This is a genomic window from Chromohalobacter sp. 48-RD10, from assembly GCF_029889785.1.
Taxonomy (GTDB): domain Bacteria; phylum Pseudomonadota; class Gammaproteobacteria; order Pseudomonadales; family Halomonadaceae; genus Chromohalobacter.
Map to the genome: position 1 here is coordinate 173,015 of NZ_JARANX010000001.1, position 57,671 is coordinate 230,685.

The window sequence follows — 57,671 nt, forward strand, 5'->3', positions numbered from 1 at the left end:
CGATACGTGCCGGGCCGTGTTTCTCACGGCGCACCAGTCCCAGCAGCAATACCGCCGTCATCAGCACCGACAGCGCGATCCACAGCAATGTCTGATCGGAAACGGCGTGATAGATCGACCCATCGCGATAGGCGATATCCGAGGCGGCGGCAAACAGTGTGTCGAAGGCGTTACCGCCGATGATCCCGCCCACGGCCAGGGTCAGCGCCCCGCGTCGTACGGCGGCCACGGCAGTCACCAGCTCGGGCAAGGACGTCGCGACCGAGGTCAGCAGTATACCCACGGCGGTCTGGCTCATACCCGTTTCGGTCGCCAGCGTCGTCGCTGCTTTCTCCATCACCCAGCCGGACACGCCCAGCAACAAGGCCAGAGCGGCGAATCCGCTCCACAGCCGCGTCAAGGAATAGCGCTGGGCGTCGTCATCCGGTGCATCCTCGCGGGTTTCACGCGTGCGTCGCGGCATCCACATCGGCTGGCTACGCACTTCATCGATGATACGCAAACCATATACGTAGCCCAGAAACAGCAGCGGCGTGACCGGGTGAATGCCCCACAACGTCCACTCCGGCGAATAACGCGCCACCAGCAACATACCCAGCAGGCACATCAACAATGTGCCCTGCGCCAGATTGCCAATAGACGCTGCCGCATGTTCGAGATTGACGCGTCGCAGCGCCACATCGGCGACGGTAAGAAACAGCGTCTGTGCAGCGATCCCGCCCACGGCGTTGCTCATCGCCAGTTCGGGCTGACCCTTCCAGGCCGCCGTCACCGACAGCACGATGCCGGATAACGAGGTCGCCATGCCCATCAGCACCGCTCCGGCGATGGCCTCTCCCATGCCGGTACGATCGGCCAGCGTGTCCACCACGCCGGTCAGGCGCGTCCCGACCACGCCGATCACCAGTGCGCATCCAGCGAACAGCGCCACACTCAGCATCAAGCTCATATTACTCGTCCTTGAGAGGGTGTTTACAAAACATGTGCGCCCTACCCTAGAGAAGCACCGCCCGGGGTGCGAGCCGGGACATCAACGTTGTGGGTGACGTGCCACCATGACGGCAATAACGCCTGAATACGAGGCTCGGCGAAGCGGTCGTCGATCAGATGAATCGTGCCCCGGTCTTCGCGGGAGCGAATCACACGTCCAGCGGCCTGAATCACCTTCTGTACCCCGGGATAGACGTAAGCATAATCGTAGCCGGCGCCGAACATCGCCTGTAGATAGCGTCGACGCTGCTCGTTGACCGGATTGACCTGCGGCAGCCCCAGGGTGGCGATGAAAGCGCCGATCAGTCGCTCACCCGGAAGATCGATGCCTTCGCCGAAGGCCCCGCCGAGTACCGCGAACCCGACTCCGCGCCCGTCCGACGTGAAGCGTGCCAGAAAGTCCGCCCGAGCCGTTTCGTCCATACCCCGCGCCTGTTGCCATTGCGGTACCTCAGGATGTGCCTCCTGCAAACGCGCGGCGACATCCTCCAGATAGGCGAAACTGCTGAAGAAGGCCAGATAATTGCCCGGCCGACGCGCATAGGTCGCGGCGATCAGGTCAGCAATGGGTGCCAGCGATGCCTCACGGTCGCGAAAGCGCGTGGAAATATGCCGGGCGATATGCACGCTGAGTTGTTCGTTGGCGAAGGGCGACGCCACATCCAACCACACACTGTCCTCGGGCAATCCCAGCAGATCGCGCTGATAGCGCTCGGGCGTCAGAGTGGCCGAGAACAGCACGCTGGCATGCGCGGCCTTGAAACGCGGAGTCAGCAATGGCGCCGGCACGATGTTGCGCAGGCTCAGGCGCGCATGACGCATGCCTCGGTGGCCCGGGCGCATGGCGATATCGCACACGAAGTGACGATCGAACAGCTCGGCGATGCGCACCGTCTTCAAGGCATCGAAATAGAAACGCTGCAAGGCCGGGGACAAGGTATAAGGCGGCTCGGCCGCCACTTGCCCGATCGTCCCCACCAGACGCTGCAACGCCGCCAGCCATGCTTCGGGAACGTGCTCGAGTGCGGTATGTTCATTGATACACTCACGACCCAACGCGTTCCACTCACGATTGAGCTGCTTGAGCGCGGCACTAACGCCAGCGGGTTTCTCGCGTATCAGGGCGCGCAGGTCGCCTTGATCGAGGCTCGCGCTGTACATATCACGCGCGCGCTCGACCAGATTGTGTGCCTCGTCGACCAGCACGCCCAGACGCCAGTCGTTGGTCTGGGCCAACAGATGCAGCAAGCCGCCGCTGGCGAAGTAATAGTGATAATCGCCCACCGTGATGTCGCTCCAGCGCGCCATTTCCTGGCCCAGATAATACGGGCAGACGTTATGCGTCAGAGCGACATCGCGCAGACGCGCGCGATCCCAGTCGCCACCGGCGATCAGTACACGCCGGGCGCCAGGCATCTTATCGAAAAAACCCGCTGCCAACGGGCAGGACTCGCCGTGGCAGGCAAGGTCGGGATGCTCGCAGGCCTTGTCGCGCGCGGTCAGTTCCAGCACACGCAGCGGCGTCGTTTCCACTACCGGTTTCAGCGCATTCAGCGCCAGTTGTCGTCCGGGGGTCTTGGCGGCGAGATAACACAGACCATCGAGGCGCTGCGTAGGCATCGCCTTGAGCATCGGAAAGAGTGTCCCCAGAGTCTTGCCGGTGCCCGTCGGTGCCTGGGCCAGCAACGAGCGCCCGGTACTGGCCGCCTTGTAGACGTTTTCCGCCAGCGTGCGCTGCTCACCTTGCCAGCTCGCATGCGGGAAACGCAGCGCCACGAGCGCCTCGTCGCGTGCCGTACGGTGCGCCGTCTCCTGCAACGCCCAGTCGAGAAACGCCGCGCACTGCGCCTCGAAGAAATGACGCAAGGTGTCGCGGTCCACGCGCTCGACGAGCGGTGTCTCGATCTGGCGGGCGATATCGAAATACACCAGCGCCAGCTCGAGTTCGTCGAGACCTCGCGCCTCACACAGCAGCCAGCCATAAAGACGCAATTGGGCCCAATGCAGATGACGGTGGTTGTCTGGCTGGCGTGTCAGGTCGCCGCGATGGGTCTTGATCTCTTCCAGACGTCCGCGTCGCGGGTCGAAACCGTCGGCGCGCCCACGCACGCGCAGCCCGTACCCGGCCGCGCTCCAATAGACACCGTTCAAGGCGACTTCGAACTCGTAATGGGAGGCGCGACGCGAGGCGACCCAGGCATGCCCCTCGATGCCTTCTTCAGCGCTGGGCGATGGCGTGAAACGCAAGTCGAGATCGCCGCGCTTGGCGGTGAAATCGCACAGGGTGCGCACCGCCACTGTATAGTCCACTGCTTCGCTCATGACGCCCACGTCACGTGGCAGACATCGAGGGGCATGTCGTGACGTGCGCAAAACGCCAGCCACCGGCGTTGATTGTCCTGCAGGCGATCGCCCGGCCCCTTGACCTCGATCATCCGGTACTCGCCCTGCTCGGGGCGGAACTGGATCAGATCCGGCATTCCCGCACGATTGGCACGCACATCGCGCAGCAGACGCTCGAACCACAACCGCAGATGCGCCGCCGGCAGACACGCCAGCGCCATATCCAGTAGCGTGTCATCGAGCGCGTCCCACTGCACGAAAGCGGATTCGAGCCCATGCTTGTCGTGGTAAGTACGGCGGATCACGGCGCGATAGCCATGCTCGCCCTCGGACACCTCGAGACGCGCCAGACAGCGGGCGAAGAGCGTCTCGCGACGCGACGCGAACTCGGGACGCAACAGGTCCGCTGGGGCACGCTGGAATGGATGAAAGAAGGCCCCGGCAAGCGGCGCGAACACCGCATCCCAGCACAGCAAGCCGAACAGCGCATTGATCAGCGTATTCTCGACATAGTAGACCGGCATCGACGCGCACGACAGATGCTCCGCCACGGCGCGTTCCACCGACGCCGTGCGCGGTAGCGTCACCTCCAGGCGCGCCGGCATTGGCTCCTCGGTCACAGACGGCGGCGCGAGTGCCAGACGGCGATGAAGACGCGGCAACAGGCGGTCCAGTTGCTGACGTTCGGCCTCGCTTTCCGGCGCCGCCGCGACGTCGTTGGCCAATGCCAGGGCCTCGGCGTGGCGATCCTGGCGTTCCAGCATGCGCAGGCGACGCCCGCGGGCACCGGGATGAACGCTCTTCGCGTAGAGACCTTCCGCCGCCGCCAACTCACCTTCGCGCTCACGCGCTCGAGCCAACAGGAACAGCAGCTTGCCGCGCCGATTCTCCAGCCATGGATTGGCATTCGCCGGCGGCACGTCATCGAGTATGGTGGCGATGGGTTCGCCGGCCTCCAGTCGCTCGCGACAGGCATGCAGGTGTGCGTAGGTGTGGATGTCCTCGCGGCACTGAAAGGCCCGCGAGGCCGGACTCAGCGGCACATGCTCGAAGCGGCGGACGCCAAGGTCGGCGAGCACGAACTCGCTCCAGTCCTGATGCAGGTTGCCGAAGAACATCAAGCGCAGCCGCTCGCATAGTGCCATTCGTGTCATGCGCACCACGTTGAAGGGAAGCTCGGGACACCATGCGGTCAGCGGATGCTCGCCAAGATCGGCCTCGGCGAGCACCTCGAGCATGTCCGCCTTGCGCGCGCCACGGGTGAGGCCGTGATCGCGCAACAGCCCGTTCAGGTGACGACCGATCTCGGCCTTGGTCAGCAAGGGCCATAATGCCGGCAGCGACAGTGGCGGATCGTCTTCCACCCATCCGCGTTCGATCAACGGCGCCACGGCCGAAGCCGGCGTCCCGATTTCCGCGTAGTCGAGCCGATCGTCACGGAAGGTATCGCCCTTGCGCATGACCATGCGCACCCACAGCGCCTGCGCGGGCTCGGGCAAGCTTTCAAAGTGGGCGAGGAAATCGCGCTCGTCGTCATCGAACAGATCCACGTAGCACGCCTCGAGCCAGCGCAAGGCGCTGCGGAAGTTGTGCAGATAATAAAGCGGATCGTCGAGGGACGCGGGGCGCGGCGGGAGCGGCGTAGCGTTCATGAGCACATGATAGCAACCGCGTCTTGGCGACCCAAGCAGAGCGCACCTCGTCAGGTGTTAGCCTAGAACGCGACATTGCGTCGCCCTGCTACCGAGCGCCGCTTTGTTATACTCCGGGACGCATTCAATCGACGAAAGAGCTCGCCGTGAAAGACGCTTCATCCTGGCGCGAAAAGACACCGCGCCGTGCCAGCAAGTTTGGCTGCCTGGGCCTGATCGTCGGCGCCATCGCCTTCATCGTGGCGGTATACGCCATCATCATTTACTTCATCAGCCAGGGCGCGACTCCGGAAGACGAAGCCGGCGAGGAACGTGGTATCGCGCAATGCTGGCAGTCGATGGCGGCGCCGGAGATGACCGATCGCCAACGCCACACAACCGAGGAGCGATGTCAGGAGATGACCGAGCAGTTCGAGCTCAAGTACGGTCATGCGCCGTCGGTGACCCAGCCGCCGTCGTCGTAGTCCCGGCGACGCGTCGTCGTGCACGTTGCGAGGCACCATTGCGCATCGACCAGCGCAGTATCGGCACTAGCCGATGCACACCCGCCCGCACCGTGTGACGCTGCCAGCGCGGCATGTCGCGGTGGGCCATCTCGGCCGCCCAAAACGGTAGCAAGTCGACGCCGGCGCGCATCGTCAGCGCCACCAGCGGCCCCGCCAACGGGTGTGGGGCCGGCGCCCCGATCAGCAGTCTAAAGACCTCGGCGGTGCGCGCATCGAAGCACAACTGCGGACGCATCGCTTCGAGATAGGCATCGGTATCACCGCGCGTACGCGGCACGTCGCGTGCGCCCAGCGCCTCGGCGATACGCGCCACTTCGGCATAGTAACGGTCTTGGTCGGCGACGCTCAGGTCAGGGTTGCGATAGCGCAGATGCGCGGCAAGAAAGCGACTGACCTCGGCAACATGCACCCACGTCAGCAAATCCGGATCGTTGGCGGTATAGGGCTGCCCATCAGGGGTAGTGCCCGCCACCTCGTCGTGAATGCGCCGTACCCGGTCGATGAGCCGCTCGGCATCCGCCGTGGAGGCGAAGGTGGTCGCGGCGATGAACTGGCTGGTGCGACGCAATCGGCCGAGCATGTCGTCGCGAAAGTTGGAATGATCCCACACGCCAGCCAGCGCCAGCGGATGCAACATCTGCAACATCAGCGAGCTGATGCCGCCGCACAGCATCGAGGTGAAATCGCTGTGCACGCGCCAGCACACGCTCTGCGGCCCGAAAAGGCCAGGGTCGCCCGGTGGGTGTTCATAATCGATATCGCCCAAGGCCATGCCGGTCACGCCCATGATCTGGCGCTCGATACGCCGCCTCAGTACTTCCACCGCCGCCTCCTGCGCCTCAGGGTTGTACATCCCTTGATGCCTGACAATCATCACACATTGAAGAGGTACCCATGATACTGCGTTATATTCTGATGGATCGCTGGCACGATCGTCGATGAGGCGTTTGGCTGAAACATGAATGTCACAACAGGCTGTCACCATTTCCCACGCGCTATTGCCTGGGAGAAACCGCGATGAAAATGCTAGCCATCTACAGTATCAAGGGTGGCGTGGGCAAGACCGCCTCTGCCGTCAACCTGGCCGCACTGGCGAGCCAGGCCGGGCATCGCGTACTGCTTTGGGATCTCGATCCACAAGCGGCCACCACCTTCTATCTACGCGTCAAGCCCAAGGTACGCGGCGGCGTGGACAAGCTCGTCAAGGGCAAGGCCTCATTCGACAAGGTCATTCGTACCAGCGAGATACCCGACCTCGATCTACTGCCGGCGTCGTTCGGCTCGCGGGAGATGGATCACCTGCTCGAAGGCCGCAAGCTCAGCCGGCTACGCAAGATTCTCAAGCCGGTACACGACGATTACGACCTGGTGATACTCGACTGCCCGCCGAGCATTTCCACGCTCTCCGAACATGTTTTTTCGAGTGTTGACGCCCTGCTGGTGCCCACAGTGCCAACGACGCTCTCGCTGCGCACCCTGGAACAGTTGCGCGAGCACCTCGACGAGGCCAACCATTCTTGTCCGATCTGGCCCTTCTTCACGCTCGCCGATCGTCGCAAAAAACTCCATCTCGAGGTCATGGCCACGCTCAATCAGGATTGGCCACTGATGCTGACCACGACCATTCCCAACGCCAGTGCCGTCGAGCGCATGGGGCTCGAGCGCGCGCCGATCACGCAGTTCGCACGCTCATCCCCTGCGGCCCGCGCCTATCGTAGCCTGTGGCGAGAACTTGAACAGCGCCTGTAGACCACACACGTCTGCAACGTTGTGGGGCAGACCCGGGACGCGTTACGTTGCCTTTTTGTCCAGGAACCTCGCATGACCGACCGCCAGTCCCGCCATCGCAACGCCATGCGCAACCTCAAGTCGCATGTCGACGAGAAAGTCGCCGCCGCCACCGAGCAGCGCGGTCTGTTGCTGGTCTTTACCGGCAACGGCAAAGGCAAGACCACCGCCGCCTGGGGCACCGTCACCCGGGCGCTCGGCTACGGCTATCGAGCCGGCGTGGTGCAGTTCATCAAGGGCATGTGGGAATGCGGCGAGCGCGAACGCCTCGAGAGCGATCCCAATCTGAGCGTGCATATCATGGCCACCGGCTTCACCTGGGAGACTCAGAATCGTGAGTCGGACACCCAGGCCTGCCAGACCGTGTGGGCGGACGCACAACGCCTGCTGAACGACCCCGAGGTCTATCTCGTGGTGCTCGACGAGATCACCTACATGCTCAAGTTCGGCTATCTCGACATTGCCACGGTCCGCGAGGCACTCGCCAACCGGCCCACCGAGCAGACGGTGATCGTCACCGGGCGCAATGCCCATCGCGAGTTGCTCGACATGGCCGATACCGTCACCGAGATGCAGGAAGTGCGGCATGCTTTCAATGATGGCCTCCAGGCACGCCGTGGCATCGACTACTGAGTGACGTGCTCAAGGAGACTGGGATGCCCGCTCCAGAGCCTGGCAGATCTGCTCGACGCCCTCGACGAGGCGTGGCCCCGGGCGGCTGATGGGATCGGGGTCGAGGGTGTAAAGGTGGTCATCGCGCACCGCCGGCAACCAGTCTTGGCCTTGCCAGTCATGCTGCCAATCATCGTTGCGCGCGGCCGAAAGAATCACCTCGGGACGCGCCTCGATCAGCGCTTCACGTCCTATTTCGGGCACCAGCACCGAGCGCTCGGCGAACAACGGTTTCCCCCCGCAATGGCGGATCGCCTGGGTGATGATATGCCCATCGCCCAGCGTGGTCAGGGGGTCATGCCCCAATTGATAGAACACACGCGGCGTTTCCTTGAGCGTTTGCCGCGATGCGGCGAGGCGTGACTCGAACGCGTCGGCCGCGCGCTCCGCCGCCTTCGAGTGACCGGTGAGACGCCCCAGATCACGCAGATCGTCCGCCACGTCGTCGAGATGGCGTGGCTCGCTCTCGTAGACCGGCACGTCCAGAGCGTCGAGACGTTCCACCACGCTACGCGGCGTACCGCTGCGCCAGGTCACGACGAGGTCCGGCTCGCGGGCCATGATGGCCTCCAGCGCGATGCCTCGATAACTACCCACACGGGACACGTCCTTGGCCGCCTCGGGGTAATCGCTGCCCTGCAGCACCCCCACCAGCCGTTCGCCGGCCTTCACCGCATAGAGCATTTCCACGATATGCGGCGCCAGCGCCACGACACGCTTGGCGGGGGCTTCGAGCGTGACCGTATTGCCGGCATCGTCGGTCACCTCGAGCGCCGCCTGTGCCGTGCCTGACGATGACAGCGCGGCCATCGTCAACAGGTATGCAAGAAACAAGCAAATACGGCGCAACCTCACGACTCCCATAGCCACTTTCGGGCACGCAGGATAGCATGCTCGCATGAGTCGCTCGCCTTTGGCGGCGACTCAGTTTCTCAATACCCACAGGAGGTTTGCATGATGCGCAAGGATATTCGCCTTCCTTTCATGGCGACGGCGCTGCTCGGCGCGTTGCTGGTAGCCGTACCCCAGGCCCAGGCCAAGCCCGGCCCCAAGACGTCGCATGAACTTCACGTACAGGCACAGTCGAGTCTCGACGTAGCGCCGGACATGGCGCGTCTCAACGCACGCTTGTGGGAGCGCACCCCCGCCGTGGCTCGGAGCGAGAAAGGCAGTGACGCCCAGGCCCTCGGCGATGCACGCGAGCAACTGGAATCACGTACTGGCGATCTGATTCGTGCTCTGGAAGATGCCGGCGTGGAAAGCAACGACATTCAAGCCGGCTCGCTCAATGTTCGCCCCGAGATCATCTCGCGCTCACAGCAGAACGATGACGCGGAAGATCAGGTACGGACCCAGGTAGAGCGTCCCGTGAGTGTCACGATCCGCGACCTCGAACGTTTGCCGAGCATTCTCGATGCGCTGACCGCCGCTGGCGTGGATGCACTGGATGGCGTCGAATACGACCTGAAGGACCGCGACGCCGCCACCGACAAGGCGCTATCCAAAGCTCTCGAACGCGCCAGACACAAGGCGCAGTTGATGGCCGACACGCTCGAGGTCAGTCTCGGCGATGTGGTCAATATCGAGGAAACGCAGTCACCCTCCTACGCACCGCGTACCATGATGATGCGCGCCGAGTCCGCCGACGCTAAATCCGCGCCGGAATACCGCGCCGGGGAAATCGCCATCGACGCCGGCGTCAACGTCACCTGGGAAATCGAAGACTAGATTCGATCATGGCGACTCTGACATGAAGAAGCCCGGCCTTGGCCGGGCTTCTTCATGGATGCAAAGCATACTTGCTACGCTGCATTCAACCGACGAACTGGCGCTTCACGCGCGGACTCAGCATCTCACCGAGCACGGTGATCGCCACCAACACCGCTAGGAACCACGGCCATTGGCTGCCGATGTCGATGCTCATCACGCCCAGCGCGTCGATGAAGATCAGCACGATCCCCAGCGGACTGACATAACGCACCATCAACAGCCACAGGGCATGCTGCCACCTGGAAAGGCGCAGTTCGTCGCGGAAGATCTCATCGCGCAGCAGGAAGCCGGCCATCAGGCAGAGTCCCAGACCGCCCAGCGGCATCATCCAGCGCGATGTCAGGTAATCGAGCCAATCGAAGAAGTTCTTGCCGGCGAGCGTCCAATCGGCGCCCAGATTGAACGACAGCATGGCCAAGGTGCTCAGCAGCCAGAGCACGATGCCACTGCTCCAGGCCGCCGCCTTGCGACTCATGCCCTTGCGCTCGGTCAACCAGGCCACGGTGGCTTCGACCATCGATACCGCCGAGGTCAACGCCGCCACGCTGAGCATCATGAAGAAGATGACTTGCAGTACACTCCCCATCGGCATCTGCTGGAATGCCAGAGGCAGACTCATGAAGATCAATCCCGGGCCGCTGGCCGGATCCATGCCGTTGGCGAAAATCGCCGGAAAGATCGCCAGCCCCGCCATCAACGCAATCAGCGTGTCGCAGATCGCCACAGTGAACGTCGTCCGCGCGATGGACTTGTTATCGGGCAGGTACGCGCCATAGGCCATGATCGCCCCTGCCGACAGTGACAACGTGAAGAACGCATGTCCCATCGCCGCCAGCAGCCCTGCGCTCGACAGCTTGCCGATCTCGAAGGAAAACAGGAACGTCACCGCCTCGCCGAAACCACCCGAGAACATGGCGTAGACGATCATCGCCAGCAGCAACAGTACCATCCCCGGCATCATCCAGCGCATGTTGCGTTCGATGCCTTCCTGCACCCCTTTGCCGACGATACACATGGTCACCACCGTGACCAGGGTGCTCCATGCGCCCAGGCTCAGCGGATTGGCATTGTTGGCCCCGAAGATGGCCGCCATGTCGTCGACACTACCGCCTTGCAAGCCGCCACTGAGCGCCTTCCATAGATAGGCCAGCGACCACCCGGCGACGACCACGTAGAACGACAGGATCATGAACCCAGCGAGCATCGACATCCAGCCGAAGCCGGACCAGATCTTGCCGCGCCCGGACTCCTGTGCCACACGCTTGACGGCATCGATGGGACTGCCGCGACCGCGCCGCCCGAAGGCAATCTCGGTCATCATCGCGGGAATACCGATACACAGAATGCAGGCCAGATAAACGAGCACGAAGGCGCCGCCGCCGTACTCCCCGGTCATGTAGGGAAACTTCCAGATATTGCCCAGGCCCACCGCCGAGCCCGTCGCCGCCAGCACGAAGCCCCAGCGGCCGATCCAAAGATTTTTCGGTTGCTGTCTTGCCGTCATGGTTCACCTGAAGGGTTATTGTTGTGGTTCATGCAGCGCGGCGCGAGCACTTGCCACCGCGAGATTCTACCGTTTTCCGTTGGCATTTCGCGAACCGCACGCCATATTCTCAAGGCGCACCCTTGGGCTCGGTCCGAATTTCAGGGTCCACTTCAGACAGGCCAATATTAACGACTTGGAAGCTTGCATCATTTCGATAATTATTTAAATATAGAAAGATCATGATCCACTCACCCGCCTCGGACACAGCATGCTACTCGCGCTTCCCATCTTCATCGCCACGCTCGTCCTGGTCATCTGGCAACCACGCGGCCTGGGCATTGGCTGGAGCGCAAGCGCCGGCGCTCTGGTCGCCCTGCTCACCGGCGTCATACATCTCGGGGATATTCCCGCCGTCTGGGACATCGTCTGGAACGCGACCTTTACCTTCATCGCCATCATCATCACCAGCCTGCTCCTCGACGAGGCCGGCTTCTTCGAGTGGGCGGCACTGCATATCGGGCGCTGGGGCAATGGCCGAGGCCCTCGTCTGTTCGCCCTGATAGTCCTGCTCGGCGCCCTGGTGGCGGCAGTCTTCGCCAATGACGGCGCCGCGCTGATTCTCACGCCCATCGTCTTCGAGATGCTCCTCGCTCTGGGATTCAGTGCGGGCGCTACCCTGGCCTTCGTCATGGCGGCCGGATTCATCGCCGATACCGCCAGCCTACCGCTGGTAGTCTCCAATCTGGTCAACATCGTCTCGGCGGACTATTTCGAGATCGGCTTTGGCGAATACGCCAAGGTCATGGTGATGGTCAACGTCGTCTCGGTCCTAGCATCGCTGGGCATGCTATACCTGTTCTTCCGCCGCGCCATCCCCGCTACCTATGCGCTCGAGGAATTGCGCGCGCCCCGCGAGGCGATCCGCGACTCGGCGGTATTCAAGGCCGGCTGGTGGGTACTAGGCCTACTGCTGATCGGCTTTTTCGTCGCCGAGCCGCTGGGCGTGCCGGTCTGCGTGATCGCCGCCATCGGCGCGCTGATTCTCTTCGTCATCGCCCAGCGCGGCCAGCATATTCGCACTCGCAAGGTGCTCCGTGAGGCGCCCTGGAACATCGTGGTGTTCTCGCTGGGCATGTACCTGGTGGTCTACGGGCTGCGCAATGCCGGTCTCACCGACATGATCGCCGGCGGGCTGGAATGGCTAGGCGGGCATGGCCCATGGCTCGCGACGCTGGGCACCGGCTTCATCGCCGCCGGGCTATCTTCGGTGATGAACAACATGCCTACCGTGCTGGTCGTGGCGCTGTCGATCGACGCCAGCGACGTGGCCGATCTAACTCAACGGGCGATGGTCTACGCCAATGTCATCGGCAGCGACCTGGGACCCAAGATCACCCCTATCGGCAGTCTCGCCACCCTGCTCTGGCTGCATGTGCTGGCACGCAAGGGCATGCAAATCAGCTGGGGCTACTATTTTCGAGTGGGGATCGTGCTCACCGTGCCGGTATTGACGATCACGCTGCTGGCGCTGGCCGCCTGGCTACAGCTGCTCAGCGCATAACGAGGCAGGTCCAGGGTCAGCAGCGCCCTGCATCGTCAGACAACCGGCACTGCTCAGGCTGGTCATCGCAACAATGCGCGGTCAAATAATCCACCAAGCCGCGCATGTGCGAGAAATCGGCACGGTAATGCACATGGCGACCGTGCGATTCGCCATGCACCAGGCCGGCGTGGGACAGCTCCTTGAGATGAAAGGAGAGTGTCGAGGGCGATACTTCCAACGCCTCGGCGATATCGCCGGCAAAGGCGCCGTCGGGGCCGACACCGACCAGATAACGGAAAATCGCCAGGCGCGTGCGCTGCGCCAGCGCCGAGAGTGCCGAAAGCGCGTCGTTGGTTTCCATGGTTGCACAACAATTGAAGTGACGTTGATCCCCGACTATCCCATACAGGAGGCCCCTATGCACGATCTTCCCAACCTCGAGGACGCGCACTTCGCTGCTCCCTCCGTCGAGGGTTTGTTCGATACGCCGCCCGGTACGCATGCGCCGCGCATCCTGATGCTTTACGGGTCATTGCGCGAACGTTCGTTCAGCCGCCTAGTCAGCGAGGAAGCCGCCCGCTTGCTGCGTGCCATGGGCGCCGACGTACGGCTATTCGATCCACGCGATCTACCTCTGCCCGACAGCGAGGATGCCACGCATCCCAAGGTACAGGAGCTGCGCGATCTGGCGCAGTGGTCGGAAGGCATGGTGTGGTGCTCGCCGGAACGTCACGGTTCGATGAGCGCTATCATGAAGGCACAGATCGACTGGATTCCACTTTCTCTGGGAGGCGTACGCCCGACCCAGGGCAAGACCCTGGCGGTCATGCAGATCTGCGGCGGCTCGCAGTCCTTCAATACGGTCAACCAGCTGCGCGTTCTCGGGCGCTGGATGCGTATGCTCACCATCCCCAACCAATCCTCGGTACCCAAGGCATTCCTGGAATTCGACGACGCGAACCGCATGCAGCCCTCACCGCTTTATGACCGCATCGTCGATGTCATGGAAGAGTTGATGAAATTCACGCTGCTGGTGCGGGACCGCAGTGACTACCTGACCGATCGCTATTCCGAACGCAAGGAAAGTACCGAGCAGGTCTCGCAACGCGTCAATCAACGCGCCATGTGACTTCACGAATGCCAAGACAGCATCTTTCAGCAAACTGACACACAGGCGCCTCAAGACCGGCCAAGTGCTATACATCGGCAGCGAGATGGAAGACGAACAAACACGCGTCTATCGTGTAGGACAGGTTTTCTTCACTCGGAGAACCGTTCCGTGGATTACTTCGATTTCAAGGGCTGGTCGAAAAGCGGATGGGCCACTGAAAACATGACCGCAAGGCACCTGGGCAGCGAGTCATTATTTCAGTATATCGAAGTCATTAGGTAGCATGCAAACGGTTATGATGGCGTATAATAGGTGGATAAGTCCGATATCGTCACGAAAAATTCAAGACAGACTCCCGGGATCAGCGCCGGGAGCATGAGCAAGAGGAAGATCAGCAGTGAACGCTCCACTCAAGGAAACCACCACTTCGACCCAGGCACTTGAGCAACACAAGAGCTATCGCTTCGTCGCCGACCTTCTGGCCCGCGCCGATATTCAGATCAACGGCTCGCGCCCTTGGGACATGCAGGTACATTCATCCGAGGTCTTCGACCGCGCGCTGGCCGAGGGCAATCTTGGGCTTGGCGAGGCATACATGGCCGGACTGTGGGATGCCGAGCGTCTCGACGAGTTCTTCACTCGCCTGCTCCGCGCCAAGATCGACAAGGCCGTTCAGCCTTCCAAACTGGTGTTCCACGCCCTGCGTGCCAAGTTCACCAATCTGCAAAGCGTCAAACGTGCCTGGAAAGTCGGCGAAGCACACTACGACCTGGGCAATGACTTCTACGCGACCATGCTCGATAAGCGCATGACCTATACCTGCGGGTACTGGCACGACGCCGAGACCCTGGATGCCGCTCAGGAGGCCAAGCTCGACCTGATCTGCCGCAAGCTGGATCTCAAGCCCGGCATGCGCATTCTGGATATCGGCTGCGGCTGGGGCAGCTTCATGGCCTACGCCGCCGAGCATTATGGGGTGGAATGCGTCGGGCTCACGATCTCGCGCGAGCAGGCCGACTACGGGAAGTCCTTGATGAAGAAGGGACTTCCCGTGGAATTTCGGCTTCAGGACTATCGTGAGATCAACGAAGAGTTCGATGCCATCATCAGTATCGGCATGTTCGAGCATGTCGGCCGCAAGAATCATCGCGAGTACATGGAAGTCGCCCATCGTTGCCTCAAGGAAGGCGGCCTCTTCATGCTGCATACCATCGGCAAGAACGTCCGCGAAAGCACGCCAGACCCGTGGGTCGACAAGTACATCTTCCCCAACGGGGACCTTCCTTCCATCGGCCAGATCGGTGATGCCGCAGGCGGGCTTTTCGTGACCGAAGACCTGCACAACTTCGGCGCCGATTACGACAAGACACTGATGGCCTGGTGGGAGAATTTCGAAGCGCACTGGCCACAATTCAAGGAACGCTACGGCAACGAGTTCTACCGCATGTGGCGTTATTACCTGCTGTCGTGCGCCGCTGCCTTCCGGGCGCGCGATATACAGCTATGGCAGTGGGTTCTGGCCAAGCCCGGCGTACCCGGCGGCTATTCACGCGTCACCAACTGAGCATTCAACTCACTGGAAAGGAAGCGTAGTGGGCTATAGACGTATCATCGTCCAGCATTACGGTATTCTAGCGATCGGCTTTCTAGCCGTCTTCTCCGGCAATCTCGGACAGACCTTTCTGGTCGGGTTTTTCCAGCCGGCCATTTCCGAGAGCTTCTCTCTGAGCAGTGGCCAGTTTGGTATTGCCTATTCGCTGGTCACCTTGATCTCGGGCTGCCTGATTTTCTTCATCGGGCCCAAGCTGGATTGGTGGCCGGCCCGGCGCTTCGCCACGTTCGTCGTGTGCGGGATGGCACTGGGAATCCTGCTGCTGACACTATCGCCCTGGGCCACCCTGGCGCTGATGGGCTTCGGGCTCATCCGTTTTTGCGGCCAGGGAATGTTCGTGCACCTGGGCACCACCACAGCGGCGCGACGCATCGTGCAAGCACGCGGCAGCGCCCTGGCGCTGGTGACACTGGCCATTCCACTGGGCGAGGCCATTCTGCCCAGTGGCATCGCGAGCGCCCTGCACGTGTGGTCCTGGCGGGAAATCTGGTGGGGTGCCTTGGCGGTATTGATGCTCGTGTGGATACCGGCGCTGCTGCTTTATCCCAATTGGCCGCCACCCAGTCAGACACGGACAACCCATAAGCACGACGCAGAGCAGAAGAAGACCGCCACGCCAACGCCACGACCGTTACGCGAAGCACGCTTCTGGCGCTTGAGTTTGATGATGCTGTCGGTTGCCATCGTCAATACTGGCATCTTCGTCTTTCAAGCGGACATGGTCGATGAGTTCAACGCTACGCCCTCGACCTTCGCCATCGGCTTCGCCCTGGCGGCCGCAGGACGTGTCGCCGGCTCACTTGTCGCAGGACGCATGGTCGACCGCCTGGGACCGGCGCTGATGGGCCGGCTCTATCTGTTGCCCTTACTCGCGGGACTCGTCTTGGCGGTTATCCTGCAAAACGCCTGGGGAATATTGGCTTACATGTTGCTGTCAGGCATCGTGACAGGCATGCAGGAACCTACTGTCACCAGCTTGCTGATCCAGTTCTGGGGTAGCGAGCACCTCGGACGTTTGCGCTCGATTTTCGTGGCGGGCATGGTGTTCGCCTCAGGACTCGCCCCCGCGACCTTCGGGCTACTACTCGACGCAGGTATTACGTTCACCGCCATTCTCATGCTGATGATTGCCATGGTGAGTGTCGGGTTTCTACTTGCCTGGGGGCCCCTGACACGACAAGTACGCGCACCATCGTCATGAGGCATCGCCGGGTATAACAATAAAGGGCGCATGTGCGCCCTTTATTGTTCATACACCGACTTACTTGCAGGAGCCATCAGCCATAGCGACCAGTGATGTAGTCCTCCGCCTTCTTGGTATGCGGGTTGGCGAACATCTGCTTGGTGGCGTTGTATTCGATCATCTCACCGAGGTGGAAAAACGCCGTGTAATCCGCCACACGTGCTGCCTGCTGCATGTTGTGGGTCACGGTGACGATGGTGAAATCCTGCTTGAGCTTATCCATCAGGTCCTCAATCGTTGCCGTGGAAATCGGATCGAGTGCCGAGGTCGGTTCATCCATGAGGATGACGTCGGGACGCACGGCAATTGCCCGCGCAATGCAAAGCCGCTGTTGCTGCCCCCCGGACAACGAGGTTCCCGGCTCATAAAGCTTGTCCTTGACCTCGTTCCATAGACCCGCATCGCGCAACGCGCGCTCTACCAATTCGTCTTGGTCGGCCTTGCGGCTGACCATGTCGTGCATGCGTGGCGCATACGCGACATTTTCATGGATCGACTTGGGAAACGGATTGGGCTTCTGAAAGACCATGCCCACACGTCGACGCAGCGCCACTTCATCCATGCCGCGGGCATTGACGTCACGGCCGTCCATTTCCACCAGCCCCTTGATCCGCACGCTGCTGATCAAATCGTTCATACGATTGAGACAACGCAGAAAGGTGGACTTGCCGCAGCCCGACGGACCGATCAGCGCAGTGACGGTATTCGCGAACACATCGATGCTGATGTCATCCAGCGCCTGGTGCTCGCCATACCACAAGCTGAGATCGCGTACGCGTACGCTCAGGTTTTCTTCAACGCTTTCGTTGCGTGTTACCGGCTGCCCCTTATCGGGTGTCACGTCGCTATATTGGTCGCGCACGGCATCATCCGACGCCAAGGACTGATCTTGCTGGGTCTGAAAATTCTGCAGGGTCGTGTCGTTCATGGCGATGAGTCCTGTCGGAAGTCGCTTACCAGCGACGTTCGAATTTGTTGCGTAACCACACGGCGAGCGCATTGAGAAAGATCAGCACCGCCAGAAGCACCAGGATGCCGCCTGCCGTCTTCTCGGCGAAGGCGCTATTCGGCTCGCTGGCCCAAGTGAATATCTGCGCCGGCATGACCGTCGAGGCGCCCGTTATCGAGATCGACGCATCGGGAATGAAGGCCACCATGCCCACGATGATCAGCGGTGCGGTCTCGCCCATGGCCTGCGCCAGGCCGATGATCGAGCCCGTCAGAATGCCCGGCAGCGACACCGGCAACACGTGATCGCGCACCACCTGCCAACGTGAACACCCCACGCCAAATGCCGCATGACGGATACTATCCGGCACACTGCGAAGCGCCGCACGCGTCGAGATGATAATCACAGGCAGCGTCATCAGTGCCAAAGTCAAACCGCCTACCAGCGGCGAGGAACGAGGCACCCCGAAGAAGCTGATATAAATTGCCAGCCCCAGCAGGCCAAACAGGATGGAAGGGACGGCCGCCAGATTGTTGATATTGATTTCGATGATCTGGGTCAGTTTGTTGTCGGGGGCGAACTCCTCGAGATAGACGGCCGTCATCACGCCCACCGGAAAGCATACCGCCATGGTGACCAGCATGGTCATTACCGTCCCGATAGCCGCCGAGGCAATCCCCGCCATCTCCGGCATCTTGGAATCACCGGTGGTAAAGAAGGTGGCATTGAACTTCAGGGCCGCACGCCCCTCTTCGACCAAGGCCTGGAGTGTTTCCTTGTCGGCGGGACGCAAGCGGTCCTCATTGCCCTTGAGATACTGATCGACACGACTATCGGCAATGACCCACTGAGTCTGCGTCGTGCCCATCAACGCCGGATTGTTTTCCATCTTCTGCGGCAAGGGCCGGAAAAACCCGCGCGAGATCAGTGGGCGCACATCTTCGTCGACGGCGGCCAACGGTAACTTCCGGGACTGCTCGTCGTAGCTGACCTCGACCTGTATCTGCGCTTGCTGGAAAGCGGGCCATCCGCGCGCCACCATGTCGGAAATGAAGACCACCAGAAAAGCCGCCGACAGTATCAAGGCGCCCATGGTCATCCATTTCATGCGCGCCGAACGCCGATGGCGTTTCTTGAGCTGCGCGGAAATTTCTTCGAACGATTGGCTCATGCTCTCGACCTATCGGATTACAGGTTGTTGACGCGATACTTCTCGCGGAAGCGGCGAATCATGAAGACCGATACCACATTCAGCGTCAGCGTCACGATGAACAGCACCAGTCCCAGGGCAAAGGCCGAGAGTGTCTGTGCGCTTTCGAATTCCTGATCGCCGGTCAGTGCCGCCACGATACTCACCGTCACGGTCGTCATATCTTCCAGGGGGTTGGCGGTCAGGTTGGGACGCATGCCAGCCGCCATGACCACGATCATGGTTTCTCCCAGGGCCCGCGAAACGGCCAGCAGCGATGCCGAGATGATGCCCGGCGCGGCCGCGGGTACTACCACGTTGCGTACCATTTCACTCTTGGTGATTCCCAGCGCCAGGGCGCCTTCGCGCAGGCTATTGGGTACCGAGTTGATGACATCGTCGGAAAGCGAGGAAATGAACGGAATGATCATGATGCCCATCACCAGCCCCGGCGCCAGCGCATTGGAATATGAAGCATCCAGCCCGAACAATCCGGCGATATCCACCACCAACGGGGCCACGGTCAAGGCCGCGAACACGCCATAGACAACGGTGGGGATCCCCGCCAGCACTTCGATGACCGGCTTGGCCGCCTTGCGAACGCGCATGGGTGCGAACTCGACCATGTAAACGGCTGCGCCCAGGCCAAACGGAATCGCCACCAGCATGGCGATCAAGGTAATCATGAATGTCCCGGCAAAGAGCGGAATCGACCCAAACTGAGCGGCACTGCCGCCTTCGTCGCCCCGCCCGGCGGCGGATAGGAAACTTGCCCCTGGATTCCAGGTCGTACCGGTGACGAAGTCCCAGAAGCTGTGCATCTGGAAGAAACGTAGCGCCTCGCTGATGATCGACAGCAGAATGCCCAGCGTCGTGAGAATCGAGATCATCGCTGCGGCGGCCAACAGCTTACGAATCACTCCTTCAATAGCGCGCCGGGCATGAAAATCGGAGCGCACCTGATTCAACCCCATGACCAGGCCAATCAAGGCAATGACCAGGCTCGCCGCCAACAGATAAGACGTGGGGATCTCAGCCCCCATCAGTAATAGGGCGAAGGCCCCCAAGGCGCTGACCAGAAGCGCCGGCCCGGCGGTAACGAGTACCGCAAACCAGGCATATTGATCCGGCTGTGCGTGCATCAACGTACCCGCCGCGCGTACACGCGAGGCTTTCGCCCGGCTCAGGATAAAGGCCACTCCGCCGAGTCCCACGAGGACTGCACCAAACAGCAGGAAGACGATATTCGTCGACATATCGGTCTCTCAGACAAATGTTGCTCCCTTGGGAGCCACTACCCCCTAGGGCCCATCAAGCAAATGAGCCGGCAGCGAGAGCTGCCGGCCACTTCATAGGTCCGCGGACGGCCTTACTGCAGGTCGCTGAGCTCGAGGCTCTCGCGATTTTCGACATCGCTGCGCGCCTGCTCACGCGCATCCTTGGGCAAAGAGATGAGCCCTAGTCCCTTGAGATAACCCATCGGGCTAATCATCTGCTCGCTCATGAACAAGTCGACGTAGGGATACACGGCCGGCACGTTGTCGGCATGCTGATTCTTGACATAGAAGAAAAGTGAGCGTGACACCGGATACTCACCGGAGCTGATGGCGTCAGGCTTGGGCGACACACCGTCGATGCTCGCGGCCGTCAGGGAGTCGGCATTTTCTTCAAGGAAGGAGTAGCCGAAGATACCGAACGAGGTCGTGTTCTCCTGGAGGCGCTGAACGATGAGGTTGTCGTTCTCGCCAGCGTCGACATAGGGACCGTCCTGACGGATATCGGTATAGCCCTCACCGCCGTATGCTTCCATGTCCTCGGAAGCGGCTTCCATCACCAACTCTTCGAAGGCATCACGCGTTCCGGAGGTGGTCGGCGGGCCGTATACCATGATCTCGCGGTCCGGCAGCGAGGAGTCGATATCGCTCCACTTGGTGTAGGGGTTGTCGACCAGCTCTCCGTCCTGGGGCACCTTGGCGGCCAGTGCCAGGAAGAGCTGCTCGCGGGTGAAATTGACCGGCTCATTGGCGTTGGACTCGGCGAACGCAATGCCGTCATAGCCGATTCTAGCCTCGGTGATATCGGTCACGCCGTTTTCCTGGCAACGCTCGAACTCGGAAGGCTTCATGCGGCGCGAGGCGTTGGTGATATCCGGCGTGTCCAGGCCTACCCCGTTGCAGAACAAGCGCAAGCCGCCACCTGAGCCCGTGGACTCGATAACGGGCGTTGGATAATCGGTGGTCGCGCCGAACTCCTCGACGACATAGCTAGCGAACGGATAGACGGTGCTGGAACCGACGATACGTAGCTGTTCGCGTTCCTGCGCTTGAGCGACACCCGCGACGCTCATCACGGCAGCGGTCAGTGCAGTGCTCTTCAAGACACGGCTCTTGAGGATACGGTTCATGCGGGTAACTCCTGTCGATGAGAGTGTTCAACCTTCGCGACACCTAAGATGCCCAATGAAGATGACAGCTTCATGACAGGAGTGAACGCATTTTTCCCTAACGACTGGCGACTGCTTCTTCGCTTGCGCTCCCGCGTAGCGCTCGACCGGCCAGCAAGCGCACACCAATATTGCCCAGCAACGAGGCACCGAGCATCGTCAACACCGTCGGCCAGGCACTGGCGATTTCGAAGGCCCCCACCAGCATGCCGGCGAACGCACCACTGGAAAATTGCAGGCATCCTTGTAGAGCCGTCGCCGTGGCACTCATCTTGGGGAAATGATCGAGCATCGACGACATGGCGTTCGGCGCGATCAGCCCCTGCATCCCGACGAAAATGACCATCAACGGCGCCACGTTGTAGATCGAATCCAACCCCGAGAGGATCAACGCTACCAGGGCCACGCCAGCACACAGTTGGATGCCCAATCCAACGACGAGGTTCTGCTGCGGGGTACGCTTCTTCAGCAGATGAATGTTGAGCCGATTGGAAGACGCCATGACCAGGATGTTGGCCCCGAACACAAAGGGATAGACCGCCGCCGATAATCCGTAATGCTCCATGTACAGATAAGGCGAGCCGGTGATGAATGCGAACATGCCCGCGAATGACATCGACACCGCACAGATATACCCCATCGCCTCGCGATGACGAATCACGTTGGCATAGTTGCCCAGCACCTGGCGTGGCGACGGCGCATCGGGATCGCGCCCGTGGGTCTCAGGAAGCTTGGTGCCAAGAAAAAACAACAGGAATGCCGCGTACAAGGCCAGAAACAGGAAAATCGACTGCCAATTGAAGATACCCAGCAGCACGCTCCCCACCGTGGGCGCCACGAGCGGCGCCAGCATCAGGATCATCGCCATGGTCGACATCACCTTGGCGGCCTCGCGCCCACTGAAACAGTCACGCACGATGGCCGCCGAGTTGACCACACAGGCGCCACCCCCCAGTGCCTGGATGAACCGCAATCCCCACAGTGTCTCCAGGGACGAGACCTGCATGATCCCCAGGCTGGCGAGCAAGAACACCACCAGGCCGGTCAACAGCACCGGGCGCCGGCCCAAGCGATCCGATAGCGGCCCACACAACAGTTGTCCGATGGCGAACCCGAACAGGAACACGCTCAGCGACAGCTCGGTATGATGAACGCTGGCGTTCACCGCCTCGGCAAGCGTGGGCATGGCAGGCAAGTAGGCATCGATGGCAAAAGGCGCCAAAGCGGTGTTAGCCGCCACCAGGAAGGCCAATCGCCGCGCATTGATTTGAGTCACGACATCTCCCGAAAAACATACGTCGACGCACCGATGCCCTGAAGGATCGGCACTCGATCATGAAGAAGGCTAAAGGCTAGTACGCTCATCATAGCCGATAACTGTTGCGCTGGGGACCGAGTACAGACCGTGTGTCCATAAACCGCAACAATCCCGCGCCATCATGGCAGTCACCTTGCAGCGCTCGACAAATTTTTTCACGAACCTGCATGCCTTCAATCTCACAAAACGACAGGGACTGCCCACCATGCGCGTTTCTTTGCTCCGCCGTTTACCGCCCTTGACGATCCGCTCCATCAGCATGCTGGTGCTGGGTGCATTCAGCATGATAGTGGTGGCCGTCGGTTTGCTGGGAGGGTATGCGCTAAATGTCGGCCAACAAGCCTTCGACACACTCGACCATCTCAACGCCGAACGCACCACCGTTCTCGATGAAGTCTATGTAGATACATTACGTGCCCAGTTGGCCATGAACCGGGCCGCCTCGCTGATCGAACGGCCGTCGTTCGATTCTCCGGGGCCGGTCCTCGACGAAGCCGAAACCTTGATGAACCAAGCAAGCGATGCCTTCGAGCGCCTCGACCCCGCATCTTCCTCGCCCGAGCTCGAGGCGTTGGGTCAACGCTTCCACTCGCTGTTCAATACCGGAATGTCCCTACAATTGATGCAGCTTCAGGAGGCCAACGAACGACTTTCAAACGGTGACAACGCGGCACGCGATCTCAGCGGCTATCGCTCCGGCCAGTCGCGTCTACACGATATGAATGCCGCCTTCATGGAGAGTGCCGATGCCTTCAAGGCCACTAGCCAGCAGCAAGGCACGGCCCTGGTCGACGACTTCGGCGTCATGGCTAACACGCTACGGCTATTGATCGGTGCAGCCATTGTCACCTCGCTGATCGCTATCGCGCTTGTCATGTGGGGCATTACACGCCGCGTGGTGGCACCACTCAACGGGCTGATCGAACATTTCGAGCGCATTGCCGAAGGGCGTCTGGATAGCCCGGTCACTGCCCGTGGACAACGCGACGTTCGCCGCCTGTTCGAAGCGCTCGATGGTATGCGCCAGCGCCTCGCCGCCAACGTCGGCGAGGTGCGTACCCGCAGCCAGACAATTCACCGCGATACCCAGCGCATTGCCGAAGACAGCCAGACCTTGTCCGCGCGAACCGAGCGGCAAGCCGCCGCTCTGGAAGAGACCGCCGCCAGCATGACACAACTGACAGCTACCGTGGGGCGCAACACCGAACACGCCGAGCAAGCCGTTACCCTGGCCGCCACGGCCTCGCACTCGGCCGAACGCGGTCAGACAGCGGTTTCACACGTCACCACCACGATGGACAACATCTACACCGATTCGCGTCAGGTCGAGGATATCGTCGCCATGATCGACTCGCTGGCTTTCCAGACCAACCTCCTGGCGTTAAATGCATCGGTCGAAGCGGCACGTGCCGGGCAACACGGCAGAGGATTTTCGGTCGTCGCCAATGAGGTCAGGCGCCTTGCCAGTCAAAGCGCCGATGCCGCACGCGAGATTCGCACGCTCACCGACAACGCCCGACGCAATGTTGAAATCGGGCGCCAGCGCGTCGCGGAAACCGGCGCCACCATCGGCGAGCTCGTCGCGTCCGTCGAACAGACGGCACAGCTCATGCGCGACATTGCCGACGCCAGCCAGGAGCAACATCAGGGCATTGAACAAATCGACCGCGCCATCGAGCAATTGGAACAACTTACCCAGGACAATGCCCACATGGCCAGTCAAGCCACGCATGCTGCCACGACGCTAGGGAAGGAAACGACCCGGCTTGAAGCCTCGGTACGCGAATTCGTGCTCGAGGATACCGACGTCAGGCCCACCGCCTCGTCATCGCACGACATCTCGCCGGCCTCTCGGGACAGCACCGCCTCCACAGCGACTCAGCCCCCGGCACTCACCACCGCCGTATGACGCAAGGCACATGTCTCGAGTAAATGACCCGAGGCTTTCAGCGGTGCGCCTTGGAACAATCCTCGTCGGATTTCTGCTCTTCGAGCAGGTCGACCAGCGGCTGGAACTCGTCACGGTTATGATCGCTCATGCGCATGAGGATGCGGTGTGCTTCGAGGATGCGTTGCTGCAGGTCATGCTTGTCGGCATTCACTTGGGGAAGCTCATCGAGACTCGCTGGCTCGGTGAGCGGTGCCTCTAGCAAGGTGAAGTAGCGCGAAAACCCCATGACGTCGAGCATGCGGCGCACATCGGGATGCTCAGCGACGATGGTCGGCGGCTGCTCGAGACGCCCCTGGACAGCCATCGCCACTTTGGCCAGAAAGCCCAGCGCCGAGGAATCGACATTGGTCGCCTCGCGCAGGTCGATCATCACCGCGACAAGGCCCGGACTCTCGGCCACACGCTGCGCCTGCTGATCGAGCGTCGCGCATAACGTCAGACGCACGTCACCACTGAGCTTGAGCACGAACACACCGGCGTCGAACGCCGCCTGAATACGCCCTTCATGCATGGTCGAATCCACTCAAAGTCATCATGGTGAGATCATCCGGCAATTCATCGCCCAGCACGAATCCGTCTTTCAACGCGTCCACCGAGTCACAAGCGGCAATCCGGTGTTTCAGTGCCTCGAGACGCTGATCGAGGGTATCGCCGCCCAGGCACTCCAGGATGCCATCGGAGCAAAGCCAAAGGCGGAATCGTTCCGGCAATGTACAACCATAGGTGGGGAACTCGACATGGGGAAACAAGCCCACCGGCGGCCCCACGCCCTCGAGCACGCTGACGTCGCGATCCACTTGCAAAAAGGGCATCGGCATCTGCGCGCCGAGCGAATAGTGGAGATAGCGTTGCTCATGGTCAAGCACCCCGGCAAACACCGTGGCATGTTTGCCGATCCCCGTCTCCAACAGCTCGCGGTTGAGCTCCGTCAGGCAGCGTGCGGGGAAGGTCTCAGCCTCCTGCAACCGCCACTGAGTCAGCCAACGATTGCTGAGATACTTGAGCAGCACGGTTACAAAAGCCGACGACGCCCCGTGCCCCGAGACATCGACGAAATAAAAGAAACTGTAGCGCGCATCGCAACGCTGAAAGTCCAGAAAGTCGCCCGACAGATAAAGCGACGGCGCTAGCCAGTAATCGGCCCTCACCCCATGCAGCGTTATCGGGCTGGCAGGCAGCAGCTTACGCTGGATCTGCCAACCGGCCTGCTGGTCGAGCCGTAACATAGCCAAATGAGTTTCCAGGCTTTCATTGAGCTCAGCCAGGCGTTGGCGGTCGCGTGCGTGCTCCTGGGCCAACCGATGATGTTCGATGGAGCGCTCGATCAAGCGACGCAAGATATCGCCATGGCATTCCGGCTCAACCAGATAGTCGACCAAACCGGCGTCCACGGCCTGCAGCAGGTCGCCGTCGAGGCGTGTCTCGCTGATAACGATGGTCGGCCAGCGTGCGGCCAACATGGTCCACTCATCCCGTGCCACCGCTCGCACATGGGCGACTACCAAGGCCACGTCCTCGGGTAACGCGTCTACCGACGTCGTCGTCAATACGGCAAACTGCCCACTTCCAATGAGACGCGCCAGCGCATCTCGCGATGCGCCGGGCGTGTCGAGCAGACCGATCAGAGTACGTGCGTTGGCCATGCGAGGGCCTCGGGATCAATCGGCGAAGGCGTCTTCGTCGTATTCGAAATCGTCGCCGAAGTCACCACTGGCGAAGGGGTCTTCTCCCGTTTCACCGTCGTTGACCTCATAGCGCCGGTTCTGGAGATACGCATCACGAATGAAGCTGTAACGATCGCCGCTAATCAACTCTTCGCGGTCGAGAAGTCCCGCTCGGGTATCGATGAGATCGACGAAGCGCAAACCATAGCGCACCGAATCTTCTTCGACATAGGTTACCGGGTCGGTATACCAATCCACGGGTAATCCCGAGGCATGGCGCAACGTGCGTCCGCCCAGCACCGGCAAGACCACGTAAGGGCCTTCGCCGACGCCCCAGGTGGCCAACGTCTGGCCGAAATCTTCTTCGCGTTCGGCAAGGCCCATGCGTGATGCCGGGTCGAGAATGCCGCCGATCCCCAGGATGGAATTGATCACGAAACGCCCGGACGCCAAGCCGGCGTTGGCCCACTTCCACTGCAATACGCTGTTGACCGTGGTGCCGATCTCTCCCAAGTTGCTGAAGAAATTGCCAACCCCCGACTGAACCGGCTCGGGGGTTACATAGTCATACCCTTGAGCGACGGGCTTTAACGCATAACGATCCAGTGTGTCGTTGAAAGCGAACACCTTACGGTTATACCCCTCCCAGGGGTCGTCGGGATTAGCGTCCGTCTGGCCCTGCGTCGCGCAGCCGCTTACCGCCGCCGCCATGCATGCCACGGCCAGCCACTTGGTCATTTTCATCAAGCCTTTACCTTCTGCAATAATATACTGCCCGCACTGTAGCCCGCTCCGAACGAACAGACCACCCCAACATCCCCCACGGCCAGATTGTCGCGATGCAGATGCAAGGCGATGATCGAACCGGCGGAACTGGTGTTGGCATAGCGATCGAGAATCACCGGCGCCTCGCTTTCATCGGGGTCGCGCCCCAACACGCGCCGTGCGATCACATCGTTCATATGTCGATTGGCCTGATGCAGCCACAACCGCTTGAGATCACGGGGTGCCACATTCTGCGCTTCGAGGTGTGCGCCAATCAATTCGGTCACCAGCGGACACACTTCCTTGAAGACTCGACGACCATCCTGCACGAATAACTTGTCGGCGACGAACGCCGGCTCGGCGTCGACTCTGTGCTCCGTCACCCGGTCGAGAAAGCCGAAATTGTTGCGAATCGCGTTCGAGAAACGCGTCACCAGGCGCGTGCTCATGATCTCGAAGCGCTCCTCCGCTTGCGCCACATCGTCGGCCTCCAGCAGGACCGCAGTGCACGCATCACCGAAGATGAAGTGACTATCGCGGTCACGGAAATTGAGATGCGCCGAGCAGATCTCAGGGCTCACCACCAACACACGCCTGGCACTGCCGGCACGGATTGCATTGTTGGCCACATCGATGGCGAACGTCGCGCTGGAGCACGCCACGTTCATGTCAAAGGCGTGCCCATCAGCGCCCAATGCTGCCTGTACCTCCACGGCAATGGCCGGATACGCGCGCTGCAGGTTGGAACACGCTACAATCACCATATCCAGCTCGCTGGGCGCAACCTCGGCATTGGACAGCGCCTGGTGCGCCGCTGCCACCCCCATTTCGGCCTGCACGCAGAGCTCGTCATTAGCGCGTGGCGACAATTGTGGGCGCATGCGGTCGGGATCGAGGATCCCCGCCGCTTCGACCACGTAGCGACTCTGAATCCCCGACGCCTTGACGATGAACTCGCTGCTCGAATGTTCGAGTGGCTCACGGTGTCCGTCGCGAATCGCCTCATGATGGCGCGCGTTTTCACGGTCCACCCAGGCATTGAACGAGGCCACTAACGTCGCGTTGTCGATGGCATTGGGGGGTGTGTAAAGCCCCGTTCCGGTGATGGCCGCGTGCGTCATGAGCGTGCTCCCAGGTGCGTTTGACGTGTAGACGTTAGGGGCGCGGTGTCACTGCTGACGTCCCGTCAGCTCCGCCCAGCGACGTTCGAGGCGCTTGACCGAGACCGGCGCCAGAGTGCCGAGCTGCTGGGCGAACAACGACACCCGCAATTCTTCAAGCCACCAGCCGAACTCAACGAACTGCGGATTGCGGCGTCCCTCGCGCTGATCGGCATCGCGCCGCGCGTGCAAGCGCTCCTCGAATTCGTGTACCTGATGCATGGCCGCCTGATCGCGATTGCGTTCACGCGGTGCCTTCTCGAGCCGGATCAGCGCCGCCTGCATATAGCGCGGATACTGCTCGAGCCAGGCCTCGGCATCGCTGATGAAACCGGGATGTACCAGGCGGCTCATCTGGGCTTTCAAATCACTATAGACCAGAGCCAGGGACAAATTGAGGTTACCCTTGAGTGCCTTGGTCACCTCGAGATGCCCTTCCAGGGCCTTCTGGAGGGTCGCGACCAGGGATTCGGCATGCGCGACGAGGTCGCCGCGCGTAGCCTCGATGCGCGACTCCAGGACCTGACGATCGCGCGGCAATGGATCCACGGCGACGACTTGCAGGAAGACCGCTTCGATCAGGTCATCGACGAGTTGTTGCTTGCTGCCCACCTTGGCGAACAGCAACGCACAGCGATCCACGCCCTCGAGCTCGCGGGCAAGATAGCGCACCTGCTCGGGCAAGCGCAGCATTGCCGCGCGCTTGATACCATGACGGTGCACCGCGTACGCCTTGTCTGGATGATCGAACGATTCGATGGCCAGGCTATCACCCTGATCGACCAGCGCCGGATAGGCCTCGACGCGAATGCCCGCCTGCTGAGTGGAACGCGATTCGGGAATCGCCTGTTCCGGTAGTTCCGCCAAGGCCTCGGCCGTCGGCCCGCTCGCCGCCAGTGCCTTGGCGCCTTGACTCGCCGCCTCGTCGAAACGCTGCTTGAGAGCGCCCAGGTCGCGTCCTTCGCCAAGTATCTTGCCATCGTGATCGACCACGCGCAGATTCATGACCAGATGCGCCTCGAGGGCCTCGGTGTGCCAGTCATCGGGGCCCAGGCGCACGCCGGTACGCCGGCGCAGGAACTCACCCAGCGCCTCGGTCAGCGGACGCTCATCGGGCACCAGCGTTGCCAGGGCGGCATCCACCCAATCGGGAATCGGCACCACCTGGCGGCGAATCGCCTTGGGTAGCGTCTTGAGCAACGCGATGCACTTCTCGCGCAACATTCCCGGCACCAGCCATTCGAGGCGTCCTTCGGGGAGTTGCGAGAGCATCGCCGCCGGCACCGTCAGAGTCACGCCATCATCGGGCTGCCTGGGCGCGAAATGATAGCTGAGCGGGTAACGCACGCCATTGTGCACCAGCACATCGGGATAGGCCTCTTGCGTGATCTCTTCAGCGTCACGCGCCATCAGCGTATCGCGGTCGAGCTTGAGCACCTCGGGGGCCTCATGCTCGGCTTTCTTGCGCCAGCGCTCGAAGCTGCGAGTACCGGCGACGTCCGCCGGCAAGCGCGCATCGTAGAAGGCGAACAGCGTCTCCTCGTCGACCAGGATATCGCGCTTGCGGACGCGATCCTCGAGCTCCTCGACGTCGTCGATCAAGGCACGATTGTGCTGGAAGAAATCAGCCTGGCTGCGATATTCACCCTCCACCAGAGCGCGGCGGATGAAGAGTTCGCGCGCTTCCGCCGGCGCCACCTTGGCGTAGTCGATGCGCCGCCCGGTGACGATGGGCAGGCCGAACAAGGTGACCTGCTCGAAAGCCACGACCTGGCCACGCTTCATTTCCCAATGCGGTTCGCTGTGGCTGCGCTTGATCAGATGCTCGGCCATGGGCTCGACCCAGTCCGGTTGGATGCGCGCCACATCACGCGCATACAGCCGCGAGGTTTCTACCAACTCGCCGGCCATGACCCACTTGGGCGTCTTCTTGGCCAGCCCCGAGCCGGGATGAATCATGAACTTGCGATTGCGTGCGCCCAGATACTCGCGATTTTCCTGCAGCGTCCCCAGGTGCGAAAGCAGCCCAGAGAGCAGCGCCTTGTGCAGGCGTTCACCGTCGACACGAGGATGCGCCGTCGCGGGGGCATCTTCCTTGGGCGGCAGCACCGCGCTGGAAGATTCGAGCCCCATGTCACGGGTCAATTGCTTGAGCTGGCGAAAAGTATCGTGCCACTCGCGCAAGCGCAGATAACTCAGATAGTTGTCACGACACCAGCGCCGTAGCTGGTTGCCGGACAAGGTCTCGCGCGCATGCTCGACGCCATGCCAGAGGTTCAGCCAGGCCGTGAAGTCGGATTCGGGGTCCTGCCACTGGCGATGTTGCTGATCGGCGGCCTGACGCTTGTCGGCCGGGCGGTCACGCGGGTCCTGGGCGGCCAGTGCGCTGACCACGATCAAGGTTTCGCGCAGGCTGCCATGCTCGGCGCCGGCCAGCACCATGCGCGCCAGGCGTGGGTCGATGGGCAAACGGGCCAGGCGCCGCCCCAGCTCACTCAGACGATTCCCGGCATTCACCGCCCCCAGCTCATAGAGCAGGCGATAACCGTCCTTGACGAAGCGCGAGTCCGGCACATCGACGAAGGGAAACGCTTCGATGTCGCCAAGCTTGAGTGCCAGCATCGACAGGATCACCGAGGCCAGATTGGTGCGCTGGATCTCGGGTTCGGTATAGGTCGGCCGCGCCAGGAAATCTTCCTCGCTGTAAAGGCGAATACACACACCCTCGCTGATGCGCCCACAACGCCCCTTGCGCTGATCGGCACTCGCCTGGCTGACGGGCTCGATGGGCAGCCGCTGGACCTTGGCGCGGTAGCTGTAACGACTCATGCGCACCAGGCCAGGGTCGATGACATAACGAATGCCCGGCACGGTCAGCGAGGTTTCGGCAACGTTGGTGGCCAACACGATGCGGCGCCCGGTGTGCGACTGAAACACGCGATTCTGCTCGGCGTTGGAGAGTCGCGCATAGAGCGGCAGGATCTCGGTGCCCCGAAGATCGGCACGCCGAAGGGTATCCGCCGTCTCGCGGATCTCGCGCTCGCCGGGCAGAAAGATCAGCACATCGCGCGGCCCGCTGAACCAGCCTCGCTCGCGCTCGATGGCCTCGACCTCTTCCACCGCATGCAGGATGCCTTCCTGCAGGGAGCGGTCTTCCTCGTCGGCGGCATCACGGACCAGCGGCCGATAGAACACATCCACCGGGTAGGTGCGCCCCGAGACCTCGATCACCGGTGCCGGCTTGCCTTCACGTCCAAAATGTTGACTGAAACGTTCGACGTCGATGGTCGCCGAGGTAATGATGATCTTGAGGTCCGGGCGCCGTTCGGTGAGACGCTTGAGATAACCGAGCAGAAAGTCGATGTTGAGACTGCGCTCATGAGCCTCGTCGATGATGATCGCCTCGTAGCGCTCGAGATCCGGGTCGTTCTGCGTCTCGGCAAGCAGGATGCCATCGGTCATCAGCTTGACCAGCGTGCGCTCATCAGTCTGGTCGGTGAAACGCACCTGGTAGCCGACTTGCGCCCCCAGTGGCACTTCCAGTTCTTCGGCGAGACGCGTGGCAACGGTACGCGCCGCCAGACGCCGTGGCTGCGTATGGCCGATCAGGCCACGCCGCCCCAGCCCCAACTCGAGACACAGTTTGGGCAGTTGGGTGGTCTTGCCCGAGCCAGTTTCTCCGGCCACCACGACAATCTGGTGTTCGTCGAGCGCCGCCAGCAGGTCATCACGGCGCTCGACCACGGGCAGCTCTTCGGGATAACGCAGGGTCAGCGGCTGGGCACGCCGCGCCGCCAAGGCCTCGCGCGAGCGCGCCAGACGGGCTTCGATCTCGCGCAGCGAACGGTCGATGGGTTTGCCACCCCGCGCGCGTCCTACCAGCTTGTCGAGACGCCGCCCCTGATCGCGGGCGTCGCGCAGCAGGCAGTCGTCGAGTTGCGCGCGCAGGTGCGCCAGTTGATCGTGGGCATCGCTCGTCGGTGTCGTGCTCAAGGGCGCCTCATGAAATCAGCAAAACGGCTCGCCTCCACAGGAAGGCGAGCCGTCAATTGTAACGCCAAGCCCGACCTCACGCCTATGTTGCCCCGTCACCTGGCGCCGATTCTTTGCTGTCCTGGCTATCGCGTAGCTCGCGACGTAATACCTTGCCGACATTGGTCTTGGGCAGTTCATCGCGAAATTCGATGAGCTTGGGCACCTTGTAGGCGGAAAGTTCCTGCTTGCACCAGGCGCGCAACGTCTCGGCATCCAACGCCTCGTCGCGGCTCACCACGAAGAGCTTGATCGCCTCGCCGGAGGCATCGTCGGGCACGCCGATGGCAGCGACCTCGATCACATCCTCGTGCGTGGCCACCACGTCCTCGACTTCGTTGGGATAGACGTTGAAGCCGGAGACGATGATCATGTCCTTCTTGCGGTCGACGATACGCACGTAGTCGTCTTCCTGAATCACGGCGATATCACCGGTGCGGATCCAGCTCTCGGCGTCCAGCGTCCTGGCGGTATCCTCGGGGCGATTCCAATACCCTTTCATCACCTGCGGGCCCTGCACGCACAACTCGCCGGGGTCGCCCCGCGCAACCTCTTCGCCTTCGGGGCCGATCACCTTGATCGAGGTGCCCGGCACCGGCTTACCGATGGTGCCCAGTTGAATACCGTCCGGCGGATTGACGCATACGATGGGCGAGGTCTCGGTCATCCCGTAACCTTCCAGGATCGCGCAGCCCGTCACCTCTTCCCAACGTTTCGCGGCGGCCTTGGTCAGCGCCATGCCACCGGAGATAGTCAGCTTGAGACGCGAGAAATCCAGGGCGCGGAAGTCTTCACGCTGGCAGAGCGCATTGAATAACGTATTGAGCCCCACGAAACCGGTGTAATCGGTCTTGCGCAGCGTCTTGATGAAGCCGTCGATATCGCGCGGATTGGGAATCAGCACGGTATGATTGCCGGTGATCATGGTGAACAGGCAATTCACCGTAAAGGTGTAGATATGATAAACGGGCAACGGCGCGATGATCGTCTCGCGCCCTTCCTCGATCAGCCCGGCGATCATCTGTCGCGTCTGCAGCATGTTGGCGATCAGGTTGCGATGCGTGAGCATGGTGCCCTTGGCCACGCCGGTAGTACCACCGGTGTACTGCAACACGGCCACATCGTCGGTCTGGCATATGGCGGCGTCACTCGATTGCCCTCGCCCGCGTGTCAGAGCATCGCGAAAGCGCGTCGCCTCGGGCAATGTGTAGCGCGGCACCATCTTCTTGACGTGCTTGACCACGGCATTGATCAGCGTGCGCTTGGGAAAGTCATGCATGTCGCCGAGCTCGGTCACCAAAACGTGACGAATCGCCGTGCGCGGCAGTATTCGCTCGAGCTTGTCGGCCATGTTGGCGAGAATCAGGATTGCCTTGACGTCGGCATCCTGAAATTGATGTGCCATCTCACGCTCGGTATACAGCGGGTTGGTATTGACCACCACCAGCCCAGCGCGTATGGCGCCGAAGATCGCCACAGGAAACTGCAGCACATTGGGCAACTGGATAGCGATGCGATCCCCCTGGACGAGATCGGTTTCCTCGCTGAGCCAGGCGGCGAAATCCCGCGAGAGGCGTTCGAGCTCCGCATAGCTCAGCGTTTGCCCCATGCAGGTAAATGCCGGCTTGTCGGCGAAGCGCCCGCAGGTGTGGACGAACACCTCGTTGACCGAGGCGAACTCCTCCATTCCTTCGAGAGGCGGACCGGAAACGACCGGCGAGGTGGCGTGGCTCATCATATATCTCCGCTGACCGAATCGACTTCAGAGGACGCCGATATTTATTATTGAATCTCGCGCCTGGGTGATGCTGAAAAAATACAGGCTCTCCGCAAGATAGCGCGACACAAGCGACTACACCAGCCGGCTCGGCGCACATGATGAAACATTGTTCGATAATCTGTCGGACAACATCCTTGGTGGATCCGTTTCCGTTATAACAGGTCAGCAGGAATTAAAACACTCGATTGAAACTAACGTTCAATAGCGATCATCGACACATATCCATAAAAAACGGTTCACGAGGGCCGGAAGACAAAAAAGCCCCGGCACCATGCCGAGGCTCTGGATCTTGTCGATGGTCATAACTGCGGTTCGTGCCGCTGACGATGACGACGCCGGCGGGAACGCCGACCCAGCCTCCACAAGAGTGCCAGCGCCAATAATAGCGCGGCGAACACCGCCCAGGTCGTGGGACGCTTGGCGTAGGGTTCGACATGCGGTCGCAGCGCCTGCCACTCGTCACCGGCCTTATCCCATAACGCGCCGGCCAGGGTGATCAAATTGCCCTCTTCGCGCGCATCGCTTTCATCCTCTTGAATGGTGGCAGCATCGTCGTCCGGCAACGCTTCGGCCCGCGGCCCATCGCCATCGACATCGGCCCCGGAGACGCCGATACGCGCCTCGGGATTGAGGCGTAACGCAGGCAAGGCAATGGACCAGGTGCGATCATCGAGTGTCACCGACACATCAAGATCCAGCGGCACCGATTGCTGGGGATCGACCTCCGGCAGCGCTACCTGCCATGTCCGCTTGCCATCGGGCACCACGTCGAGCGTTTCGCCCAAAAGGTCCGCCGATATCTGCGTGTTGTCGACGTTCAGGCGCGGATGCTGCGCTTCCAGGGTGACTTGCGTGGCGTCGTCGTTCAGCGTCGCGGTCACGGGGGTGACGACATTGACGCCCTGCACGCGCTCGCGCTGCCATGAATCGCTATCGGCGTTAAGCACCAAGCGAGCATTGCCTGTCTCCTCGGGCGCCGCCAGCGTACCCGTGAAGTGCCCATCGCCACCCGCTTTCAAGGACGTGGAGGCCAGCGTTTCGTCATCGAGCCCGCGCAACTCTCCCCGAAGGCGCACGTCTTCCGGCAACGTATCGCCCTCGAGGGTCTCACCCTCACGGGATAGCCAGACATCCAGCGGTACATCGAAGCCCAGATACAAGGTCGGTGGCAAAGTATCACTGCGCAATTGCAGCGGCGACTCGATGCTCACGCGGCTATCGCGTCCCACCGGCCCTTCGATATGCCACTCGCCCACCTGCGGTTCGGGCACGCGGATCAGGTCATAACGCGGGTTGCTCTGCCAGAGCATGTCATCGGGATGATCGTCTCGTGTATAACGCGCACCGTCGGGACCGACCAGAGCGATCTCGGGCGCGTCCTCGTCGTGAAACAGCAGCGCATTGAAGCCCTCGACCTCGTCATCGACATCGAAGCTTCCCTTTTCAAGCGGCAACTGGTCGCTGGGAACGATGCGCTCGAGCACATCGAGAAACGCCCGCAGCAATGCTTCAGGCGTTTCGGCCACCGCCGCCAAGCCACCTGTCGTCTGGGATATCCGCTCGAGCAGCTCGCGATCCACGTTATGCGAGAGCGCAATGGTATGCACCACCACATCGCGCGAGGCAAGCTCAGGCGCCAGCGAGGCCAACAATGTCTCGCGCGACGCCGTATCGCGGGTGCGTTTTTCCTCGCCACTCCCCGGCAGATCGACCATGCCGTCGGTCAACAGCATCACATGGCGCTTGCCCCCCGGCGCATCGGTGGCATCACGCAGCACCCCTTCGATATCCGTGAACTGCTGATAGTCGACCAGTTGCGGTGCCAGCGACCGAGCACGCTGCCGCCATTGGGCGTCGACCTTTCCGTCGGGCAAGGGATTGCGCACCTGAGAGCCGAATGTCCACACCGAACCACGCGCCTGCGAAGGCAACAAGGTCGCCGCCAATTGCAGGGCAGAGGCTCTCAGGTTGCCGGGATCGTTGGCTTTCATGCTCCCCGAGACGTCGAAAATCATGCGGACATCCGGCGTCCGGGATGCGGTGGAATCCTGTGCCCAGACCAGGGGCGGGAGCCCCCCAACAATGCACAACAACAGCAACGTGAACAGCGCTCGCATGACCCTTCCTTCTTTTGTAATGCGGATATCAGAGCGTTTCAGTTGAGCACCGGCTCGCGACGCTGAGCGGCATCGTTCCGCGAATCTTCGGAGGACGACTTACGCTGCTTGCCACCACCGCGGGGGGCGTCGTTATCACCACCGCTATTGCGACGCCGGCGCCATATCCACATCAGCGCACCTAGCACGCCGCCTATCGCCATGCCGACCAACAACAGCGGCGTGGCCACAGCAAGCTGGCCACCATCGCCCTGCAAGACGCCCACCGCCGTGACGACGATGGCCGGCGCGAGGCCGGAATAATGCTCACCGTCCTCCAGCAAGGGCGAGGTAAATGGCGCCACCGCCCATAACATACCCGCAACCGCACCCGTGACGATCCAACGCGGTAAATTGGGCAAAAAGCGCACCCCGAGGTAGCCGGTGACCAGCACCAGAAGCGATAATACAAAGTAACTAAGCCACAACTGTGGCAAGGAATCGGAAATCAGCATCGCGTCCTCTCGCGTTCGATCTTTCTTCGACATGGTACACCGCTGCACATGAAAGCACAGCCGCACATCCCTGCGCTTCACGACGCGACCCAACTCTCGCCGGTCGCACGCTTCAAACGCAAGGACGATCCTCACTGGCATTGGCTGGAGAATCGCGACGACCCCGAGGTGGAGAGCTTTCTCGAGCAGGCCAACCAAGAGTCCACCGCCTGCTTTACGCCCCTCGAGCCGCTCGTCGAGACGCTCTACGCCGGCCACCTGGCGCGTCGTGAACTGGCCGTCGATGGTCTGCGCACACCGCTCGATCACCATACCTACTGGAGCGAAACCGCCCACGACGCCGACTATCCGATATGGTGGCGCCATCCCAACCACGACGCATCACGGCGTGAATGCGTGCTTGATGTCCAGGCCCGCGCCCTGCATCACGACTTCATGGAAGTCGCCGACATGGCCATCGCACCCGATGAAGACTGGCTGGCGTGGACCGAGGACACCAACGGCGACGAGAATTTCGATCTTTTCCTGCGCGTCCTGCCCGACGGCGAGCCCCGGTGTCTGCTGACCGATATCGGCCCGGAGCTATGTTGCGCCGAGGACAACCGCAGCCTGCTATTCACGCGTTACGACGACACGCAGCGCCCGGACAGCATCTGGCGGCTGGATATCGAAAGCGGGGAAAGCGCGTGCCTGTTTCGTGAAACGGACGCCGAGTTCTGGGTAGGGCTGGGCAAAACCCGTTCACGCGCCTGGCTGGTGCTGGAAACCGCCTCCAAAGACACCTCGGAGTGCCATCTGATTCCAGCGGCAGCACCCGATACGCCGCCGCGCTGCGTACGCGAACGCGTCAAAGGCGTCGAATACGGCCTCGAACATCGCCCCGGTCACTTTTACATCCTGCATAACCAGAACGCACCGCACTTCCAGCTCGACGTCGCGACCGAGTCCACGCCCGGTGACTGGACACCGCTGCTCGACCACCAGGAGCATCTGACGCTGGAAGGCGTCGATGCCTTTGCCTGGGGACTGGTCATCACCGAACGCGATCACCGCGAGGCTCAGGTGCATCTCAGCATAGTCGCGCTCGACACGGATACGCCGATCAAGCATCGCCTGCCGCTGCCCGAAGCGCCCTGCAGCCTGATACTGGGCGATACACCCAACTTCGACACTCGCCGCCTGCGTCTACACGAGGAATCGTTCACACTGCCGCCGCGCTGGATCGAGCACGACCTCGATACCGACGCGCGGCGCCTGCTCAAGGCCCAGCCCGTGCACGGCGACCTTGCTCCCGAGCAATTGGTATGCCGCCGCCTGTGGGCCGAAGCCCACGACGGCGAACGCATCCCGGTCTCCGTCGTGGCACGGGGCGATCTTATCGAGCAAGGTCCGATGCCTACGCTGTTATACGGCTATGGCGCCTATGGCGACGTACTCGACCCGTGGTTTTCCATAGCCCGGCTCGAACTGCTGTCGCGGGGCGTGGCATTCGCTGTCGCCCATGTACGTGGCGGCGGCGACCGGGGCGAACCTTGGTATCTCGCCGGCAAGCTGGCGCACAAGGAAAACAGCTTCCGCGATTTCCTGGCCGCACGGCACGCGCTGGTCGAACACGGCATCGCGGATGGCGAACGTATCGCCGCCTATGGCGCCAGCGCCGGTGGGCTGCTGGTGGGCGCCAGCCTCAATCTCGAACCGGATGCCTTTTGCGCCGCCGTGCTCGATGTGCCATTCGTCGATGTGCTGCGCACCATGAAAAACCCCGACCTGCCGTTGACGACGGCGGAATACAGCGAATGGGGCAACCCCAACGAGCCGGAAGCGAAACGTCACATTCGCGACTACTCGCCTCTCGACAACCTCGTCGCGCAACCCTATCCCATGTTGTTTCTGCAAGGCAGTTGGCATGACTCGCGTGTGCCCTACTGGGAACCAGCCAAGCTTTACGCGCGCCTGACAGAACTTGCGGCCCAACTGCCCGCCGCCGAGCGCCGCCCCATCCTCCTGCGCACCGACATGGCCGCCGGGCATGGCGGTGCCTCGGGTCGCTTCAAGGCCTGGCACGACAACGCCCGTCAGGATGCCTTCCTGCTTTGGGCCCTGAGCCTCGCCGACAACGAAATGCTTGCTAACCGAGCGGACTGACACCGCATAATGAAGAAGGCCCCTACCGGGGCCTTCTTCATATCAGTCACCTCACCATGCCACCGAAAACGTCATTGGCACGGAATGATGTCGATGATGTGCTCCTCGAGGTCGTCGTCCGCCACTTCGCATTCGCTCACCGCGAAGTGGCGCACGCTCTTCTGCTGGCGATGCATGCGCCGTGAATCGCCCGCGATCAGCGGATGCCAGGCCGCGAGCTTGCGCCCCTCGGCCAATCGACGATAGGCACACGACGCCGGAAGCCAATGAAACGCCGCCAGGTTATCGCGGGTCAGCTTGGTGCATCCCGGCACGTGCTCGAAGCGGTTCTCGTAATCGCTGCAACGGCAGGTATCGATATCCAGCAACTGGCAGGCCACGTTGAGCGTGGCGACATCGCCGCTCTCGTCGTCTTCGAGCTTGAGCAGGCAACACTTCCCGCAGCCGTCGCAGAGCGCTTCCCACTCTTCATCGTCGAGCTCTTGGAGGGAAAAGCGCTCCCAGAAACGTTCACGCATGGGTCAGTACCGTGCCTCGGTGGGCGCCTTGTATAGATCCAGCATGTAATCCTCGCGTGCCGGCGGCATCTGCAGATAAAAGCCTTGTGTCTCGATGGCGGCCAGTACGTCCCCCGGCTTGGCCCGCGCCAGCGGCTTGTCTTCACCGAGCAGCATCACAAGCACCGATACCGGTTTACCGAACCGCTCAAGCAGGGCTTCGGGCACATCCGTCAGCCCGCGTGCGCGATCCACGTATAAATACATCTCGTCGCGACGCGGGCTCTTGAAGATTTCACAGAGTCGTTTGGGCATCGTCTTCACCTTTCAGTGATCGGCCAGTGCCTGGGTGAACGCCTCGGCCAGCAAGTGGCCACGCCAGCCCTGGGGTAATGACAGCGGCACACCGTCCAGATCCGCCATCACCAGGGCTTCGAGATCGCGGCGATTGGCCAACACCTCAGGAGCGATGTCCAGGCGTTCCGCCTCGCGGTTGACGACAGTCTTGAGCGCCTTGAGCCGCGTCTTGAACGCCGATGAATGCGGTGGTGGAAGCGATGCCGGTAATGCCTCGTCATCTAGGTGAACGGCGGCTTGCACCATCGCCAGCAAGGTATCGCCGTCATGTTTGATCAGCTTGGGCCTGACGCCTTCGATGGTCGAGAGCTGATGGCGGTTGTGCGGCATCTCCACCGCGATCGCGAACAGCACCTTATCACTCGCCAGCCAGCCCCGTGGCAGATCGCGGTGTCGCACCTCGCCTTCTCGCCAACACGTGAGCGCCTGATAAAGCGCCAACTGACGCGGCTCGAGCCGCCACAACTGACGATGACGACGATACCACTGTTCATCGGCATCGCGGTTGCGACGATGCGCTTCGCACAGGCGCGCGCACTCTTCTTCCAGCCAGGCCAAACGTCCCTGCTGTACCAGCGCGTCGCGCTGCACCTGCCAGACAAGCGGCAGATAGACCACGTCCAGCGCGGCATAGCGTAGCTGTGAGTCGGACAACGGACGCCGCAGCCAGTCCGAGCGCGTTTCCTCCTTGGGCAACACGTCACCGGTCCACTGCTCGACCAAGCGTTGATAGCCCAGCGATGCCTGGGTACTCAGCAGGCTTTGCGCCACCTGCGTATCGACGATTGGCGCGACGGCGACATCCGCCCAGCTCTCCAGTACTTCGAGGTCTTCGCCGCTGGCATGCAGCAACTTGAGCGGTCCATCCGCCCCAAGAAGCGATTGTAGAGCGCTATCGGCCGCCACGACTTGCGGATCGATCAGGAAGGCCTCATCGCCGCCGGCGTAGAGCTGCACCAGCGCCGCGATGGGAAAGAACGTCGACTCGCGATGAAACTCGGTATCCACCGCCAGCCAATCGGCGTCGGCCAGCGCCTCGCACGCCTCAGCCAACGCGGTGGGCGTTTCCACCCAGCGAATCTCGAAACTCGGAGGCATCCCGTATCCTTGTTGACGATAATGAGGGTCAGCTCGACTCTTGCGCGAACGGCAAACGACCATTGAAGGCGCGACTCAGCGTGCCACCATCCACGTATTCCAGCTCACCTCCCATGGGCACGCCGTACGCCAGGCGTGACAGACGCACGCCGGTACCATGCAGTTGTTCGGCGATGTAGTGCGCAGTGGCCTCGCCTTCCACGGTGGGATTGGTGGCCAGAATCAACTCCTCGATGGCACCGTTCGCGAGCCGCTCATCGAGCTGATCGAGCCCAATGTCCTCGGGGCCGATGCCATCCAACGGCGACAAATGGCCGTGGAGCACGAAATAGTGGCCGCGATAGCCGCCGGCCTGCTCGATCGCCAGCATGTCGGCCGGCGATTCGACGACGCACAGCAGTCCTTCATCGCGCCGCGCATCCTGGCAAATGGTGCATAGCGGCGTCTCTGTCAGCGTGCGGCAGCGCTGACAATAGCCTACCTGCTCCAGGGCCTCGCCCAATGAGGCGACAAGCCGACGGCCGCCATCGCGGTCACGTTCCAGCAGATGCAGAGCCATGCGCTGCGCGGTCTTGGGACCCACGCCCGGCAACACACGCAGCGTCTCCAGCAGTTGATCGACGAGAGGAGAGAACGCCATCGCTTAGAACGGCATCTTGAAGTCCGCCGGCAGGTTCATCCCTGCGGTGACTTCTTCCATACGCTCCTTGGATGTCGTCTCGACCTTGCGCACCGCATCGTTGACGGCAGCGGCCAGCAAATCCTCGAGCAGCTCCTTGTCTTCTTCCATCACCGAGGGGTCGACATTCACGTTACTCACGTCGTGACGACCGTTCATGGTGACCTTGATCATGCCGGCCCCGGCCTCGCCCGTGACTTCGGTCTCGGCGATTTCCTCCTGGACCTTCTGCATCTTTTCCTGCATTTCCTGGGCCTGTTTCATCATATTGCCCATTCCACCTTTCATCATGTTCGTATCCTCAAGGAGTTCTAAAAAGTCAGAGCCGCCGACGACTTACGTATCGGAAGCGGCGCCATCGGTCGGCGCCACGCTGCGTTCCAGCAAGTGGGCGCCAAAATCGTGTTCTAGCATTTGAATGTGCGGGTCGCGGCGCAACGCTTCAACCGCTTGAGCATGACGCTCTTGTGCCAGCCGCTCACTTTGCGAACGCGGCGTATCCAGGTTCTCGGGCAGGGCCTCGACCGTGACATTCAAGCGCCGCTCGATGCCCTGATCAGCCAAGGCCTTGGTGAGACGCTCGACGTGCACATCGGCCAGCATCGCCCCCTGCGACGGGTCCAGCCGCAGCGCCAGCGTTTCGCCGTCGTCGTGCTCGACGATGCAGTGCGCCGCCAGGTTGCGCGTCAGCCCACCCAGCGCCAGCGATTCGAAAACCGCCAGCCAACGCGCGTGGTCGAAAGCGCCCGTCTCGGGCATGGCGGCGACAGGCGCCGAGGGTTCGGGATCAGGCTCATCCGCCTCAGCGACGACATTCATCGCCGGGGGCTCCGGCACGGCGGCGGGTGGCTCGGAGGCGACAGGTCCCGGGGCGTCATCTAGCGCCCACGGCGGCGCATCGTCCACATCGGCAACGCCAGCGGCGTCCGCCTGGCGTTGCGCCTCGTCTTCAAGCGCGGCATCGGCAGATTCACCCGGCGCATCAGCCATGGGAGGTGGCGTCTCTTCCGCTACCGTAGGCGTTTCGACTTCCGGTACTTCAGTGTCAGGCAGCTCTGTTCCAAGCCCTTGTGTCTCAAGCCCTTCTGTCTCAAGCACCTCTCGCGAAACATCTTCACCGCTATCGTCCGCCGCAGGACTGCTATCGCCTGCTGCGGGCGCCTGGCTCTCGGGGGACGACGGTTCGCCAGGCGAAGGTGCGACGGCAGACGCCGGTTGGTTTGGCGTGGGCTCAGCCGTGGGAGCGCTCGGCGGCGCGGCGGCTGGCGCTTCATTCTCGGCCGCGCCGCGAATCGGCAACGGTGTCTGCGGCGGCTTGGGTACGCCCTGGGGCCGGAACGCCAGCATGCGCAGCAGCGTCATCTCCAGCGCGGTACGCGGGTCCGGCGCGCTCTCCATGTCGCCACGCCCCTGCAAGGCGATCTGGTAGTAGAGCTGCACGTCCTCGGCGGTGAAGCGCGCAGCCAGCGGCAGCAGTGTGTCGCGGTCACCGTGGCCATTATCCAGTGCATCCGGCACCATCTGGGCGATGGTCAGGCGATGGAAGACGCTGGCCAGATCATCGAGGATGGCACCGAAATCCGGTCCTTGCTCGGCCAGGCTGGCGACTTCCTGCAAGACCCGCGCGGCATCGACCTCGGCCAGTGCTTCGGCCAGTGCCAACAGGTGACGATGATCGAGCGTACCCAGCATCGCGGCGACATCGGTATGACGCACCTCACCCTGCCCGAAAGCAATGGCTTGATCGGTCAGACTCAAGGCGTCGCGCATCGAGCCCTCGGCGGCCTTACCCAGCAGCCACAGTGCCTGATCGTCGAAAGCCACCGACTCGGCCTCGAGAATATGCGTCAGATGCCCGACTACACGCTCCGGCGGCATGTTCTTGAGCGTGAGCTGCAGGCAGCGCGAGAGTACCGTCACCGGGAGCTTCTGCGGATCGGTCGTCGCCAGCAGAAACTTGACGTGAGGCGGCGGCTCCTCGAGCGTCTTGAGCAGCGCATTGAAACTGTGCGTGGAAAGCATGTGCACCTCATCGATGAGGTACACCTTGTAACGCCCCTGGGTCGGCGCGTATTGCACGTTGTCGAGCAGCTCGCGGGTATCCTCGACCTTGGTCCGCGAGGCGGCGTCGACTTCGATCAAGTCGACGAAGCGGCCCTCATCGATCTCGCGGCAGGTCTCGCATTCACCGCATGGCACTGAGGTCACACCCTGCCGGCAATTCAGGCACTTGGCGAGAATCCGCGCCAGCGTCGTCTTGCCGACCCCGCGCGTGCCGGTAAACAGATAGGCATGATGCAGACGCCCCTGGTCGAGCGCATTGACCAACGCACGCGACACATGCTCCTGGCCGACCAGTTCGTGAAATGTGCGGGGGCGCCATTTGCGGGCCAGAACCTGGTAACTCATACCGTCGGGATGTCCTTGCAGATCGGGCCGATTCTCACCTGGCAGCACCAAGCACTCGACACAGAGGGGAAGATCGTTAAAACATCCATTCTAGCGGGTAGCGGGAACTTCGACGAGGGGCGAGTCGACATCGAGGCCGAGCAAGAATACGGGGGACATAATGGAGGCGGCCCCATCAGCCACATCCCGGCACACGCAGCCACCACTACCGTTGCTCCCTTCCGGGCCTGGCGGGGTTCGCGGTTTAGCGTTGCGGGAGGACCGACAGGGCCACCACAGCAAAATCGGTTGACGAGCATGATGTCGCTACCGATACGTCCGGATGTAAGGAAAACGCCACGCGCTTTCAATGACTTGCCCCGAACGCCGCAGCACTATAACAGCGTGACCGCTGGTCGGCAAGGCATCAAATGATCCAGCGCCTGTCGTGCACTATGGACGAGAGTGGAAAAGCACGGCCTTCCCCGCGTTCAAGGAGAATGATCATGCTCCCGATACGGGACATTGGATCAACCGTCAACGACGTTCGCCCCCACCGGGATACCGGCGGGGGCGAGAGAAACGCACCGTACTGATCAGACGTCGGGGATCGAGTTAACCGACGTTCTCCTGCGCAGCACGCATGCGACGCCGCAGGACCGGTCCCACGACCACGGGCAACACCAACCCGATGATGGCCAGTGCCCACAGCGTGATCGACAGTCCGCTACCCCACAGCACGCTCCAGTCGCCATTGGAGACTGTTAGTGCATGGCCGAGGTTCTTTTCCATTTCCGGCCCCAACAGCAAGCCCAGAATAATGGGTACCAGCGGGATCTCCAGCTTGCGCAGGATGTAGCCGGCGACGCCGAAGGCCACCATGAAATACAGATCGAAAGCAGAGTTGCTGATCGAGTAGATACCCACGAACGCCACCATCGTCACGATCGGCAGCAAATACTTGGGCGGCACCGAGAGCAGCTTGACGAACATCCCCACCAAAGGAATGTTCAGCAGCAACAGCAGGAAGTTACCCACCAACAAGGCAGCGATGACCCCCCAGACGATATCGGCATTCTGGGTAAACATCATCGGCCCGGGAGTGATGTTCATCGAGATCAACAGCGCCAGCAGCACCGCCGTTGTACCGCTTCCCGGTACGCCGAGCGTGAGCATGGGCACCAGGGCACCGGAGGACGCCCCGTTGTTGCCCGCCTCAGGCGCCGCGACACCGCGCGGATCGCCCTCGCCGAAATCTCCCTTTTTACCCAGAACCTTCTTCTCGAGGGTATAGCTGATGAAACTTCCCAGCGACGCGCCGGCGCCCGGTAGCACCCCGGAAATGAACCCCAGCACACCACCACGCAGCGTGGTGGGGAAGATCGAACCGATATCCTTCCAGGACAGCTTGAGCTTGTTGACCATCACTGAAGCGCCGCCACTGCCCGCACGCGCCTCGATGAAGAACAGCAGTTCGGAAATCGCGAACAAGCCGACGATGGCAATGATGAAGTCGACGCCCTCGTAGAGCTCCAGCACACCAAAGGTGTAGCGCTGGGTGCCGGTGTTGTCGATACCCACCGTGGCGATCATCAACCCAATGGCCGCCGCAAGAATCGTCTTGACGGGATTCTTGCCGGTAATTCCCCCCAGGGTGGCGAAGGCCAGCACGAACAGCGCGAAATACTCTGCGGGTCCAAACGTCAACGCGAACTTGGCCAGCAACGGCGCCAGCAGTATAAGACCGATCGTGGCGATCAAACTCCCCATGAAGGAAGCGATCGCCGAGATCGCCAGCGCCTCGGCGGCCTTGCCTTTCTGGGCCATCGGGTAACCGTCGAGACACGTCATCATGGCCGGCTCATCACCGGGAATATTGAGCAGTATCGACGAGATACGCCCGCCATACATGGCCCCGGCATAGACGGAGGTCAGCATGATCAGCGCGGTCTCCGGGGGTAGGCCCAGCGTGAAGGCCAGCGGGATCAGGATGGCCACGCCATTAGCGGGTCCCAATCCCGGCAAGGCCCCGATCAAGGTCCCCAGGAAGGCCCCGATCAAGGCAAACATCAGGTTGTGCGGCGCCAACGCGACACTAAACCCATCAATCAGATAGCCCAGGGTTTCCATCAACTTCCCTCCAGTACACTCAACACGCCCAGCGGCAGGGACAAATCAAGGCCGATCGTAAACAAAAAATACACCACAATTCCCGCAATCAGCCCCGTGATGTAGGCACGAATGGGCGCCGTCCCCATACGCCAGCACAGAGTGCCGACAGCCAGGGTCGTGGTGATAATGAAGCCCAGGGGCTGAAGCAACAGCACGTAGACGATCAATACCACCACGGCGATCAGCAGCTCCAGCCCCGTACGCATCGGTGGCCATGCTGATCCCGAATCGGGTTTGACGATCAGATACAGGCTACTTAGCGCGAGCACCACAGCCAGCAAGATCGGAAATGTCTCGGGCCCGATGGCCTCGCCTCCTCCGAAAGGTTCGGGAAACTGAGTGGCGCCCCAGCCGTACGCGACGGCCAGGACGAGCATCAGTAGACCGAAGACGCGGTCATTGCATTTCATTTAGACAGTCCGATTTCCTTGGAAAGCTCTTGGATATCCTGGATCTGCTTTTTCACGAACGCGTTGAACTCATCAGCACTCTTGTGGAACGGCATCAACCCGTTCTTCTTCATGAGCTCTTTCCATTCGTCGCTTGCGTAGACGGTGTCCATCGCATCGATCCAGTACTCACGGGCGTCATCGGAAATATCCGCCGGCATGTAGAAACCACGCCAGTTGGGACCCAGCGCATCGATGCCCTGCTCCTTGGCGGTCGGTATGTCGCTGAATTCGCCAGGCAGGCGCTCTTCCGAGAGCACGGCCAGGATGCGCAGATCACCGGATTCCATGAAGCCTTTCGCCTCGGAAATATCACCGGTAAACGCGTCCACGTGGCCACCGACCACCTGTGTCAGCGCCTCGCCCCCATTGTTGTACGAGAGGTAGGGGATCTTCGGCAGCTTGCCGACGTCGGCCGCTTTCGCCGCGATCAACACCTTGAGATGGTCCCAGCCACCCTTGGCACTACCACCGGCGAACTTCACCGCACGCGGATCGTCCTTGAGGGCATCCATCAGATCATTGAGGTTTTCGTACTCGGAATCCTTGCTTACCGCGATGACGCCATAATCGGCACCCAGCGCACCGATCCAGTTGACCATGTCAGCATCCATGCCCTGAAACTGGCCCTGCGCCAGGCGCGTGGTAGTGGCAGTGGAGGCGGCGACCAGCAACTGCTCGTCTCCGGCACGCTTGCTCACGGTGTGTGCATAGGCCACCCCACCACCGGCGCCGGCCATGTTGATGGTCTGCACACTGCTCGGCACGAGATCCAGATCCTCGAGTACATTGCCAATGCTGCGACAAGTGAAGTCCCAGCCGCCGCCCGGATCAGAAGGCGCGATGCACTCGACCTTGCCGGACGGTTCGAAAGCCATGGCCGTGCTGGCTCCCAGTGTCAGCGCGACCGCCATGACGATTTTGAGCGGCGTCTTGAAAGACATTGTTGTTATCCCCTTTGAACGAGAATTGAAATGGGTTGCAGGCAACCTGACACTTACCTTACAGTTCTGTAAGGCAGAACAACGTTCCCTTGAGCAGAAAACTAGGCGTGTCATAAGCGAGCGTCAACGCTCACGCCGCCGTTCAAGACTAAAGTTGAATACCGCCATTGCGACACGCAAACACCTGGAGAGACCCGCCATGGCGCAAGACCGGGTAGAGGCTGTCGAACGTGCGCTATCCGTCATGGAAGCCTTCGACACGCAGCATGAAAGCCTGACCTTGGCCGAGCTGGCCGAGGCAACCACACTTTATAAAAGCACGCTGTTACGCTTGCTCGGTTCGCTGGAGCGTTACGATTACGTGCAGCGCGATGCACGCGGGCGCTATCGTCTGGGTGCCACGCCGGCGCGCCTAGCCCGCCGACATGTGCCTTCGCGTCAGTTGGCCAGCCTGGTCATGCCGATTCTCGAACGTTTATGCCGCGACACCGGAGAAACCGCCGCGCTACTTTCATGTGAGGAAGGCCAGATGGAGTGCCGTTTGAGCACCTTGCCGGACACGGATCTGCGCCATACGTTACACCCCGGCTATCGCTGGCAGTGGCAGGACGGCGACCCCTCTTTGGCCTTGCCGGGCGGGACGATGACTTGCCACGCGGTCCCCGACACCGCGTACTGGCTGAGTCTTTCCGGCCCCAAAGGACGTTTACCCGCTCGTGAGGCGAGGCGCGCCCTGCAAGAAGCCGCGACGCGACTGAGCCAACGCGCATTGCAGGACTATCCGTCATGACCCCCGAAACCACTGCCCCCCTGTTGCTGGTCGAGGACGATGCCCTGCTAGCCAGCACGTTGTACGACGCCCTGAGCCTGGCTGGCTACCGGGTCGACGCCCTCGAGGACGGCGACGCCACCTTCACGCGCCTGGGCTCCCCCAGGCATGGCTATGCATTGGTCCTGCTCGATCTCAATCTGCCGGGCCGCGGCGGCCTCGAGATACTCGAGGCCATGCGTCGCCATGATAGCGACACGCCGGTCTTGATCCTGACCGCACGCGGTGCCATCGAAGATCGCGTCAGGGGACTCGATCTGGGCGCCGACGACTATCTGGCCAAGCCCTTTGCGCTGGACGAACTGGAAGCCCGGGTGCGGGCCCTCTTGCGTCGTCGTCAGCATGACGATGGCACGCAGCTGCATGTCGGGGCGTTGCATTTCGATACCCTGACGCAACGCTTTACCCTTGATGATGTCACGCTCGAGCTGCCGCCTCGCGAGCAGCGCCTGCTGGTGTATCTTATGCGGCATGCTGGCGAACCGGTGGAAAAAGCCTATCTGCTCGAGCATGTCTTCGCCGAGGACGCGCTCGGTGACAATGCCATCGAGGTCTATATCCACCGCCTGCGGCGGCGTCTTGCCGACTCGTCACTGACGCTGCGCACCGTGAGGGGGCTGGGTTATCTATTGGAGAGCGAGGCGTGAGCCCATCAGTCAACTCGCCCAGCCTCTACCGGCGCCTGCTGATCTGGCTACTGGTGCCCATGCTGGCCCTAGGGACCTTGATGCTCGTTCAGTCCTACCTGGCCTCGCGCGATACCGCCGATCGGGCGTTCGATCGACTGCTCGAGTCGGCCTCGCTCTCCATCGCCGAGCAGGTCAAGCGCCAGCAGGGCCAACTGTGGATGGATTTGCCTCCGGCGGCCCTGAAAATGCTGGCCTCGAACGCCGAAGAGCGCGTTTTCTATGCCCTTTACGATGCCCATGACAACTTCATCAGCGGCAACGCCGAGCTGCCACGCATCGATAACGGGCAAGGCAGCATGCGCTTCACCAACATCCAGTGGCACGATATGGCGCTGCGCCTCGGCGTGCGGCGCTCACAACTCGAGGGATGGCGCGACCGCCAGCCTTTCGAGGTCCGCGTGGCGCATACCCGCGAAGGGCGCGAGGCCCTGACACAGACGCTTTTCCAGGGCAGCATGCTGCGTTTGATCGCCATGGCGATGTTGGCCATTGGCGTGGTGCTGCTCGGGGTACGCATGGCGTTGATGCCCCTGACCCGACTACGCCGGGCGATCCGCGCCCGCGATCCGCGCACCCTGGCACCGCTCGACCTGACGCTCCCCCGCGAGCTCGCCGAACTGCGCGAGACCCTCAACGACCTGTTGGCGCGCATGCGCCGCGTGCGCGCCAACCAGGAACGTTTCATCGGCGATGCCTCGCACCAATTGCGCACCCCGCTGGCAGGGCTTTCGGCACGCGCCGAGCTCGCCCTGCGCCAGGACGACCCACGCGCCTGGCACGATGCACTCGGCGTCATGCGCGGCAGTGCCGACAAGACCGCGCGCCTTGCATCACAACTGCTCTCCCTGACGCGCCTCAACAACCCCGAGTCGATGCCGGAAGCCCGCGATATCGATCTTTGCGACATCGCGCGGCAAGCCGTACGCGACGCCCTGACGAGCTGCCATCGCGCGGGCATCGACCTGGGCGTCGAGACGCCGTCACATGCGGTCATCCAGCACGCGGTCGAATGGCAGATCGCCGAGGCACTGGCCAACTTGATCGATAACGCCAGCCGCTATGGCGCATCACGCATTACGGTGCGCGTCGGCGAGGACCCGATGCGTCTCGAGGTCGAAGATGACGGTCCCGGCATCCCCGAGGCGCAACGCCTGCTGGTGCTGCGTCCCTTCCATCGCGGCATGGAAGGCAACCAAGGCTCGGGGCTTGGCCTGGCGATCGTCGACGGCATCGCCCGAGCCCATGCCGCCAGACTCACTCTGGTACCGGCACGCCCGAATGCCGAGCCACCAGGTTTGCGCGTGCGCTTGCATTTCACCGAGGAGTCAACACCATGACCGCGCCCTATCGTTCGCTCGCGCGCTGGGCCGCCGCCCTCGCCGGCATGATGCTATCGGCCATGGCGCTGGCCGATGGCGCCCATGTGCTGCGTTACACCGCCGACCATGAGGCCAACGCGCCGTCACTGGAAATTCACGGCGCTCTGGATAACGATCTGATGGCCCCGATGCTGGCCGATTTTCATGCACGCTATCCCGACATCGACCTCACCTACCGTAACCTGACCACGCTCACGTTATACCGGCGCTTCCTGGCGGAAGACGAGGCCTCTGCCGACGTAGTGATGTCCTCGGCGATGCCCTGGCAATACCAACTCGCCAACCGCGGTCATGCACAGGCACTGACCACGCCTGCAGCACGGCAGTGGCCTCAGGCGTCTCGCTGGCGCCACGAATTATTCGGCTTCACCTTCGAACCCGTGGTCATCGTCTATCGACGCGATGCCCTCGAGGGCGCCACGCCACCGGACAGCCACGAAGCCTTGCTGAGCTTGCTCACCCGCGAACGCCAGCGTCTCAAAGGTCGCGTGGTGACTTACGACCCCTGGCGCAGCGGCGCCGGCTATACTTATGCCACCGAAGACGCGTACATGTCACCGCGCTACTGGGAACTGGTAGCCGCCTTGGGCGGCGTGGAAGCAGAACTGGCCGATACCACCGGAGAAATGCTCGACGGCCTGGCCGAGGGACGCTACGCCGTCGGCTATAACTTGCTGGGTTCCTATGCACGCGATTTCGTGGCCGATCACCCGCAATTGGAAATGGTCATTCCCAGCGATTATGCCCTGGTGACACAGCGTCTGGTGCTGATTCCCAAGCGCGCGCCCCGCCCCAAGACTGCCGAGCGCTTCGTCGATTATCTGCTCAGCCGTCAAGGTCAGCAGGTGATCCGCGACAAGACTCCGCTCGGGGCGGTACACACCGCACTCGAAGGCGAAGGCACTGCCCGTGACTTACGCAAGACCCTTGGCGATGCCATTCACCCGATCGCCATCGACCCCAGCCTGCTGGCCACGCTCGACACCCTCAAGCGCCATTCGCTGCTCGAGCGTTGGCAGCGCGAGTACACGCGACTCAGCGACAGCGGGCCGTGAACGCATGAACGTCGCCCAGCCTCGCGCTATACTGCACGGCGTTTTATCGACACTTTTTCAGCAACTCTTCCAGCGGTGTGGGCATGCAACGTCTCGACCAACTTCTCGTCGCCCAGGGCTGGGTACGCTCACGCACGCGGGCTCAGCGTCTGATCCGTCATGGGCGAGTCACACTGGTCTCGACGGACCCTCCGCGCACGCTGACCAAGCCCGGCGAGAAAGTCGCCGACGACAGCCGTTTCCAGCTCGCCGACGATCCGGAAGAGCGCTACGTCTCGCGCGCCGGAGTCAAGCTGGAGGCCGTTCTCGACACACTGGGACTCCGCCTCGCAGGCATGACGGTACTCGACGTGGGACAATCCACCGGCGGGTTCACGGATTGCGCCTTGCGCTACGGCGCCGCGCGTGTGGTGGGTATCGAGGTCGGGCGCAAGCAGCTCGACGCGTCGCTGCGCGAGGATGAACGCGCCATCTGCCTGGAAGGCGTCAACGCCCGCGCGCTTCCCCAAGAGCGGCTCGCCGTCCTGGCACCGGAGGGACTGCACGTGGCGGTCATGGACGTTTCCTTCATCTCGCAGACCTTGATCCTGCCCGAGCTCGCCGCCGTGCTATCCTCCGGCGCGCACTTGGTCTCACTGGTCAAGCCGCAATTCGAGATCGGTCCACGCAAGGTCGACGCCCACGGCATCGTCCGCGATCCGGCTCTTTACGCGACGGTGGAAGCTCGCATCCGCGAGAGCTGCGCCGACACCGGTTTCGAGATTCGCCACTGGCAGGAAAGCCCGCTGCGCGGCGGCGATGGTAACCGCGAGTTCCTGCTGCATGCGATCAAGCGCACCTGACGGCCGCTCTCCCTCATTCATCGCTGCCAGCCGTGCCGTCTCCATCGGGGCTGCGACCGGTATCGACATCCTCGATGCCATCGCGGCGCGTCGGCCTTGAGGACGTTACTTCGCCGCCCAACGGGGCATTCTGCTGGGATTGCGAACTTACCCAAGCCTGCCGCCCCGAGGCATCGTGCAGCCAGACATCCATCTGATTGAACGCAATGCGGATGCCGTGTTCGTGGAACAAGGCATCGAGGCGTCGATTGATTTCATCGCTGGCATACAGGCGATCCATCAAATCGTTGACGAAGATCCGCAACTCGAAGCTGAACGCCGTCGCGCCATATTCAAGGCAGAATATCTGCGGCTCGGGCTCCCGCAGCACGCGTTGGTTTTCCTCGGCGGCCTGGCGCATCAGGCGGTGGACCTGTTCCAGGTCGGAGCCATGCGACACGCCATAGGTCAGCACCACCCGCGTGATGTTGTCGGAAAGCGACCAGTTGATCAGTTGATCGGTAACGAAGGTCTTGTTGGGGATGATGATTTCCTTGCGGTCGAAATCCGTCACCGTGGTGGCACGAATGCGAATACGGCTGACCGTACCGTGCAAGTTCCCCAGGGTGATGGTATCGCCGATACGTACTGGGCGTTCGAACAGGATGATCAGCCCCGAAATGAAGTTGGCGAAGATCTCCTGTAGCCCGAAGCCCAGCCCCACGCCCAGTGCGGCGACCAGCCATTGCAGCTTATCCCACGACACCCCGAGCGTTCCCAGCGACACCACGACCCCCGTCCCCACGATGGTGTAGGAAAGCAGCGAGGAAATAGCATAGGCACTGCCCTGCTTGAGGCTCAGGCGCGAGAGCACCATGACCTCCAAAAGCCCAGGCAGGTTGCGCGCCATCATCAAAGTCAGCGCGACCAGCACCAGCGCCGTGAGCACATCGGCCACGGCGATCGGGCTAGTGGTCATCGCCTCACCCTGGCCGCTCTCAACCTGCCATACGGTGACATTGTCGAGATAGGACAACACGCTCAGTAAGTCCGCCCACACCACGTAAAGCAGCAGGGTAAAACCCAGAAACAGAATCAACTTGGACAGGCGCAGCGACTGCTGGTTGACCTGCTCCATATCCAGCGGCGGCTCTTCGACCACCTCGAGGCCGCTTTCGGTGTCCTCCTTGGCCTGCGCACGGCGACGCGCCACCGCGCGCCGATAGGCCAGGCGCCGCGCCGCAACCGCCAACCCGCGGACGACCGCAGCTTCGACGAGAATCCACAGCCCGAGAATATAGATCGAAGTGATGAATCGGCCGATCAAACTTAGCGCGGTGTACTCGAACCCCATGACAATCAGGCCAGCCAGTATCAAAGGCACGACCGATAACGCCAAGCCCAGCAGCAGACGGAAAAGCTTGAGGCCAAAAAACGGTACATGAGCGAGGATCAGACGCACCAATACTACGGTCATCGCCACCAGTCCCAGCAGCAGCAACAGCAGCGACAACGGCCGCTCCGCCAGACGTCCATCGCTGTAGGGCGCGACGTTGCTGATCAGAATGACCGGAATCAGTGCGATGCCCAACCATAGCAACAGGCGCCGCAAGCGCAGCACGTACTGCGGTGACCAGTGAAAGTGGCGCGCAGCCACGCCATCGGCGACCAGCAGTCGTCGCGACCAGGCGATGACACCCCACGCCAGCGCCAGCTGCAGCAACGCATCGCCCAGCACCACGGCGAAGCCATGCCCGCCCAGATTGAGCGCCCCACCCACGGCCGCCAAGAACAAGGGGCCATGCGCGGCCAGCAACGCATTGAGCGCAATCGCGCGGGGCGTGTGCATCTGGGTGTCACGCTTGAGGCGCCCGATTTCCCCATGCAGCCGTAGCAGTGACGCCTTGAGGCGACGCCGCCATAACAACAACCCGCCGGAAAGCATCAACAGCGGCACCATGGCGAACGCCTCGCCATCGGGGCGCTGCTGCGCGGACACCAATGTCGAACGCCAGTCGCCGTCGGTCGTGCCCTGCCACAGCGTGCGCGGAAACTGCCGCAACCATGTCAAGTCCAGCGGGCGCCCGTTGGCCACCCAGAACAACTGCTCTTCGATGGTCGCGCGCAGCTCGTCACTGATCTTCAGCAACTGTTGCTGATTGAGCTGCTGGTTGATGGCAATCGTCAGCAGGTTGCCATATTCCTCATCGAGCTGGCCGAGCAACTCGCGGCGCGACTCGAACAACTTGGTCAACGCCTCACGCAACCCCGGGGCGTCGTCTATATCAGCATCGGCCAGGCTTTTATCGGCCAATTGCTGGGGGCGTCGCAAGGCGTCGTGTTGCTGCGACAGATCGAACTGACGTAGGCGCAGGTCGGCGATTTCATCCTGTAACCCGCTTTGTGCGTCCACTTCGGGCAACGACTCTCGCTGCTCGCGAAGGATTCGCGACAGCAGCAAGCTGCCGCGAATCGCATCGATCTGTTCGTTGAGCGTGCGCTGGACCTGGCGCACACGATCAAGCTGGGTTCGCGTTTCGATCCCCTCGCGCACCAGCTCGTTAGCGCGATCGGTCACCTCCAGCAATTCACCGCTCAGGTCGCGATTGACCTGCTGAACCTTGGTCAACACGGGGTGGGCAGCGATGGCCTCGGCATCTTCGCGGCCGACATCGGCGATAGCCTTCTCCGACTGCTCGCGCCGCTCCCGATCCAACGCGGCCTGCAACGTCGACAATTGACTTTCCTGGAGCGCAATGCGCTTTTCCAGCACGTCGCGCTGCTGCATCGCCAACTCGCGCAGGCGGGTATTGTGCGAAAGCTCGCTCTGATGCCAGCGCGCGCGTCGCTCGGCCAATGCCTGCTCGACCCGATAGCGGTCGCGCTGGGCAAGTTCGGCCTCGCTTGATCCCTCGACGTCGCCCAGTTCGGCAAGTTGCGACTGACGCCTATCGGCACGTTCCCGAGCTTCGGCGATCGAGGTCTGGGCACGTTCGGGAAGAGTCTGGGCACTAATCAACTGAGCATTGACGTCCGCCAGACGGCTTTGCAGCGTCTCGAGCTCTCCCAAGGCATCGCCGGTACGCTCGCGCAACTCATCCAGCGACAAATCGCCAAGGTCGCTCTCACGCGGTGACGTCGACGACTCTTCCAGACGCTGCAGCTGTTGCGTCAAGGATTGCGATTCCTGAGAGGCGTTCTGCGCACGCTGCTCGAGCGCGTCGAGTTTATCGTCGACCGAGTCGAGTTCTTTCAGTGCCTCCAGCGTCGCGCGCGTATCGTCTATGGCCGCGCGCTGGTCGCTATCGGGCTGCTCAATGGACTGCAGCCGCTCCAGACGCGTCGTCAGCGCGTCGTGTTCAGGTAATGCCGACTGCGCCGAGGCGTCGCCAATCGCCCACAGCAGGCAAATCGAGACACATGCGATACAATGGATCACACGCCACTTGGCATGCGCTCGCCCAGGCCAGCATTGCCAAGCGAAGAAATGATGCCAGCGTCGACACGACATGCTCTGTCCTCGTTCTCATACGTTGCGCCGATTGTCGGTGCGTGACACGCACATGGCAATCTCGTGCGGATATTTGCGTTCGACTACCAGCGTGATAGAAACATTCACGCTGACCAATGCTAGCCATCGACAAGGTACTAAATGACATGGAGTCACCACGCCCCTGCTTGCCGATTCTCGTGTTGCTCACGCTCATGCTGTCCGCCTCTGCGCAGGCCGCCACAACCCTGAGCGATAGCGAACGCGAGGCCATTGAAGCACGCGTCCAATCCCTGGAAGCGGAGCTTCACGAGCTGCGCGAAACCTTGGCCGACGACGCCGCGACCACAGAGGCTGACGCCACCCCCGAAGAAAGCGCGGCTAAGAACGTGGAAGTCCGCGCCGACAAACGTCGCGAACTGGAACGCGAGTCGTCGCGCAATCCTCTGGCAGTGACCACGTATCGGCGCAACTACCTACTACCGTGGGCCTATAACGCCAATCCGGATCAAGACCGCTTCCGCCAGGTCAGCGATGCGGCCAACGCCGATAACGCCGAGGTCAAGTACCAGTTGAGCTTCAAGGTCAACCTAGTCGAAGATCTGTTCGATGATAACGGCGATGTATACTTCGCCTATACCCAGCGAAGCTGGTGGCAAGCCTACAATTCCGAAGCATCGGCGCCATTTCGCGAGACCAACTACGAACCCGAAATGTTCGTCAGCTTCGATAACGACATGAGTGCCTTAGGCTGGACCAATACTCTCAATCGCATCGGCTTCGCTCACCAGTCCAACGGCCGCTCTGACCCGTTGTCGCGTAGCTGGAATCGTATCTACGCCGATATGGTGTTCCAACGCGGCGAGTGGGCGGTGAGCGTCGCGCCCCACTGGCGAGTCCCCGAGAACGAGGAAGACGACGACAACCCCGACCTCCAGGATTACATCGGCTATGGCGACATCACCATGGTGCGCGCGTTCGGCGATCAGGAAGTTTCCCTGCTGATGCGTGGCAACCCCGGCAAGGACCATTACGGCGCCCAGTTGGATTACTCATTCCCGCTATTCGGCAAGGTTCGCGGTTACGTTCAGTATTATCATGGCTATGGCGAAAGCCTGATCGACTACGACCACATCAATCGCCGTATAGGGCTCGGTTTCAGCATCAACACCTTCCTGGCCGGTATTCCTGGCCTAGAGTAACGATGCAGGCTAGGAAGCACTGTTGATACGGTGGCCTGGCCTGCTATGCTAAATATGCCATTAACCTGTCAAAGGAAGACACCATGACCATGCAGCCTACCGGCGGCCACAGCGAAAGCGAAGCTTCCACCGAGCAGCTCAAGGATGACCTGCGTCACCTATCACAGACCGTTGAAGAACTGGTCAAAGCGACAGCTGACGATTCTCGAGGACACATCACCGAGGCACGCGAGCGAGCTCAACAGCGCCTGAGCGATACGCGCGCCAAGCTTGAGGCGCGCGGCGAAAAATTCTACGAAAGCGCACGCGACCAGATGGATTGCTGCGATCGTTACGTGCGTGACAACCCCTGGACCAGCATCGGCATCGGCGCTGGTGTCGGGGTCGTCATTGGCTTGCTCATCGGGCGTCGCTAATGGCAGATCGCCAGGGACCGGCGGAGCGCGTCATCACCTCGGCGCGCCGCCTGCTTTCCAATGTGATTGCCACGGGCGAGACACGTTTGCGTCTCGCTGTGCTCGAGCTGGAAGCCGAACGCGACCGTATGCTCAGTCTGCTATTGCTGGCAGGCGCAGCACTGATCACTTTCTCTTTCGCCCTCGGCATGCTGCTTTTAATGCTGGTGGTCTTGTACTGGGAAAACCATCGCCTGCTCGCCATTGGTGTGTGCGCGGGTGTGCTGTTCATCATCACCGCATGCTTTGCTTACGGTGCCAAGCGCATCGCCAAACGTCGGCGACTCATGCAATCCACCTTGAGTCATTTAGAACAAGACCGCCAAGCACTGGGGGCCTCTCGTGAATCGTCGTGAACGTGCTGCGGAACTTGAATATCTCGAGACCCGCATCCTGCAGCAACGTCTCGATATAGGGCATGCACTGCATGACTGGCGCGATGCC

General features: G+C 61.7%; 49 protein-coding genes and 1 other RNA gene (2 of these 50 running past the window's edge). 19 read left to right on the forward strand and 31 right to left on the reverse strand.

The window, feature by feature from the left end; genetic code table 11:
- The 3 genes in view from OP496_RS00775 to OP496_RS00785 are tightly spaced (at most 41 nt apart) and all read right to left on the reverse strand, a layout consistent with a single transcriptional unit that may run on beyond the window.
- Positions 1-949 carry the 5' portion of a sodium:calcium antiporter gene (locus OP496_RS00775; protein WP_280561414.1) on the reverse strand. 71 nt of this gene lie to the left of the window's left edge, so 949 of the gene's 1,020 nt are visible here — the first part of the coding sequence; it begins with the start codon at positions 947-949; its stop codon lies off the left edge, out of view.
- A 41-nt stretch (positions 950-990) separates the two neighbouring features.
- Positions 991-3,312 carry a helicase C-terminal domain-containing protein gene (locus OP496_RS00780; protein WP_280561416.1) on the reverse strand — a complete coding sequence of 774 codons (2,322 nt, stop codon included), beginning with the start codon at positions 3,310-3,312 and terminating at the stop codon, positions 991-993.
- Positions 3,309-4,985, reverse strand: a complete 1,677-nt coding sequence (locus tag OP496_RS00785) for a VRR-NUC domain-containing protein (protein WP_280561417.1) — start codon at positions 4,983-4,985, stop codon at positions 3,309-3,311. The genes OP496_RS00780 and OP496_RS00785 overlap by 4 nt, the downstream gene beginning before the upstream one ends.
- A gap of 146 nt (positions 4,986-5,131) precedes the next feature.
- Here OP496_RS00785 and OP496_RS00790 point away from each other — a divergent pair, with 146 nt between their 5' ends.
- Positions 5,132-5,449: a hypothetical protein gene (locus OP496_RS00790; protein ID WP_280561419.1), complete on the forward strand. Its 318-nt coding sequence runs from the start codon at positions 5,132-5,134 to the stop codon at positions 5,447-5,449.
- Here OP496_RS00790 and OP496_RS00795 read toward each other — a convergent pair.
- Complete coding sequence (locus tag OP496_RS00795; RefSeq protein ID WP_280561420.1) at positions 5,403-6,344, reverse strand: oxygenase MpaB family protein; 942 nt, start codon at positions 6,342-6,344, stop codon at positions 5,403-5,405. The two genes, OP496_RS00790 and OP496_RS00795, sit on opposite strands and share 47 nt — an antisense overlap.
- A 164-nt stretch (positions 6,345-6,508) precedes the next feature.
- Here OP496_RS00795 and OP496_RS00800 point away from each other — a divergent pair, with 164 nt between their 5' ends.
- Both OP496_RS00800 and cobO read left to right on the forward strand, forming a co-directional pair.
- Positions 6,509-7,240: a ParA family protein gene (locus OP496_RS00800; protein ID WP_280561421.1), complete on the forward strand. Its 732-nt coding sequence runs from the start codon at positions 6,509-6,511 to the stop codon at positions 7,238-7,240.
- 72 nt (positions 7,241-7,312) lie between these two features.
- Positions 7,313-7,912, forward strand: a complete 600-nt coding sequence (gene cobO, locus OP496_RS00805) for a cob(I)yrinic acid a,c-diamide adenosyltransferase (protein ID WP_280561422.1) — start codon at positions 7,313-7,315, stop codon at positions 7,910-7,912.
- A gap of 9 nt (positions 7,913-7,921) precedes the next feature.
- Here cobO and OP496_RS00810 read toward each other — a convergent pair whose 3' ends face one another.
- Complete coding sequence (locus OP496_RS00810; RefSeq protein WP_280561424.1) at positions 7,922-8,800, reverse strand: cobalamin-binding protein; 879 nt, start codon at positions 8,798-8,800, stop codon at positions 7,922-7,924.
- Positions 8,801-8,905: 105 nt separating this feature from the next.
- On the opposite strand from OP496_RS00810, the gene OP496_RS00815 reads away from it, so the two are divergent.
- Positions 8,906-9,679 carry an SIMPL domain-containing protein gene (locus OP496_RS00815; RefSeq protein ID WP_280561425.1) on the forward strand — a complete coding sequence of 258 codons (774 nt, stop codon included), beginning with the start codon at positions 8,906-8,908 and terminating at the stop codon, positions 9,677-9,679.
- Between the two features lie 85 nt (positions 9,680-9,764).
- Here OP496_RS00815 and OP496_RS00820 read toward each other — a convergent pair whose 3' ends face one another.
- Entirely contained in the window at positions 9,765-11,225 is a 1,461-nt protein-coding gene (locus tag OP496_RS00820) for a sodium-dependent transporter (protein ID WP_280561426.1), read from the reverse strand.
- A 250-nt stretch (positions 11,226-11,475) separates the two neighbouring features.
- Between OP496_RS00820 and OP496_RS00825 the strand changes: the two genes are divergently transcribed.
- Positions 11,476-12,768 (forward strand): arsenic transporter, encoded by a 1,293-nt coding sequence (locus OP496_RS00825; RefSeq protein WP_280561427.1) that lies wholly within the window; start codon positions 11,476-11,478, stop codon positions 12,766-12,768.
- Between the two features lie 16 nt (positions 12,769-12,784).
- On the opposite strand, the gene OP496_RS00830 is transcribed toward OP496_RS00825, so the two are convergent.
- On the reverse strand, positions 12,785-13,111 hold the full coding sequence (locus OP496_RS00830) for a metalloregulator ArsR/SmtB family transcription factor (protein WP_280561428.1): 327 nt from the start codon (positions 13,109-13,111) through the stop codon (positions 12,785-12,787).
- A gap of 57 nt (positions 13,112-13,168) precedes the next feature.
- On the opposite strand from OP496_RS00830, the gene arsH reads away from it, so the two are divergent.
- From arsH to OP496_RS00845, 3 genes are all read left to right on the forward strand, one after another.
- Entirely contained in the window at positions 13,169-13,879 is a 711-nt protein-coding gene (gene arsH / locus OP496_RS00835) for an arsenical resistance protein ArsH (protein WP_280561429.1), read from the forward strand.
- Positions 13,880-14,258: 379 nt separating this feature from the next.
- Entirely contained in the window at positions 14,259-15,425 is a 1,167-nt protein-coding gene (gene cfa, locus OP496_RS00840) for a cyclopropane fatty acyl phospholipid synthase (protein WP_280561430.1), read from the forward strand.
- A 28-nt stretch (positions 15,426-15,453) separates the two neighbouring features.
- On the forward strand, positions 15,454-16,674 hold the full coding sequence (locus OP496_RS00845) for an MFS transporter (protein ID WP_280561431.1): 1,221 nt from the start codon (positions 15,454-15,456) through the stop codon (positions 16,672-16,674).
- A gap of 76 nt (positions 16,675-16,750) precedes the next feature.
- Here OP496_RS00845 and pstB read toward each other — a convergent pair whose 3' ends face one another.
- The 5 genes from pstB to OP496_RS00870 all read right to left on the reverse strand — a co-directional run bounded on the left by pstB (position 16,751) and on the right by OP496_RS00870 (position 22,573).
- On the reverse strand, positions 16,751-17,644 hold the full coding sequence (pstB, locus tag OP496_RS00850) for a phosphate ABC transporter ATP-binding protein PstB (protein WP_280561432.1): 894 nt from the start codon (positions 17,642-17,644) through the stop codon (positions 16,751-16,753).
- A 25-nt stretch (positions 17,645-17,669) separates the two neighbouring features.
- Positions 17,670-18,836: a phosphate ABC transporter permease PstA gene (gene pstA, locus OP496_RS00855; protein WP_280561433.1), complete on the reverse strand. Its 1,167-nt coding sequence runs from the start codon at positions 18,834-18,836 to the stop codon at positions 17,670-17,672.
- A gap of 17 nt (positions 18,837-18,853) precedes the next feature.
- Positions 18,854-20,110, reverse strand: a complete 1,257-nt coding sequence (gene pstC / locus OP496_RS00860) for a phosphate ABC transporter permease subunit PstC (protein ID WP_280561434.1) — start codon at positions 20,108-20,110, stop codon at positions 18,854-18,856.
- A gap of 113 nt (positions 20,111-20,223) precedes the next feature.
- A complete protein-coding gene (locus tag OP496_RS00865; protein ID WP_280561436.1) occupies positions 20,224-21,258 on the reverse strand; it encodes a PstS family phosphate ABC transporter substrate-binding protein in 1,035 nt (344 codons plus the stop codon).
- 97 nt (positions 21,259-21,355) lie between these two features.
- On the reverse strand, positions 21,356-22,573 hold the full coding sequence (locus OP496_RS00870; RefSeq protein ID WP_280561437.1) for a Bcr/CflA family multidrug efflux MFS transporter: 1,218 nt from the start codon (positions 22,571-22,573) through the stop codon (positions 21,356-21,358).
- Between the two features lie 247 nt (positions 22,574-22,820).
- Between OP496_RS00870 and OP496_RS00875 the strand changes: the two genes are divergently transcribed.
- Entirely contained in the window at positions 22,821-24,524 is a 1,704-nt protein-coding gene (locus OP496_RS00875; RefSeq protein WP_280561438.1) for a methyl-accepting chemotaxis protein, read from the forward strand.
- Between the two features lie 37 nt (positions 24,525-24,561).
- Here OP496_RS00875 and OP496_RS00880 read toward each other — a convergent pair whose 3' ends face one another.
- The 8 genes from OP496_RS00880 to OP496_RS00915 all read right to left on the reverse strand — a co-directional run bounded on the left by OP496_RS00880 (position 24,562) and on the right by OP496_RS00915 (position 36,578).
- The gene (locus OP496_RS00880; protein ID WP_280561439.1) at positions 24,562-25,077 is read right to left on the reverse strand and encodes an STAS domain-containing protein; all 516 of its coding nucleotides are present in this window, start codon (positions 25,075-25,077) and stop codon (positions 24,562-24,564) included.
- Positions 25,070-26,209, reverse strand: coding sequence for a SpoIIE family protein phosphatase (locus tag OP496_RS00885; protein ID WP_280561440.1), 1,140 nt, complete (start codon positions 26,207-26,209; stop codon positions 25,070-25,072). Before OP496_RS00885 ends, OP496_RS00880 begins: the two co-directional genes overlap by 8 nt.
- A gap of 15 nt (positions 26,210-26,224) precedes the next feature.
- Entirely contained in the window at positions 26,225-26,974 is a 750-nt protein-coding gene (locus OP496_RS00890; protein ID WP_280561441.1) for a VacJ family lipoprotein, read from the reverse strand.
- Positions 26,974-28,116 (reverse strand): beta-ketoacyl-ACP synthase III, encoded by a 1,143-nt coding sequence (locus OP496_RS00895; protein ID WP_280561442.1) that lies wholly within the window; start codon positions 28,114-28,116, stop codon positions 26,974-26,976. The genes OP496_RS00890 and OP496_RS00895 overlap by 1 nt, the downstream gene beginning before the upstream one ends.
- A gap of 48 nt (positions 28,117-28,164) precedes the next feature.
- Positions 28,165-32,148, reverse strand: a complete 3,984-nt coding sequence (gene hrpA / locus OP496_RS00900; RefSeq protein WP_280561443.1) for an ATP-dependent RNA helicase HrpA — start codon at positions 32,146-32,148, stop codon at positions 28,165-28,167.
- Positions 32,149-32,230: 82 nt separating this feature from the next.
- Positions 32,231-33,925: an AMP-binding protein gene (locus OP496_RS00905; RefSeq protein ID WP_280561445.1), complete on the reverse strand. Its 1,695-nt coding sequence runs from the start codon at positions 33,923-33,925 to the stop codon at positions 32,231-32,233.
- A 341-nt stretch (positions 33,926-34,266) separates the two neighbouring features.
- Positions 34,267-36,084, reverse strand: coding sequence for a vWA domain-containing protein (locus tag OP496_RS00910; RefSeq protein WP_280561446.1), 1,818 nt, complete (start codon positions 36,082-36,084; stop codon positions 34,267-34,269).
- A gap of 38 nt (positions 36,085-36,122) precedes the next feature.
- Entirely contained in the window at positions 36,123-36,578 is a 456-nt protein-coding gene (locus tag OP496_RS00915; protein WP_280561447.1) for a hypothetical protein, read from the reverse strand.
- A gap of 48 nt (positions 36,579-36,626) precedes the next feature.
- Between OP496_RS00915 and OP496_RS00920 the strand changes: the two genes are divergently transcribed.
- Positions 36,627-38,723: a prolyl oligopeptidase family serine peptidase gene (locus tag OP496_RS00920; protein WP_280561448.1), complete on the forward strand. Its 2,097-nt coding sequence runs from the start codon at positions 36,627-36,629 to the stop codon at positions 38,721-38,723.
- Between the two features lie 71 nt (positions 38,724-38,794).
- Here OP496_RS00920 and OP496_RS00925 read toward each other — a convergent pair whose 3' ends face one another.
- The 10 genes from OP496_RS00925 to OP496_RS00970 form a co-directional block, all read right to left on the reverse strand.
- On the reverse strand, positions 38,795-39,241 hold the full coding sequence (locus OP496_RS00925; RefSeq protein ID WP_280561449.1) for a YcgN family cysteine cluster protein: 447 nt from the start codon (positions 39,239-39,241) through the stop codon (positions 38,795-38,797).
- Between the two features lie 3 nt (positions 39,242-39,244).
- A complete protein-coding gene (locus OP496_RS00930) occupies positions 39,245-39,535 on the reverse strand; it encodes a YcgL domain-containing protein (RefSeq protein WP_280561451.1) in 291 nt (96 codons plus the stop codon).
- A gap of 12 nt (positions 39,536-39,547) precedes the next feature.
- Entirely contained in the window at positions 39,548-40,675 is a 1,128-nt protein-coding gene (gene rnd, locus OP496_RS00935) for a ribonuclease D (RefSeq protein WP_280561452.1), read from the reverse strand.
- A 28-nt stretch (positions 40,676-40,703) separates the two neighbouring features.
- Positions 40,704-41,315 (reverse strand): recombination mediator RecR, encoded by a 612-nt coding sequence (gene recR / locus OP496_RS00940; RefSeq protein WP_280561453.1) that lies wholly within the window; start codon positions 41,313-41,315, stop codon positions 40,704-40,706.
- Positions 41,316-41,318: 3 nt separating this feature from the next.
- Positions 41,319-41,645, reverse strand: a complete 327-nt coding sequence (locus tag OP496_RS00945; protein WP_280561454.1) for a YbaB/EbfC family nucleoid-associated protein — start codon at positions 41,643-41,645, stop codon at positions 41,319-41,321.
- Between the two features lie 45 nt (positions 41,646-41,690).
- Entirely contained in the window at positions 41,691-43,763 is a 2,073-nt protein-coding gene (dnaX, locus tag OP496_RS00950) for a DNA polymerase III subunit gamma/tau (protein WP_280561455.1), read from the reverse strand.
- Positions 43,764-43,933: 170 nt separating this feature from the next.
- Positions 43,934-44,030, reverse strand: an RNA gene (gene ffs, locus OP496_RS00955) — signal recognition particle sRNA small type.
- 327 nt (positions 44,031-44,357) lie between these two features.
- Positions 44,358-45,872: a tripartite tricarboxylate transporter permease gene (locus OP496_RS00960; RefSeq protein ID WP_280561456.1), complete on the reverse strand. Its 1,515-nt coding sequence runs from the start codon at positions 45,870-45,872 to the stop codon at positions 44,358-44,360.
- On the reverse strand, positions 45,872-46,324 hold the full coding sequence (locus OP496_RS00965; protein WP_280561457.1) for a tripartite tricarboxylate transporter TctB family protein: 453 nt from the start codon (positions 46,322-46,324) through the stop codon (positions 45,872-45,874). Before OP496_RS00965 ends, OP496_RS00960 begins: the two co-directional genes overlap by 1 nt.
- Positions 46,321-47,307 (reverse strand): tripartite tricarboxylate transporter substrate-binding protein, encoded by a 987-nt coding sequence (locus OP496_RS00970; protein ID WP_280561458.1) that lies wholly within the window; start codon positions 47,305-47,307, stop codon positions 46,321-46,323. Before OP496_RS00970 ends, OP496_RS00965 begins: the two co-directional genes overlap by 4 nt.
- 199 nt (positions 47,308-47,506) lie before the next feature.
- On the opposite strand from OP496_RS00970, the gene OP496_RS00975 reads away from it, so the two are divergent.
- The 5 genes from OP496_RS00975 to OP496_RS00995 all read left to right on the forward strand — a co-directional run bounded on the left by OP496_RS00975 (position 47,507) and on the right by OP496_RS00995 (position 52,101).
- A complete protein-coding gene (locus OP496_RS00975) occupies positions 47,507-48,097 on the forward strand; it encodes a helix-turn-helix domain-containing protein (RefSeq protein ID WP_280561459.1) in 591 nt (196 codons plus the stop codon).
- Positions 48,094-48,783 carry a response regulator transcription factor gene (locus OP496_RS00980; protein WP_280561461.1) on the forward strand — a complete coding sequence of 230 codons (690 nt, stop codon included), beginning with the start codon at positions 48,094-48,096 and terminating at the stop codon, positions 48,781-48,783. Before OP496_RS00975 ends, OP496_RS00980 begins: the two co-directional genes overlap by 4 nt.
- Complete coding sequence (locus OP496_RS00985) at positions 48,780-50,162, forward strand: sensor histidine kinase (RefSeq protein ID WP_280561462.1); 1,383 nt, start codon at positions 48,780-48,782, stop codon at positions 50,160-50,162. The genes OP496_RS00980 and OP496_RS00985 overlap by 4 nt, the downstream gene beginning before the upstream one ends.
- Positions 50,159-51,259, forward strand: a complete 1,101-nt coding sequence (locus OP496_RS00990) for an ABC transporter substrate-binding protein (protein ID WP_280561463.1) — start codon at positions 50,159-50,161, stop codon at positions 51,257-51,259. Before OP496_RS00985 ends, OP496_RS00990 begins: the two co-directional genes overlap by 4 nt.
- Before the next feature lie 83 nt (positions 51,260-51,342).
- On the forward strand, positions 51,343-52,101 hold the full coding sequence (locus OP496_RS00995) for a TlyA family RNA methyltransferase (protein ID WP_280561464.1): 759 nt from the start codon (positions 51,343-51,345) through the stop codon (positions 52,099-52,101).
- Between the two features lie 13 nt (positions 52,102-52,114).
- On the opposite strand, the gene mscK is transcribed toward OP496_RS00995, so the two are convergent.
- Positions 52,115-55,591 (reverse strand): mechanosensitive channel MscK, encoded by a 3,477-nt coding sequence (gene mscK / locus OP496_RS01000; RefSeq protein WP_280561465.1) that lies wholly within the window; start codon positions 55,589-55,591, stop codon positions 52,115-52,117.
- A gap of 146 nt (positions 55,592-55,737) precedes the next feature.
- On the opposite strand from mscK, the gene OP496_RS01005 reads away from it, so the two are divergent.
- The 4 genes from OP496_RS01005 to OP496_RS01020 all read left to right on the forward strand — a co-directional run.
- On the forward strand, positions 55,738-56,772 hold the full coding sequence (locus tag OP496_RS01005) for a phospholipase A (protein ID WP_280561466.1): 1,035 nt from the start codon (positions 55,738-55,740) through the stop codon (positions 56,770-56,772).
- Between the two features lie 83 nt (positions 56,773-56,855).
- Entirely contained in the window at positions 56,856-57,188 is a 333-nt protein-coding gene (locus OP496_RS01010) for a YqjD family protein (RefSeq protein ID WP_280561467.1), read from the forward strand.
- Positions 57,188-57,583, forward strand: a complete 396-nt coding sequence (locus OP496_RS01015; protein WP_280561468.1) for a phage holin family protein — start codon at positions 57,188-57,190, stop codon at positions 57,581-57,583. The genes OP496_RS01010 and OP496_RS01015 overlap by 1 nt, the downstream gene beginning before the upstream one ends.
- Positions 57,570-57,671 carry the start of a YqjK-like family protein gene (locus OP496_RS01020; protein ID WP_280561469.1) on the forward strand. 189 nt of this gene lie beyond the right edge of the window, so 102 of the gene's 291 nt are visible here — the first part of the coding sequence; the start codon lies at positions 57,570-57,572; its stop codon lies off the right edge, out of view. The genes OP496_RS01015 and OP496_RS01020 overlap by 14 nt, the downstream gene beginning before the upstream one ends.

Bases quoted from the DNA above. Each gene is read 5' to 3' on its own strand.
- OP496_RS00780 (WP_280561416.1), bottom strand. From the start codon at position 3,312: ATGAGCGAAGCAGTGGACTATACAGTGGCGGTGCGCACCCTGTGCGAT.
- OP496_RS00785 (WP_280561417.1), bottom strand. From the start codon at position 4,985: ATGAACGCTACGCCGCTCCCGCCGCGCCCCGCGTCCCTCGACGATCCG.
- OP496_RS00795 (WP_280561420.1), bottom strand. From the start codon at position 6,344: ATGTACAACCCTGAGGCGCAGGAGGCGGCGGTGGAAGTACTGAGGCGG.
- OP496_RS00800 (WP_280561421.1), top strand. From the start codon at position 6,509: ATGAAAATGCTAGCCATCTACAGTATCAAGGGTGGCGTGGGCAAGACC.
- cobO (WP_280561422.1), top strand. From the start codon at position 7,313: ATGACCGACCGCCAGTCCCGCCATCGCAACGCCATGCGCAACCTCAAG.
- OP496_RS00815 (WP_280561425.1), top strand. From the start codon at position 8,906: ATGATGCGCAAGGATATTCGCCTTCCTTTCATGGCGACGGCGCTGCTC.
- OP496_RS00820 (WP_280561426.1), bottom strand. From the start codon at position 11,225: ATGACGGCAAGACAGCAACCGAAAAATCTTTGGATCGGCCGCTGGGGC.
- OP496_RS00825 (WP_280561427.1), top strand. From the start codon at position 11,476: ATGCTACTCGCGCTTCCCATCTTCATCGCCACGCTCGTCCTGGTCATC.
- OP496_RS00830 (WP_280561428.1), bottom strand. From the start codon at position 13,111: ATGGAAACCAACGACGCGCTTTCGGCACTCTCGGCGCTGGCGCAGCGC.
- arsH (WP_280561429.1), top strand. From the start codon at position 13,169: ATGCACGATCTTCCCAACCTCGAGGACGCGCACTTCGCTGCTCCCTCC.
- pstB (WP_280561432.1), bottom strand. From the start codon at position 17,644: ATGAACGACACGACCCTGCAGAATTTTCAGACCCAGCAAGATCAGTCC.
- pstA (WP_280561433.1), bottom strand. From the start codon at position 18,836: ATGAGCCAATCGTTCGAAGAAATTTCCGCGCAGCTCAAGAAACGCCAT.
- pstC (WP_280561434.1), bottom strand. From the start codon at position 20,110: ATGTCGACGAATATCGTCTTCCTGCTGTTTGGTGCAGTCCTCGTGGGA.
- OP496_RS00865 (WP_280561436.1), bottom strand. From the start codon at position 21,258: ATGAACCGTATCCTCAAGAGCCGTGTCTTGAAGAGCACTGCACTGACC.
- OP496_RS00875 (WP_280561438.1), top strand. From the start codon at position 22,821: ATGCGCGTTTCTTTGCTCCGCCGTTTACCGCCCTTGACGATCCGCTCC.
- OP496_RS00880 (WP_280561439.1), bottom strand. From the start codon at position 25,077: ATGCATGAAGGGCGTATTCAGGCGGCGTTCGACGCCGGTGTGTTCGTG.
- OP496_RS00885 (WP_280561440.1), bottom strand. From the start codon at position 26,209: ATGGCCAACGCACGTACTCTGATCGGTCTGCTCGACACGCCCGGCGCA.
- OP496_RS00890 (WP_280561441.1), bottom strand. From the start codon at position 26,974: ATGAAAATGACCAAGTGGCTGGCCGTGGCATGCATGGCGGCGGCGGTA.
- OP496_RS00895 (WP_280561442.1), bottom strand. From the start codon at position 28,116: ATGACGCACGCGGCCATCACCGGAACGGGGCTTTACACACCCCCCAAT.
- OP496_RS00905 (WP_280561445.1), bottom strand. From the start codon at position 33,925: ATGATGAGCCACGCCACCTCGCCGGTCGTTTCCGGTCCGCCTCTCGAA.
- OP496_RS00910 (WP_280561446.1), bottom strand. From the start codon at position 36,084: ATGCGAGCGCTGTTCACGTTGCTGTTGTTGTGCATTGTTGGGGGGCTC.
- OP496_RS00915 (WP_280561447.1), bottom strand. From the start codon at position 36,578: ATGCTGATTTCCGATTCCTTGCCACAGTTGTGGCTTAGTTACTTTGTA.
- OP496_RS00920 (WP_280561448.1), top strand. From the start codon at position 36,627: ATGAAAGCACAGCCGCACATCCCTGCGCTTCACGACGCGACCCAACTC.
- OP496_RS00925 (WP_280561449.1), bottom strand. From the start codon at position 39,241: ATGCGTGAACGTTTCTGGGAGCGCTTTTCCCTCCAAGAGCTCGACGAT.
- OP496_RS00930 (WP_280561451.1), bottom strand. From the start codon at position 39,535: ATGCCCAAACGACTCTGTGAAATCTTCAAGAGCCCGCGTCGCGACGAG.
- rnd (WP_280561452.1), bottom strand. From the start codon at position 40,675: ATGCCTCCGAGTTTCGAGATTCGCTGGGTGGAAACGCCCACCGCGTTG.
- recR (WP_280561453.1), bottom strand. From the start codon at position 41,315: ATGGCGTTCTCTCCTCTCGTCGATCAACTGCTGGAGACGCTGCGTGTG.
- OP496_RS00945 (WP_280561454.1), bottom strand. From the start codon at position 41,645: ATGATGAAAGGTGGAATGGGCAATATGATGAAACAGGCCCAGGAAATG.
- dnaX (WP_280561455.1), bottom strand. From the start codon at position 43,763: ATGAGTTACCAGGTTCTGGCCCGCAAATGGCGCCCCCGCACATTTCAC.
- OP496_RS00960 (WP_280561456.1), bottom strand. From the start codon at position 45,872: ATGGAAACCCTGGGCTATCTGATTGATGGGTTTAGTGTCGCGTTGGCG.
- OP496_RS00965 (WP_280561457.1), bottom strand. From the start codon at position 46,324: ATGAAATGCAATGACCGCGTCTTCGGTCTACTGATGCTCGTCCTGGCC.
- OP496_RS00970 (WP_280561458.1), bottom strand. From the start codon at position 47,307: ATGTCTTTCAAGACGCCGCTCAAAATCGTCATGGCGGTCGCGCTGACA.
- OP496_RS00975 (WP_280561459.1), top strand. From the start codon at position 47,507: ATGGCGCAAGACCGGGTAGAGGCTGTCGAACGTGCGCTATCCGTCATG.
- OP496_RS00980 (WP_280561461.1), top strand. From the start codon at position 48,094: ATGACCCCCGAAACCACTGCCCCCCTGTTGCTGGTCGAGGACGATGCC.
- OP496_RS00990 (WP_280561463.1), top strand. From the start codon at position 50,159: ATGACCGCGCCCTATCGTTCGCTCGCGCGCTGGGCCGCCGCCCTCGCC.
- OP496_RS00995 (WP_280561464.1), top strand. From the start codon at position 51,343: ATGCAACGTCTCGACCAACTTCTCGTCGCCCAGGGCTGGGTACGCTCA.
- mscK (WP_280561465.1), bottom strand. From the start codon at position 55,591: ATGTCGTGTCGACGCTGGCATCATTTCTTCGCTTGGCAATGCTGGCCT.
- OP496_RS01005 (WP_280561466.1), top strand. From the start codon at position 55,738: ATGGAGTCACCACGCCCCTGCTTGCCGATTCTCGTGTTGCTCACGCTC.
- OP496_RS01010 (WP_280561467.1), top strand. From the start codon at position 56,856: ATGACCATGCAGCCTACCGGCGGCCACAGCGAAAGCGAAGCTTCCACC.
- OP496_RS01015 (WP_280561468.1), top strand. From the start codon at position 57,188: ATGGCAGATCGCCAGGGACCGGCGGAGCGCGTCATCACCTCGGCGCGC.